Here is a 57,671-nt window from a genome sequence, read left to right on the forward strand (position 1 = left end):
GAGACTGTCATAAACGCTCACTGGTTTGATGGCGTATTTTACATTCCAAACTGTGACAAGATTACACCGGGTATGCTAATGGCCGCGATGCGTACCAATGTCCCGTCTGTATTCGTTACGGGAGGCCCGATGGAAGCAGGGACTTCTGCAGATGGAAAAGCCTTATCCCTGACATCTGTTTTTGAAGGGGTCGGCGCATTTAAAGCCGGAAACATGTCGGAACAAGAGCTACTCGATATTGAACAAAATGCGTGTCCGACGTGTGGATCGTGCTCAGGAATGTTTACAGCCAATTCGATGAACTCATTAATGGAGATTCTAGGTGTCACACCACCTGGAAATGCGACGATTGTGGCAACATCAAATGAACGTCACCGCTTGATTAAAGAAGCCGCAAAAAGCTTAATTCGTATGATCGAAGAAGATATCAAACCGCGTGATCTTGTTACAAAAGAAGCCATCGATGATGCTTTTGCTCTTGATATGGCGATGGGCGGTTCAACAAACACCGTTCTGCATACTTTAGCGATTGCTCACGAAGCTGAAATCCCTTACGACATGAAAGAAATCAATGAAGTCGCTAAACGAATTCCGTATCTTGCGAAGATCATGCCAGCAAGTGATTATTCGATGCATGATGTTCATTTAGCAGGTGGTTTATCTGCTATTATTCGAGAACTTTGCGAAATTCCTGGTGGCATCCATGGAGACCGCATGACAATCACAGGTAAGACGGTCTATGAAAACGTAAAAGATGCGAAGATTCTCAATCCAGCAGTCATTCGACCAAAGGATAATCCGTATAGCCCGGTTGGCGGACTTTCTGTTCTGTACGGAAATATTGCACCAGACGGAGGTGTCATTAAGGTAGGAGCAGTCGATCCTTCCATTCAAACCTTTGTAGGTGAAGCCATCGTCTTTGAATCTCAAGAAGAGGCACAACAAGCCATTGATGAAGGAACAGTGCAAGAAGGCCACGTCGTCGTCATTCGCTATGAAGGACCTAAAGGTGGACCTGGCATGCCGGAAATGCTAGCGCCTACTTCCGCTATTCAAGGAAGAGGACTAGGAACCAAAGTGGCACTTATCACGGATGGCCGTTTCTCAGGAGCATCTCGTGGTATATCCATCGGACATATTTCTCCAGAAGCTGCAGATGGAGGTCCGATTGCACTGATCAAGAACGGCGATCAGATTGAGATCAATCTACCCGAACGAACTATTCAGTTGCTTTGTACAGAGGAAGAACTTCAAAAGCGAGCGGAGGAGCTTCCGCCGTTTGAACCTAAAATCAAAAAAGGCTATCTCGCTCGATACTCGAAGCTGGTGACATCAGCAAGTACTGGTGGCGTTATGAAAATATAAAGCGTGGAAGAGGTAAAAGGATAAGAGTGGTCATTTTCAGAGAGCCGGTGGTGCTGCGAACCGGTAAGGCCCCTTATACCGACATCCCCTCGGAGCGAAGGATGAACGTCTTGTACTAGTAAGTCCTTCCGGGTGAAACGCCCGTTATCCTGATAGAGGCAGCAACAGCTGTGAAGTAGGGTGGTACCATGAAGTCAATTCATCCCTATGCAAGGAACCCGTGTGTTCGTTTGCATAGGGATTTTTTTATACCCAAATAAAGGAGTGAACCACATGACGATGCAAGCAGAAATGCAACAGACAGAGACTTGGCAAGGGGCAGATGTCTTGATTGATCTGTTAAAAGAACAGCAAGTCGAACTCATCTTTGGTTATCCAGGAGGCGCTGTTTTACCTATTTATGACGCGCTTTACCGCAATCCTATTCCACACATTCTGGCGAGACACGAGCAAGGTGCTATTCATGCGGCTGAAGGATATGCCCGAGTGACTGGAAAACCCGGAGTTGTCATTGCAACTTCGGGGCCGGGAGCCACGAACCTTGTCACAGGAATTGCAGATGCCATGATGGATTCCCTTCCTCTAGTTGTTTTTACGGGTCAAGTGGCCACTAGTGTCATTGGTACAGATGCATTTCAAGAGGCCGATATCATCGGTATTACACAGCCGATTACAAAACACAATTACCAGATCAAAGATATTCGCGATCTTCCGCGAATCGTGCGTGAAGCTTTTCATATTGCCTCAACAGGAAGACCTGGACCCGTTGTAATTGATTTCCCGAAAAACATGGCAACCGATTTTGCTGGAGAAGTGGACATGACCCCACACCCCGTTTATCTTCCTGGGTATCAGCCAACTGTTCAACCGAACTTTCTACAAATCCAAAAGGTAGCTGCAGCGATTCGACAAGCGAAAAAGCCCCTATTTCTAATAGGGGCAGGTGTTCTCGCTGCCAAAGCAGTACCGGAATTAAAGGAGTTGCTTGACGTCACAGGAATTCCAGTTGTCAATACATTGCTTGGACTCGGGACAGTGCAGGCTGAACTCCCTCAGTTTCTCGGAATGGCTGGAATGCACGGTACGTATACTGCAAATATTGCCATTCAAGAGTGTGACTTACTCATCAATGTGGGTGCTCGATTTGATGATCGCTTGACCGGAAACCTAAGTGGCTTTGCTCCAAATGCAAGTGTCATTCATATCGATATTGATCCTGCGGAAATTGGGAAAAATGTCGAAACTGCCATTCCGATCGTAGCGGATGCAAAAGAGGCATTGATCAGTTTGCTAAGTTATGAGTTATGGAGTCATAAGGATTCTGAATGGGTGACGTCTTTACATCAAATGAAAGAACAGTTTCCGCTTCATTACCGTAAAGATGGACTTAAAGCACAACAAGTTCTAGAAATCGTCCGACAAGAAACACACGGGGACGCCATCGTCTCAACAGATGTAGGCCAACATCAAATGTGGACAGCTCAGTATTACGGCTTCAAAAATCCACATAAGTGGATCACCTCAGGTGGTCTCGGGACGATGGGGTTTGGCTTCCCTGCAGCGATTGGCGCGCAACTTGCCTTTCCGAATGAAAAAGTCATCGCGGTAGTGGGAGATGCCGGATTTCAAATGACTTTACAAGAGCTTTCGCTGTTACAAGAATTTCGATTACCAGTCAAGATCCTGATACTCAATAATCAGAGCTTAGGAATGGTTAGACAGTGGCAACGCGCTTTTTACGAGGAACGCTATTCGCAGTCGCTCATGCCTGTCCAACCAGACTTTGTCAAACTTGCAGCTGCCTATGAAATCGAAGGTGTTCGTATCGACACGCTCGAACAAGCACAGCAACAGTTACCTGGCTTACTTGCTTCAGATCAGCCTGTGTTGATTGATTGCCGAATCGAGCAGCTAGAACCCGTTACACCTATGGTGGCACCTGGGAAATGCTTACATGAAATGATTGGAGTGAAGCCTTTGTGAGACGAATCATTACGGTAACGGTCATCAATCAAAGCGGGGTGTTGAACCGCGTAACGGGGCTGATGATGAAACGGCAATTTAATATCGAGAGCATCACAGTCGGACATACGGAACAACCCACGCACTCCAAAATGACATTTGTTGTTCATGTCGAAGACTCGCAAAAGCTCGAGCAATTATTAAAACAATTACAAAAGCAAATTGATGTATTAAAAGTACATGACCTGACGGACCAATCGATTGTTATTCGAGAACTTGCTCTCGTGAAGGTGATGGCACCTGCTTCGAAACGTTTGGAACTGAATGCGCTAATCGAGCCTTTCCGGGTGCAAACAATTGATGCAGGAAAACAAATAGTAACGTACCAAATCACGGGGCATCCGGATAAAATTGATGCCTTTGTGGAGCTTGTGAAACCTTACGGCATAAAAGAACTGACTCGGACGGGCGTTACAGCCTTTACACGAGAACATCAAAAATCAGAGAATGCGCCGCTGAAGCGCATCAACTAACTGGAGGAATGGAAAATGACAAAAATGTATTATAACGGTGATATCAACGAAGCGGTTTTACAAGGGAAAAAGATTGCAGTGATCGGCTACGGTTCTCAAGGTCATGCGCATGCGCAGAATTTGAAAGAAAGCGGCTTCGATGTGGTGGTAGGGGTTCGTGCTGGAAAGTCATTTGACCAGGCAGTAGAGGACGGGCTTCAAGCGGCATCTGTGAAAGAAGCGGCTGAACTAGCAGATGTAGTCATGATCCTGCTTCCAGATGAGCGTCAGAAAGCAGTATACGAAGCAGAAATCAAACCTTATTTGACTGCTGGAAAAGCACTTGTTTTCGCACACGGATTTAATATTCACTTTGATCAAATTGTTCCCCCAGCAGATGTGGACGTCTTCCTAGTTGCACCAAAAGGCCCTGGTCACCTTGTGCGCCGTACCTATGAATCAGGTGCTGGAGTTCCTGCACTATTTGCTGTCTATCAAGATGCAACGGGTCAAGCAAAGGATGTAGCCCTTGCTTATGCCAAGGCAATTGGAAGTGCGCGTGCAGGCGTTTTGGAAACGACATTCAAAGAAGAAACAGAGACGGACTTGTTTGGAGAACAAGCAGTCTTATGTGGTGGGTTAACAGCTCTTGTAAAAGCAGGATTTGAGACGCTTGTCGAAGCAGGCTATCAACCGGAACTGGCGTATTTCGAAACGATGCACGAACTGAAACTCATTGTGGATTTGATGTACGAAGGGGGCATGACAGGTATGCGCTACTCGATTTCGGATACAGCGGAATGGGGAGACTTCGTGTCAGGACCACGTGTGGTAGATGCAGCAACAAAAGAACGTATGAAAGACATTCTGACAGATATTCAACAAGGCAAGTTTGCTAAAGAATGGATTCAAGAAAATGAAAATGACCGACCAAACTACCGTCGTATCAAAGAAGACGAGACGACACATCAGATTGAAGAGGTCGGTGCGAAACTTCGTGAAATGATGCCATTTGTCCAAGCGACAAAATCTCCGAAGAAAGAAGTGGTGGCGAGTGGCACAAATTGATATTTTCGACACAACCCTACGCGATGGTGAACAATCGGCTGGAATCAATTTAAATACCGTTGAAAAAGTAGAAATTGCCAAACAACTCGAACGTTTTGGGGTATCCATCATCGAGGCAGGGTTTCCAGCGTCTTCACCTGGTGACTTTGAAGCTGTGAAGCAAATTGCAAATACAGTGAAGAATTCAACCGTGACAGGTCTCGCTCGTGCCATTGAGTCTGATATTTTAACGTCGTATGAAGCCTTAAAAGGTGGGGTCCAACCTCACCTCCATACCTTTATTGCTACCTCACCGATTCATATGGAATACAAACTAAAAAAAACACCTGATCAAGTGGTCGAGATTGCTGTCCAGTCCGTGAAACTTGCGCGCAAGTACTTTCCGCTTGTGCAGTGGTCAGCAGAAGATGCGACACGTTCCGATAAAGAGTTTCTGGCACGCATTATTACGGAAGTGATTCGTGCTGGGGCAACGACCATCAATATTCCCGATACTGTCGGTTATACCACGCCAGCTGAGTACGGAGCACTATTCCGTTTCTTGCAAGAGACGGTTCCTGGAATTGAAAACGTAAAGTTATCCGCACATTGTCATGACGATTTAGGTCTTGCCGTTGCCAATTCTTTGGCTGCAGTGGAAAACGGAGCTACCCAGATTGAAGGGACGATCAACGGGATAGGGGAACGTGCCGGTAATGCAGCTCTTGAAGAAATTGCTGTCGCTCTTCAGATTCGCGGTGATTATTACCGGACACAAACAGGCATTGTCTTGAAGGAGACAAAACGTACAAGTCAATTGGTGAGCCAATTGACAGGTGTGATGATTCAACCGAACAAAGCGGTCGTTGGAAAAAATGCGTTTGCGCATGAATCAGGTATCCATCAAGACGGCATGCTGAAAAATCCTGAAACCTATGAAATTATTACACCAGCCATGATTGGCGATGCTTCTACGGAACTAGTACTTGGCAAACACTCTGGACGTCATGCATTTATCAGTAAAGCTAAGGAAATGGGCTTTGAGCTTCCAGACGAAAAATATGTGCAGGCATTTTCAGCATTTAAAGAACTGGCTGACCGCAAGAAAGAAATTACAGAAGAAGATCTATTTGTCTTACTGACGGATCAACAAGTGGCTTCACAGGATGTTCCACTTTATGAACTAGTTAGTGTACAAGTTCAGTACGGGACAGGCAACATTCCGACGGCTACGATACGGGCTACGACACCAGCTGGAGATGTCGTGACGGTCTCCGACACAGGAGCAGGTTCTGTAGAAGCCATATTTAATACGCTTGAACGTGTGGTCAATGGAACAGTTCGTATCCTTGATTACCGAGTGAGCTCCGTATCGAAAGGCCGTGATGCACTTGGAGAAGCGGTTGTGAAACTGCGTTTTGACGAACGAGAGACGATTGGCCGTAACGCATCTCAAGATGTACTCGAAGCGAGTGCGAAGGCATATTTGAATGCTATCAACAGGCAATTACAGAAACAATCGACACGTGTAGCCGTTCACTAAATTGGAGGGATTCGAATGAAAAAAGCGATTACAGTATTGCCTGGAGACGGGATTGGCCCCGAAGTGACAGCAGCTGCTGTTCACGTATTACAAGCAATTGCGAAAAGATTCCAACACGAATTTGAATTTCACTATGCAGCGATTGGTGGGGCAGCAATTGACACCCATGGTCAACCACTTCCTGATGAAACGATCGCATCGTGTTCTACTGCAGATGCCGTCTTATTAGGCTCAGTTGGAGGACCGAAATGGGATGCAAATCCACCAGAACTTCGTCCGGAAAAAGGACTGCTTGCGTTACGCAAACAATTTAATCTATATGCCAATTTACGTCCTGTAAAGAGCTATAAAGCTCTTGAATCCGCTTCTCCGTTAAAAGCTGAACATGTGAGTGGGACAGACTTTGTGATAGTTCGTGAACTGACAGGTGGCTTGTATTTCTCAGAACCTCGCAAAAAGACATCGGATATGGCTGCCGATACGCTTGTTTATACACGGAAAGAAATTGAACGCATCGTAGATTCCGCATTTCAATTGGCGAGAACAAGAAAAGGAAAAGTCACTTCTGTGGATAAAGCGAATGTCCTCGCTTCCAGTAAACTGTGGCGTGAAATTGTAGAAGAAAAGAAGAAAGGGTATCCAGATGTCGAAGTAGAGCACATTTTAGTCGATGCAGCAGCGATGCAGTTGATCAGAGAACCATCTTCATTTGATGTGATTGTCACAGAAAATTTATTTGGAGATATTTTAAGTGATGAAGCTTCTATGATTACAGGATCTCTTGGTATGCTGCCGTCAGCCAGCCTCAGAGATGATGAATTTGGCGTTTACGAACCGATTCACGGGTCTGCACCTGATATTGCAGGTCAAGGAAAAGCCAATCCAGCAGGTGCTATATTGTCCGCAGCGATGATGCTAAGACACTCTTTTGGTATGGCAGTGGAAGCACAAGCGATTGAAACAGCTGTCGAAAATGTGCTAGAAGATGGCTATTTCACAGCGGACTTACATGGCGGACGTATTCTATCGACAGATGCGTGGACGGCAAAAGTCATTGAAGAACTCGACAGCGAATCTGTCTCAGAAAGTATTTGTTTTTCATATATATCCGGGTGACAAGGAGGTATACACATGGCGAAAACGATTATCGAAAAAATATGGGACCAACATGTGGTCGTAGAGGAGAAAGGGAAACCGGACCTTCTTTACATCGACCTCCACTTACTGCATGAAGTAACATCCCCCCAAGCATTTGAGGGGCTTCGATTGACAGGAAGAAACGTACGTCGACCCGATCTGTGCTTTGCGACAATGGATCATAACGTCCCTACGACTCCGCTCCGTAAAGTTTCAGATACCATTGCCAAAAAACAAATGAAGACGCTGGCTGAGAACTGCGAAGAATTCGGGATTGAACTTGCCGATATGCACCATCCGGACCAAGGGATTGTGCATATTATCGGCCCAGAGCTCGGTCTTACCCAACCAGGAAAAACCATCGTGTGTGGGGATTCTCATACATCAACTCACGGAGCTTTTGGAGCATTAGCATTTGGAATAGGTACAAGTGAAGTCGAGCATGTATTGTCCACGCAAACACTTTGGCAACAAAAACCGAAGACCATGGAAGTTCGTGTGACCGGAGAACTTGGATTTGGCATCACTGCCAAAGATATCATACTAGCGATTATTGCAAAGTTTGGAATTGATATGGGAACCGGCCATGTTATTGAATATACAGGTGATGCCATTCGGAAGTTATCGATGGAAGAGCGGATGACCATTTGTAATATGTCGATTGAAGCAGGCGCACGTGCCGGTCTTGTGTCACCCGATCATACCACGATTGAGTTTTTACGTGGTCGACGGTTTATTTCTTCTGAAGGGTTTGATGAATTGGCTTCGGAGTGGTTATCTCTCGCGACTGATGAAGGTGCCAAGTATGATGCAGTGTGCGAAATCAATGCATCAGAGATCGAGCCATTCGTTACCTGGGGAACAAATCCTGCAATGGGTTCAGGCATCAGTCGATCTGTCCCATCGGCAAACGATTACCAGTCGGAGAGTGACCGATTAGCGCTTCAACTGGCTCTCGATTATATGGGCCTTGAAGAAGGGCAACATCTAGAAGATGTCACCATTCAACATGTCTTTATCGGATCGTGTACGAATGCCCGCTTAAGTGATTTAGAGCAGGCAGCTAAAGTAATCAAAGGTAGAAAGGTTGCACAAGGCGTCAGAGCCATTGTCGTGCCAGGATCTCAGCTGACCAAACGACAAGCAGAAGAAAAAGGGATTGACCGATTATTTGTCGAGGCTGGTTTTGAATGGAGAGAATCAGGTTGTTCTATGTGCCTCGCCATGAATGATGATGTCGTTCCGGCAGGCGAACGATGTGCGTCAACTAGCAATCGAAACTTTGAAGGAAGACAAGGGACAGGGGCTCGTACGCATCTCATGAGCCCTGCGATGGCAGCCGCTGCTGCAATTGAAGGAAAATTAACAGACGTACGTAAATTTACAATGGCATTTGTCTGAAAGGAGTGACGTCGATGGAGCCAATTCAATTGATCACGAGTACCGTGACACCACTCAATAAAAAAAATGTGGATACCGATCAAATCATTTCAAAAGAATTTCTAAAGCGTATCGAACGTACAGGTTTCGGCAAGTATTTATTCTATCATTGGCGCTATAAAGAAGATGGCACGGAACGACCAGATTTTGTCTTAAATGAACCAGCTTACGAGGGGTCTCAAGTGCTTGTTGCACATGAAAACTTTGGGTGTGGGTCATCCCGTGAGCATGCCCCTTGGGCAATTGGGGATTATGGCTTTCGCGTGGTCATCGCACCGAGTTTTGCGGATATTTTTTATAACAACTGTTTGAAGAACGGAATTTTACCGATTCGACTTTCCGTTCAGGCTGTGGAAGAGATTTTGTCAAAACCAACGTACCAGGTCACCGTCGACCTGCCAAATCAGCAGGTCCTAGGTAATGATGGAGCAATTTATGCGTTTGACATCGACCCGTATCAGAAAAAGATGCTGCTAAATGGATGGGATGAAATCTCGCTAACCTTTTTATATGAAACTCAAATCACAGCATTTGAACAAAAACGAAAATAAGGTTGCCACTTGGCAGCCTTTTTTCTTTCCAAAAATTTATTCTTTCGAAAACATTGAATCGTTGGATAAATGCGGATGAAACGTGTACAATCTTCACAAGTCATCTTTTATTTTCTTTTTTTAAAAAGAAGGAATGTTAAAAAGGATGTCGAAATAAGTAGTATAGCAATTATAAAGGAGGAGTTTTCATGCTAAACTTTAACATCCGTGGAGAAAATATCGAGGTAACTCCTGCAATTCGAGAATATGTTGAGACAAAAATCGAAAAAATTGATCGCTACTTTAACGAAGAACTCAATTCAAATGCGAACGTAAACCTTAAAGTTTACAATGATAAGCAAACAAAAGTGGAAGTAACCATTCCGATGAAAAACTTGACTTTGCGTGCAGAAGAACGCCACGCTGATATGTACGCAGCTGTAGATTTAATTGTTGATAAATTAGAACGTCAAATCCGCAAGCATAAAACTAAAGTGAACCGTAAATTCCGTGAGCGTGAAGGCGTTGGAACTTATTTCGCAGTAACTGAAGCGTCTCTTGAACCAGAGACTACAGAAGAAGAGTATTCAATTGTACGTACAAAAACATTTGATTTAAAGCCGATGGATCAAGAAGAAGCTATCCTTCAAATGGATATGTTAGGGCATAACTTCTTTATCTTTACAGACTCTGAATCCAATGGCACGAACATCGTCTACAAACGAAGAGATGGAAAGTACGGGTTAATTGAAACCAACTGATATATCAAAGTCCTCCTTCCGGGTGAGGGCTTTTTCTTATGGTTTCTAAGTCCTGCGCTTGAAGTGACTTTTCAATCAGTGGTAAAATGAAAGATAAGTCTGAAATAGGAAGTGACCTTCATGTTAGGTGTATTAAATAAAGTGTTTGATCCCAATAAACGAGAAATAAAAAAATTAGAAAAGATAGCGGATGCTGTAGAGGCACTCGCTTCAAATATGGAAGCTCTCAGTGATGAGGAGCTCCAGCAACAAACGGAACGTTTTAAAAAACGCTACCAAGATGGCGAGACGATTAATCAATTACTTCCAGAAGCATTCGCGACAGTCCGCGAAGCGTCGCGTCGCGTGCTTGGTTTATATCCTTTCCGTGTTCAAATTATGGGTGCAGCTGCTCTAAATGACGGAAATATCTCTGAAATGAAAACAGGGGAAGGGAAGACGCTTACGTCGACACTTTCTGTCTACCTGAATGCATTGACAGGGAAAGGTGTACACGTCGTTACGGTCAATGAGTACTTGGCTAGCCGTGATGCGGAAGAGATGGGTAAACTTTATAATTTCCTCGGTTTAACGGTTGGGCTCAATACGAATTCACTCACAAAGCCCGAAAAACGAGAAGCATATTTAGCGGATATTACGTATTCGACAAACAATGAATTAGGCTTTGACTACTTACGGGATAACATGGTTCTTTACAATGAGGAAAAAGTACAACGTCCACTTCACTATGCGGTCATCGATGAAGTCGATTCGATTTTAATTGATGAGGCTCGTACACCACTCATCATCTCTGGACAAGCTTCAAAAGCAGCACTTCTCTATAAACAAGCAAATGCGGTCGTTCGCTTGCTTCGAAATGAAGAAGATTACAGTTATGACGAGTCTACGAAAGGTGTCGTCTTAACAGATACAGGTGTGGAAAAAATTGAAAAATCATTTGGTATCGACAATCTATTCGATTTAACACATGTCCGTCTAAACCATGCAGTCAATCAATCGTTAAAAGCTCACGTTTCGATGCACAACGACGTGGACTATGTCGTTCAAGAGGGAGAAGTGATCATCGTTGACTCCTTCACAGGGCGTTTAATGAAAGGACGTCGTTATTCAGATGGTCTTCATCAAGCCATAGAAGCAAAAGAAGGACTAGATATTCAAAACGAATCCATGACAATGGCAACCATCACATTCCAGAACTACTTCCGAATGTACGAAAAGTTATCTGGTATGACAGGGACTGCTAAGACGGAAGAAGAAGAATTCCGTAATATTTACAATATGAATGTCATTGTCATTCCAACAAATAAACCGATTGCTCGAGAGGATCGTCCGGACTTGATTTATGCGTCCATGAAAGGAAAATTCGAGGCAGCTGCTGCGGATATTGCAGAGAAACATAAAAAAGGCCAACCTGTTCTGATCGGTACAGTGGCTATTGAGACATCAGAGATTATTTCACAGTTACTTACGAAGCATAAAATACCGCATAACATTTTGAATGCCAAAAATCATGAATTTGAAGCACAAATCATTGCGGATGCCGGAAAAAAAGGTGCAGTTACGATTGCGACAAATATGGCCGGTCGTGGAACGGACATCAAACTCGGCGAGGGTGTCCTCGACATTGGTGGACTAGCAGTCATCGGGACCGAACGACATGAATCACGCCGAATCGATAATCAGTTACGTGGTCGTTCGGGTCGACAAGGTGACCCTGGTGTGACTCAATTCTACTTATCGCTTGAAGATGAACTAATGCGTCGTTTCGGTTCAGATAACATGAAAGCGATGATGACTCGATTAGGTCTTGATGATACGCAGCCTATTCAATCTAAAATGGTCTCGCGTGCTGTTGAATCTGCTCAGAAACGAGTGGAAGGAAACAACTTTGACTCACGTAAAAGATTGCTTCAATATGATGACGTTCTTCGTCAACAACGGGAAATTATCTACAAAGAACGAAATGAAGTCTTAGAGACAGAAAATATGCGTTCACTTGTAGAAACGATGTTGAATGATGTCATTGACCGCTCCGTAGATGCACACACGGCTTCAGAACAAAAGTCAGAATGGAGATTAAAAGGTCTATCGGATTATGTAAATGCCGTCTTGATCCCAGAAGAGTCAGAAGCGGAACTAGATTTCGAAAACAAAGAACGCGAACAAATTCGTGAAGAATTGAAAGAATTGATTCGTAGAGAATACGATGCGAAAGAAGAGCGTTATACAGCGGAACGTATGCGCGAGTTTGAAAAAGTAATCTTGCTTCGTTCGATTGACTCCAAATGGATTGACCATATCGATGCAATGGATCAACTACGACAAGGAATTCACTTACGTGCCTACGGACAAAGTGATCCTCTACGTGAATACCAAAATGAAGGATTTGCGATGTTCGAAGCAATGGTAGAATCCATTCAAGAAGATGTTGCCAAATATGCGATGAAAGCGGAAATTCGCAGCAACCTTGAGCGTGAGGAAGTTGCCAAAGGCCAAGCGGTGAATCCAAAAGAAGAAGGAACACCGGTGAAAAAACAACCGATTAAAAAAGAAGCAGAAGTAGGGCGCAATGAACCATGTCCTTGTGGAAGCGGTAAGAAATACAAAAACTGTCACGGGGCAGTGAGCTAATAGACGGAGGAATCACAATGATTGAATTATCAGCAGCACGAGCAGAACTAGAACGGTATGCACAAAAAATCCAAGACTTTAGGGGGTCTCTTTGACTTAGAAAACAAAGAGGCACGAATCCAAGAGTTGGATGAAGTGATGACTTTCCCAGACTTTTGGGATGACGCACAAGCCGCTCAAAAGACTATCAATGAGTTGAACGGGATTAAAGCGGTTGTCGAACAGTACAATGATTTAGAGAGTCAGCAGGAAAATCTCGAGATGACGGTTGAACTATTAAAAGAAGAGTCAGATGAGGATTTACATGCTGAACTGGAAACTGAACTGAAGAAGCATCGGGGTGATTTAGAAGCATTTGAACTGCAGATGCTCCTTAGTGAAGAGTTTGATAAAAACAATGCCATCCTCGAACTTCATCCAGGGGCTGGTGGAACAGAGTCGCAAGATTGGGGTTCGATGCTCCTTCGTATGTACCAGCGCTGGGCGGACAAAAAAGGATTTAAAGTTGAGACCCTGGATTACCTTCCTGGGGATGAGGCCGGAATCAAATCCGTTACACTTCTAATTAAAGGACATAACGCATACGGCTATCTAAAAGCGGAAAAAGGCGTTCACCGCCTTGTCCGTATATCACCTTTTGATTCATCTGGTCGCCGACACACATCCTTCGTCTCTGTCGATGTAATGCCGGAATTTAATGAAGAAATTGAAATCGATATTCGTACCGAGGATTTAAAAATTGATACGTACCGTGCAAGTGGTGCGGGTGGGCAGCATATCAATACGACGGATTCAGCCGTCCGCATTACCCACTTACCAACAAATACAGTTGTTACGTGTCAGACGGAACGTTCCCAAATCAAAAACCGAGAACATGCTATGAAAATGTTGAAGTCCAAGCTATATCAACTTCGCATTGAAGAGCAAGAAGCGGAACTCGCTGCGATTCGTGGGGAGCAAAAAGAAATCGGGTGGGGTTCTCAAATCCGCTCATATGTCTTCCATCCGTATTCGATGGTAAAGGATCATCGAACCAATGAAGAAAGTGGAAACGTTCATGCCGTTGTTGATGGAGAACTGGACAACTTTATTCATGCCTATCTTCGCTCAAAAATCCAATAACCTACTTGAAATTCACTGTGGTATACTCTACCATAGTGGATTTTTTTAGTTGAGAGAGTTAAGCAGAGCCAATTTAGATGATAAGGCGATGATGAAACCGTTATGAAAGTAAGAAAACCAAGAAAAGAAGAAACACCTCTTGCAAGGGAAATACGAGATTATCTTCTCGTCATTATAGGCGCAGCCGTTGTAGCAGTTGGCTTTAATGTATTTTTATTACCAAATCAAATTGCATCTGGTGGCGTAAGTGGTATCAGTACCATTTTGTATTCTGTCTTTGGGTGGGAACCTGGAATTGTCCAGTACGCATTTAATATTCCACTGTTTATCGCAGGAGTCATAATTTTGGGAAAGAATTTTGGTATGAAATCGTTTGTTGGAACGTTAACATTACCAGCGGTGGTTTTAGCGACCTCGAGTTGGGAACCGTGGACGATGAATCCATTACTTAGTGCCTTATTTGGCGGGATCGCAGTCGGAACCGGTCTTGGGTTTGTTTTTCGGGGAAATGCCTCAACCGGAGGAACGGATCTTGCAGCTCAGATTATTACAAAATATACAGGACTTTCTCTTGGTACAAGTGTTTTATTAATCGATGGTTTAATCGTTATATCGGCAGCGATTGTATTCGATATTGAACGAGCACTCTACGCCCTTATCGGACTATTCACAACGACAAAAACGATTGATATCATTCAACTTGGATTTAGCCAATCGAAAATGGTCCATATTATCACTTCGGAAGAAGCGGCGATGAAAAATGCGATTTATGAGCACGTGAATCGAGGCGTGACGAAAATGTCGGGTATCGGTGGATATACAGAAGAGCATAGGCCCATACTCATGGTAGTGGTCTATCAAACAGAGTTCACAAAGTTGAAAAATGTGGTGCGAACCGTTGATCCTCATGCGTTTGTCATTGTTTCAGATGCCTATGAGGTTTTCGGGGAAGGTTTTAAAAGATATTAACTTTGGTATACTAAAGTTATATGAGAAAAGGAGTGTTTTCATTGAAAAAATATCTTTTAGGTCTTTCGATCACGTCCGCATTTCTCCTCGCAGCATGTGGAGGCGACAATGCAGACACGAATACAGAAACACCTGCAGATTCAGGTGAAACAGCTTCAGTAGAAGCGGAAGCAGTCGTCAACCAAAAATGTATTAGCTGTCATGGCGGCAATCTCGAAGGTCAAGGTAACGCCCCTGCATTAAACGATGTAGGATCTCGCTTGAGTGAACAAGAGATATTAACTGTTATTCTAGAAGGAAAAGGCGGAATGCCAGGTGGGATTATCCAAGGTGCAGAAGCAGAAGCAGTTGCTGCTTGGTTAGCGGAAATGAAATAAGTTTAAAAAGAAAGGGACGTACAGATGTACGTTCTTTTTTTTGTGGAGAAAGACCTACAGAAAAATGCGGGTGTAGGACTTGAGATTGGCTAATAAATTGAAATAAACCTGTAACATTAAAAATTCCGGTGGATGTTATAATAGATTTGTTGCGCTTAATAATGAAGTACATAATATGGGTGGTTAAAACATGATTCAAATGAAGGATGTCTACAAGAAGTATCCAAACGGTATTGTCGCAGCAAATGGCATTTCGGTAGATATTAAACAAGGTGAATTCGTCTATGTGGTGGGACCGTCAGGTGCTGGGAAATCCACATTTATTAAAATGATGTATCGTGAAGAGAAGCCAACAAGTGGCGATATCGTCATCAATGGTATCAATTTAGCAAAAATTAAATCAAAGAAAGTTCCGCTTTTACGAAGACAAATCGGTGTGGTCTTTCAAGATTTCAAGTTATTGCCTCGCATGAATGTCTATGAAAATGTAGCCTTTGCATTAGAAGTGATTGAAGAAAGTCCAAAAGTAATCCGGAAGCGAGTAATGGAAGTGTTAGACTTGGTAGGTCTAAAACATAAAGCGCGAATGTTTCCAACGGAATTGTCTGGTGGCGAACAGCAGCGTATTTCGATAGCACGTTCTATCGTAAATAAACCAAAGCTTGTGATCGCTGATGAACCTACAGGAAACTTAGATCCAGATACATCGTGGGAAATTATGAATATTTTTGAAGAAATCAATTCTCGGGGAACGACCATTATTATGGCTACCCATAACAAAGAAATTGTAAACACTTTAAAACACCGTGTCATTGCAGTTGAAGGCGGACTTATTGCCCGAGATGAAGCAGAAGGAGACTACGGTTATGAAATTTAGAACGCTAGGAAGACATGTCAAAGAGAGTATTCGGAGCATCGCCAGAAATGGGTGGATGACATTTGCTTCTGTAAGTGCAGTTACCGTGACTTTGCTTCTTGTTGGTGTGTTTGTTGCCATAATGATGAACTTGAACAAAGTGGCCGATGACCTAGAGCGAGACGTAGAAATTAAAGTATTTGTGGAATTAACTGCAGAAGAACAACAAATTACATCATTACAAGAACAAATAGGTAGTACACTTGGGGTGCAAGAAGTTGTATACTCTTCGAAAGAAGATGAATTAAAAAAGCTTGCTCGTGATTTTGGAGAAGATTTACAACTCTTTGAACAAGATAACCCTCTACATAATGTGTTTTATGTAAAAGCCCTTACACCAACTGAAACTCCTGCTGTGGCAGCTCGTATCAATCGCTTAGATCAAGTGAATGAAGTGGTTTATGGTGAAGGTAAGATTGAACGACTCTTTTCTTTCTTAGATCTCAGTCGAAATGTAGGGCTTGTCTTGATTCTTGCTTTATTATTTACAGCAATGTTCTTAATCTCGAACACGATTCGTATTACCATTGTGGCACGCCGACATGATATCGAAATTATGAAACTTGTAGGGGCTACGAACTGGTTTATTCGAATTCCATTTATCTTTGAGGGAATGTGGTTAGGAATTATGGGTGCTATCGTTCCAATGACCATCGTCACGGCCCTTTACTTTAATATTTATCAAGCACTGCAACCGAAGTTGGCAGAGAGCGAATTGTTCTCAATGCTGCCACTAACACCCTTCCTTTACCAAGTGAACGGTTTGATTCTTGTCATGGGAATCATGATTGGCGTATGGGGAAGTTTTATGTCGGTAAGAAAATTCTTAAAGGTCTAGGCACTGACGCGAGAAAGGGGAAACTTTAGAATGTCCACATCGTCACGGAAAGTGAAACTGGCCGCATGGCTGACAGCTGCAACTATGATGTTTACTTCCATTAATGTATCCGCAGCAACGCTAGATGAACTTAAAAAGCAACAGCAGCAACTGGAACAAAAGAAAAACGATATTAATTCATCCATTCAACAAAAAACTGGGGAAATTAAACAAAATGCTTCACGTATTGAAATTTTAGAAGGTAAGATTCAAACGTTAAGTGATGAAATCGTCTTGACAGAAGCAAAGATTGACGAGACGCAAGCTGCCATTGCCGTAACAGAAAGAGAAATTGCTGACCTTCGGGAATCTATTGAAGAACTTCAGGGGAAAATTATTGAACGTGATGCGCTTCTACAAGATCGTATACGAGCTGTCCAGCTGAGCGGGGGCTCTGTCAACTATATTGATGTCCTTTTAGGTGCTAATTCATTCGTTGATTTTATTGATCGCTTCTCAGCAGTTAATACGCTTATGGAAGCCGATCGTCAAATCTTACGCGAACAAGCGGAAGACAAAAAGCAACTTGAGGAAGAAAAAGCACTTGTTGAAAGCAAACTTCAAGAGCAACAAATTCGAAATGATCAACTTCTTCGTTTAAAAGAATCGCTGAATGGTCAACGTGCTGAGATGAACAATTTACTTGACCAACTCGAAGCAGAGCAAAATAAGTTAAAGCAAGAGAAACAAGTGATGCAATCAGATTATGAAGAAATCGCAAATTTAAGTGAAGAAACAAAATCAAAAATTGTGGCGGAGCAAAAGCGAATCGCAGAAATCGCTCGAAAACAAGCGGAAGAACGAAAGCGTAAAGCAGCCGAGGAAGAGCGGAAACGCAAAGCCGCCGCAGCTGCAAATGCAAACAAATCAAGTGGTGGAGGTTCTGCACCTGCAGTCTCTAGTGGAAGCTGGACAAAACCAGTGAATGGTCGCTTCACTTCGGGATATGGCTACCGCACGCATCCGATTTTCGGTACCGGACGAATGCATTATGGCGTAGACTTTGCCAATTCTATAGGCACACCGGTTGTATCGGCAGCAGATGGCGTCGTGAGTTATGCAGCACCATTTAGTACTTACGGAAACGTGGTCATGGTCACACATAATATTAATGGACAAACCTTTACAAGTCTCTATGCTCATTTAAACTCAATTGGCGCATCCGTCGGCCAGTCAGTTTCTAAGGGACAGCAAATTGGTACACTTGGAAACACAGGGAACTCAACGGGTCCTCACTTACATTTTGAAATTCATGTGGGTGGCTGGAACGGTATGGAAGCCAATTCAGTCAATCCATTACGCTACATCCCTATGTAACAAATCAGGCAGTTCACTTTACGTGAGCTGCTTTTTTCTTTAGGATTAGAATGGGGAGGAGGGGCGAAATGATTCCTACTGAATGGTACATAATTGGCTCACTTACTATGCCTTCTACGTGGATTTCAATCCTTCTGTCGATGGCGCTAACTGCTGGGGCATTTGGATTACATGGTGGCAAACAACTCGCAAGTCGTGTAATAGATTATTTTATCACATTCATTCTTGTCTGGAAGTTTAGTGTTATCCTAACTGATTTTAAAACAATAATTGTTCAGCCTCTGTCTCTTCTCTATTTTAACGGAGGATTGATTGGGATTTTGTTGGGTACAGCAGTCGTTATCTACATGATCTTTCACGATCAGAAATTAAACCAACTCGTTCGTATTCAGACGATAAGTTTTATCTTTGGGTTCTATTCCATCAGTATGGTCATTCTAAATGAGAATACACTTTTCAGTGAATTAATAACATTACTTAGTGCGACTCTTCTTATCCTTATAAGTTGGGTGGCAAGTAAATTTAGCGTAATTGTTTATTTACTTATTGTTGCAGGCTTTATTTTTTTTACTTCCATTATACAACCCCTAGGGGTATATGGGATTATGTTGTGGTGGAGCATAAGTATGTTGATTCTTTCATATAGCTCTGGGAAGTGGATGAATAGGAAGGAGTTATCACATGGCTAAGAAGTGGATTGCATTAGGAGGTCTTGCTATATTGATTGGAATAGCGCTGTATTCCTTTGCGAGTCAGAATGCGGATACGGTCGAATCTCTTAACAATGATCAGCTCGGTACAGATTTAATTGATAATCCGGGATCGTCACTCAAAAAAGGACAAGTCGCTCCTGATTTTACATTGACTACATTAAATGGAGACTCGGTGTCCTTGAGTGATTACAAAGGAAAAAAAGTGATTTTGAATTTTTGGGCCACTTGGTGTCCACCCTGTAAAGCTGAGATGCCGCATATGCAAAATTTCTATGAAGCATATGGAGAGGACGTTGAGATCCTTGCAGTTAATCTGACAGATAAAGATAATGGCATAGATAAAATTCAACAGTTCATTACGGACTATGAACTCACATTTACGGTTCCACTCGATGAGTCAGGCGAAGTAGGAACGATTTACCAAGCGATTACGATTCCCACAAGCTATATTCTTACGACAGAAGGGACCATTCAGCATAAAATTGTTGGCCCCATGGATGAACGCATGATGGAACAACTCATTCAATCGACACCATAGAATACTTTTCCTCTTTTCATCGTATAGTGCGACGAAGGAGGCTCTTTTTTTGAAGCGAATCATCTTGCTACTTGTTGTACTTCTGCTATCTGGTTGTAATTTAGCAGATCAACAACCTGCAACGAAAGATACACCGAAATTATTAGAGGAAGTCCGTGCGATTGTAAAAAAAACTAGCATCTATGACGTATCAGATAAGGATTTAACTATCGGTGCTGTAAAGGGTATGGTTGAAGCGCAAAAAGATCCGTATAGTCATTTCTTTTCGAAAGAAGAGACCATTTTACAAAAACATCGGTTAGCAAAGGAGCGAATCGGTCTTGGTATGAAAATTACACAGCAAGGAAATCGCTTTATTATAACTGAATTAGTACCGGGAACATCAGCTGCAGATCAACTAGCAGTGGGAGATGAGATTTTAGCAGTCAATGGACAGTCCGTGACTCAAATCTCAACAGAAGAATTGATTCAACTACTTGCCGGCAAGGAAGGGACAGATGTCGCATTAAAAGTTTTTTCAAAGCAACAACAAGTCATTCAAGAAGTTCACGTACGCAGAATGAAAATTCCTCAAACCACCCTTACGCACTATTTCTTAAATGACCAAGACAATAAATACCTTTATGTGCGTATATCTGTTTTCGGAGAAAGTACAACGGATGAATGGCAAAAGCTATGGAAGGGAATTCAAATTTCCGACGTTCAGGGGGTTATTCTTGATGTACGTGATAATCCAGGAGGCTATCTTGGAAGCGTCGTACCAATTGCAGAAACATTCGTTCCTCAAGAAACGCCTCTTCTCTGGATGGAAAATGCGAAAGGAGAACTGCACGTCATTCAAGGACAGAATGAACAGCCGATTGCGGCACCAGTTGTTGTTCTTCAAAATAAAATGAGCGCTTCGGCAAGTGAAGTCCTGTTGGCATCTCTTTTAGAGACAGACCGCGCGATATCTATTGGTACGACCACATTTGGAAAAGGTACCGTACAAGAAACATTCGATTTTGACAATGGCAGTAGCTTAAAAGTCTCGACGAACAGATGGTTGACGCCTCGTAAAACGTGGATACATGGTAAAGGAATTGAACCGACCATCGAAATTCAGTATCCAGAGCCCGAAGAACTGCAGCTTCCTGAAAATGAAGAACAGTGGCTGAAAGTGAAAGAAGCTTTTTCCAAGCTTAGTTCAGATTCCGTTACAGATAAGAATTTAAATCAAACGATCCTTGCATTTCAACGTAAGCATCACTTACCTATGAATGGTTCACTTGATGCACCAACGTTACTTGAATTAAAAGTCCGCTATAGAGAATGGCTTAGTAAACCAGAACATGATGAAGCCATTCAACTAGCACTTGATTACTTTCAACATAATAACTAAAAACTATACTTTTCTCTCAAGTGCTTTGCTAAAATAGAAAGTAACCGCTGGGAGGGATGGTATGAATCAACAAATGATGGGTGAGATAGCCTGGGCAATTGGTCAATTCTTTTTACATCCGCTCTTTTATGCGGCAATTGTTGCTGCTATTCTCACCGGATATTTTCGTGTAAAGAAAGAACGAAGCCATTTTAAAACTCGCCTTACGTGGGGTTGGAGTGAAGTGCGAGGGATTTTAAAAGATTCTTGGGTATTCTCTTTAGGTCTGTCGGGAATATTCTTACTACTTGGGATTGTCATCTATCCTGAATTTCTTGTGTTATGGAGTATTGTCGCTCTTTTCGCACTCCTTATTTTCCATTTTCAATATCTATCAGGAGCGTATTTGATACCGGTCGCTGCTGGTCTCTGGTGGCTTTTCCATTCGTTGTCCTATACTGTTTCTATCAAGGTTTTCCAACTATCAGGTGAATTATTTGCGCTTCAACACCTATGGCCACTAGGGTTACTTGCGGGATTATTTTTGATTGCGGAAAGTTTCTTTGTTCGTCGTCAAGGCAATGACATTTTGTCTCCACAAATGGTGACTACAAAGCGAGGCGGTAGTGCTGTACAGTACCGAATCAAGCGTCTTTGGCTGATCCCTGTCGTACTGCTCATTCCTGGAGATTGGTTTGGCACTATTCCTACATACTGGCCAGTCGTCTCTTTCGGTGAACAGACGTTTGCCTTAATGGCTATTCCTTTTCTCACAGGGTACCAACAGACGTTCAGAAAATCGTATCCATTTGAAATCTTACCCCAACGCTCAAAAGAATTTTTTATACTAGGCATTGCTACAGCAATAACCGCTGTATTTGGCATTCTACTGCCATGGCTTGCTGTCGTCTCCTTAATCCTTGTTTTTATTGGGAAAATCATCCTCGATTTAAAGAGTAGGCAGTACCAAACTACCGGATCTTTTGCGGTTGTTCAAACAACAGAAGGTGTTCAGATTGCTGGCGTACTCGCAGGGTCACCTGCTGAAAAAATGGGCTTACAAATTGGTGAACGCATTGTAAAGGTGAATGGGCAGCGCATCCATGACGAACAAGGACTTTATGAGGCGATTCAAATCAATGCAGCCCATTGCCGACTGGAAGTTCTTGATCATAACAATGAACTTCGCTTGAAGCAACATGTGATTTTTAGACATGATCATCACCGCTTAGGACTACTCCTTGCGAGGCCTTCTTTATGAATGGAATCAGCGAGGGGACGCAACTGATTTTAGCTATTTTTGTGCCGGGCCTTCTTGTTGTTTTATTTACACGTATCACCTTTAATAAATGGGTCGCACTTGTTATCACGATAGCTCTTTTTACTGCTTCTGTCATTGCAGGATACACAAGAGAGTGGATTCACTATGTTCTGGATGCAGCATCGATGACGATTGGGTTTTGGTATGCCACTCGCATGGGTCCACCTAAAGAGAAGAAAGATGAAACGACTCTGTCTTAATGGCGGAGTCGTTTTTTTCTTTTAGGTGTTTTAGTCAGAGCATATGCGGAAATAGTAGAGAGAGAAGAGATGAGGGAATACACATGCCTGCATGGATGGATTTAGATACATTAAATGAAATTATGAAATCATATCGTGCGCTTGGTCCAGTGATTGGAATTTTGCTGCCGATGCTCGAAGCCTTTTTGCCGTTTTTACCACTCGTTGTCTTTATCGTTGCCAATGTGAATGCCTACGGGCTTATTTTTGGTTTTATCCTTTCGTGGGTGGGGTCGGTCCTAGGTGCCTATTTGGTGTTTCTTGTGGTACGTAAATATGGCCGCATTCGCCTATTAGGATTTCTCACGAAACATCAGCGAATCCGTAAATTGATTCATTGGGTAGAACGAAATGGATTTGGACCATTGTTTTTACTTCTTTGTTTTCCATTCACACCCTCTGCGATTGTCAACGTGGTCGCTGGTTTATCAGATATTCGAAAATCTACATACTTATCTGCTGTCACGCTTGGAAAGCTCATTATGATTTTTGTCATCAGTTTTATTGGGGCAGATATCCGCGCGTTAATTACACAGCCTATTCGTACGGCCATCGTTATCGCAGTGATTGCGATTCTTTGGATTGTAGGGAAATATTTTGAGAAACGATTGGATAAAAAAGTAGAACAGGATTTTCGAGAATTAGCAAAGCAACGGGCGGGGGAGAAATCGAATGAAAACTTGGAAAAGTGAGGTCTTTGAATGGGGGATTGCCTTAATGTTAGGTATTGCGATTATTTGGTTGATTCGAACCACGTTCTTAACCACTTACCATATCCAAGGGGATTCGATGTTACCCAATCTACATTCAAATGATAAAGTAGTCGTGTTGCGAAACACCACCATTGATTACGGGGATATTGTCATTCTTCACCGGTCACAGGACAGTGACATTGTCAAACGAGTGATTGGTCTTCCTGGAGACAAAATTGAATTCAAAGAAAATGCGATTTACATCAATGGAGAATACCAGGAAGAGACATATATTGTCTCTGAATCGTTTACCTTAAAAGATTCTGAAGTTGTTGTTCCTGAAGATTCCTATTTTGTTTTAGGGGATAATCGGGACAGAAGTTTAGACAGCCGGCAACTGGGAGAGTTCAGGTCTTCTCAAATCGTAGGGGAAGTTAAAATGATTTATTTTCCGCTAGGCCATCTTCAATGGATTTCTTATTAAGAACCTTTGTTTCTTTGCTACAATAGAAACAAAGGTTCTTTTTTAATGGATAGGGAGGTTTCAACATGGGTGTACGATTTATTACAGGTCGAACAGGGACTGGGAAAACCACGACCATATTTAACGAAATTTCTTCACGAACAGAGCGGGATCCTTTAGGTAGTCCACTGTTTTATCTTGTCCCCGACCAAATGTCGTTTACCGCAGAGTGGCATTTATCTAATTACGGCCAGGGAAGTGGGTTGATCCGTGGTCAAGTGACGACATTTAAACGATTGGCTTGGCGCGTTCTCCAGGAAAGTGGAGGAATCACGCGGGAAGAAGTGAATGGCATCGGCTACCGCATGCTGATTCGTAGTTTACTGCGAGAACAAAAAGACGATTTCATTTTGTTTCAACGTGCGGCCACCAAGCGCGGATTTACGGACCAGATGGAGTTACTTTTGAAGGAATTTAACAGGTACAATCTGACTCCTGAAATACTTGAAGCTAGTCTAGAACAATTAGAACAATTGGGTGCCCCTGTCCCGCTCAAACAAAAGACGAAAGATTTACAGAACATTGCTATCAAACTTCAAGAACGTCTAGGTACAGAGTTTATTGATGGAGATGGTCACCTACGACTTCTCGTTGACAAAATCGCGTCTTCCCAGTTGATTGCTCAAGGTGAATTTTATATCGACTCCTTTACTGCCTTCACACCACTGGAACGGTCGATTGTTGAACAACTAATGATACACGCGAACATGGTACACATTGCGCTGCCTATGAACGAGGAAGCTGAAGCTTATGAGGAACAGTCTCTTTTTCATGGACCTGCGAAAACATTTGTTCAATTAAAAGAAATAGCTCTTGCAAATGATGTTCAAGTCACTGATCATGTTCAACTTGGAAAACAGTTGCGTTTGCAGTCAGAAGGACTCCGGCATGCGGAGATTCAATTTGACCGAGCTCGTCCGTTAAAACAAGAGAAAACGGAAGGTCTCCAGGTCATTGAAGCGACAAACCCTCGAACCGAAGTAGCGTATACGGCAGCGAAAATCAGGGACCTTGTACAGTTGCATGGTTATCGCTATCAGGAAATTGCAGTCATGCACCGAGATTCCACAACCTATGAAAAACTGCTCGCGATGACATTTCGTCAGCACGACATTCCGTATTTTACAAATGAAAAGCGTCCGATGCTGGATCATCCATTGATTGAATTAACGAGGGCAATGTTTGCAGTTGCCCAAAGTGACTTTAGTTATGAAGCCGTTTTTCGGGCAATCAAGACAGGTCTTTTCTATCCATTAAATGGGTCTCGACACGTGTGGAGTGACCGTCTGTATCGTCTTGAGAATTTTGCATTAGAGCGAGGAATTCGAGGAGATAGATGGTCAGATGACAGTCGGTTCCGTGTAAAACGTATACGCGGTCTTGAATACTTTCAAAAAGCGCAAACCGATGAGGAGCGGGCAATAGAGAAAGAATTAAAAGAAACACGTGATTTTGTGATGTCACCTATGCGTGAAGCAGTGACAGGGCTTCAACAAGCGACGTCAACCGAGCAAATCGTCCGTACCCTTTATCAATTTATGAAATCTCTCCAAGTGCCTGAGAAGCTTGCTCAGTGGCAACTTGAAGCGGAAGTCAATTTGATACATGAGGAAGCTGTTGAGCACCGACAAGTATGGAAAGAGTGGATTCACGTACTCGATCAATTTGAACTGATGTTTCGAGCACAACCTATGGAGCTTGAAGATGCTGCGGCCATATTAGAAGAGGGAATCGACCAATTGTGTTTCTCAAAAATTCCACCAGCTATAGATCAAGTCATTATTGGTCAGGCAGATACAGCCCGTTATTTATCCATCAAAGCGGTATTTGTGTTAGGGGTGAATGACGGCCTATTCCCTAAACGTATCGATCATGAAGGGCTGTTGACGGATGAAGACAGAACGTTCTTGCAGCAATCAGGTCTAGAGTTAGCGCCGACTACAAAGGAACGGTTGCTTGAGGAGAATTATATTTTATACAAAGCCCTCACAACCGCGAGCCACCAAGTGGTACTTAGTTACTCGCTTGCTACGACAGAAGGCAAACCACTATTACCGTCTCTCTATTTAAAGAGATTACAAAATCTATTCACTGATTTACGGCCCGAGTTTGTTTCACAGGCTGACTTTGACGGGGATTATCCGACGCTTATCAACCATCCACGAGCAGCACTCAGTGGCTTTGCACTCAGAAGATACTCAGAAACAGTCTTAGATCAGCCTCTTACTCCGTTTTGGCAAGCAGTGGCTTCTTATTACGAAAAAGATGTGTATTGGTCATCTATCCAATTGCATGTCGAGCGTCCTCTTGCCAAAAAACCAGGTTCTGAAAAAATCACTAGGGAGACGGCAAGAGAATTATATAGTCCTGTCGTCAAAGGCAGTGTCTCTCGTATTGAAACTTATTATAGCTGCCCGTTTAAACAGTTTGCATCGTATGGACTTGATTTAAAAGAGAGAGATGTGTATCAACTGGAAGCGCCGGCTATGGGTGACCTGTTTCATGCTGCATTAAAGTGGATTGCGGACAAGACGACGGAACAAGGTGTACAGTGGAAAGAACTATCCGAAAAACATTGTAGAGAGCTAGCGGAACAAGCCGTCTCACAAATTATTCCGTTGTTCGTCAATCAACTTCTATTGAGTACAAATCGATATTTGTATATCTCTAGGAAACTTACTCGAATCGTCGCCTCCACGATGATTGCACTTAGTAAGCAAAGCGCCCGTTCCTCGTTCCACCCAATTGCGTTAGAAGTAGGATTTGGTCTTGGAGAACAATTGCCTCCTTTAACAATCCCCCTTCCAAATCAAGGACAACTTGAACTGCGAGGCCGAATTGACCGGGTAGATGCTGCGAAAATCAATGACGCCTATTATCTCCGGATCATTGACTATAAGTCCTCAAAACGAGGCTTGGATTTAAATGAAGTCTACCATGGCATTTCTCTGCAACTGATGACATATTTAGATGTTGCGACTCAGTTTGCCGATCACTGGCTAGAAGAAACCGCTCATCCAGGTGGCGTATTATATGTGCATTTGCATGAACCTACTCTTCAATCCGCTGATTTATTAACACCAGAAGAAATTGCTTCTATGCAGTTGAAATCCTACAAAATGGACGGCTTGTTATCGGAAGAAAGACCTGTTTTGGAAGCGATGGATGATCAACTTGAAGGGCACTCGGAAATTATTCCTGTACATGTGAAAAAAGATGGCAGTTTTGGGGTGACGTCGAAAGTGCTTGCGCCAGAAGATCTGGAAAAGACCGCAAAATTTGTTCGGAAGCGGCACCGTCAAGCTGGAGGCGGTATTTTAGCAGGGGATGCCCGTGTCCTGCCATATCAGATGAAAAACAAAATGCCATGTACGTATTGTTCCTACCGAAGTGTCTGTCAGTTTGATCCGCAAGATATTCGTCAACCGGTACGTAAGTTAAGACAAGAGAAACCTGAAGTGATAACACAGAAAATGATAGAAGAGGTGGACAACGTATGATACCAGTAAAACCAATATCTGAAACATGGACGGATGCACAGTGGCAAGCAATCTGGGAACGCGATAGTGAACTATTGGTATCTGCAGCAGCTGGATCCGGAAAAACAGCGGTATTGATTCGACGACTGATTGAAAAAATTACAGATAAAACGAATCCTATCAATGTCGATGAACTTCTCGTTGTGACGTTTACGAATGCTGCGGCTGCAGAGATGCGCCATCGACTCTCGGAGGCCGTTGAAGCTGCTATCATGGAAGATCCAGATTCAAGACACTTGAGACAACAACTCCATTTGTTGAATAAGGCACAAATATCCACTTTACATTCTTTTTGTTTGCAGATCATCCGACAGCACGGGTATTTGTTAGATATCGATCCAGGCTTTCGTTTAGCAAGTGAAAATGAAGCCGTGATGCTACAAGAAGATGCGCTAGAAGAAATTATCGAGGAAGCCTATGAACAAGACCAGGAAGCGATGTATTATCTAGCTGATTCTTTTTCTTCCGACCGGTCTGATCACACCTTGGAAACGCTCATCTTAAATTTGTATCATTATGCCCGTGTCCATCCCCATCCTGAGGCTTGGCTAGGTCAGCTTGTGGATAATTATCGCCTTTCAGATGAGACGACGGTAGATGACCTAGAGCTAACCCGTGAAGTGAAGCAAGCAATTCTGTACAAGGTTCAAACCGCTCAAGCTGAAAACGCATTGTATATGGACCTAGCGAAACATTCGGAAGGTCTCGAAAAGTTGCAGGAGACGGCGACGGTGGATGCTGAGCTGCTTCACCAACTTGAACACGTTGCTCTTTATGGAACGTGGGCTGAATTGTACGAATCCTTTGGGAGATTGAAATGGGCTACAGCGAAATCCGTCAGAGGCGATTATGATGAAGAAGCGAAAGAGCAGGCGACCACGATTCGGAATCACTATAAAAAAGAAATGGCCGAACTGAAAGACTATTACTTTGCCCGGACACCTGCGCGATTACTTGAAGAAATTCAGATGATGTATCCAACCATCGCAACGTTGATTCGACGCGTGAACGAATTCTCTCATCGATATGAAGAGAAAAAGGCAGCACGCAGTGTTCTGGATTTTTCTGACTTAGAACACCGTGCGTACCAGTTGCTCACTCAACAAATCGAGCAAGTGAGTTATCCTTCAGAAGTGGCAAAAGCATATCAACGAAAGTTTCATGAAGTACTTGTCGACGAATACCAAGACATCAATTTGTTGCAAGAGAGTATCATCCAGTTGGTCAAGAAGCCGGCTGGAGAAACGGGTAACTTATTTATGGTAGGGGATGTGAAACAGTCGATCTACCGTTTCCGATTAGCGGAACCGATGCTGTTCCTCTCGAAATACGCCATGTTCAAAAAAGATGAATCACTAGGGAAAGCGATTGATCTCAATGCAAATTTCCGCAGTAGACGGGAAGTTCTTGAAGGAATCAACTTTGTTTTTGCACAGACCATGGGAGAAGATGTCGGAGAGATTGCATATGATTCAGATGCGGCATTAAAAAAGGGTGCGCCGTATTCTTCTGATTCGCGTCCTATAGAAGTACATATCTTCTCGAAAGACACGGCGGAAGAAGGGACCGAAGAGGTATCAAAAGCTCGGGTAGAGGCTGTCTGGACAGCCAAAAAGATACGGGAACTTGTCGACGGCTCGCATCCTGTCACGAACCCTTGGAAGGGAGAATCCCGTCCTGCAGAGTTTTCCGACATGGTCATTTTATTGCGTTCGATGACCTGGACACCTGAATTTCTCGACGTATTTAAAGAATATAAAATACCAATCTACGTGGAAACGAAAACAGGGTTTTATGATTCTCTTGAAATCATGTGGATGCTCGACTTATTAAAAGTCATTGATAACCCGTATCAAGACATTCCGCTTGCAGCAGTCCTTCGTTCGCCGATGTTTGGTTTGTCAGACGAAGAACTTGCGAAAATTCGAATGTCAGGCAGAAAACTGCCTCTTTATGAAGTGGTTCAGAACCGAGAATCGCTTGAACAGGTGTCTGGGGAGACACAAGACAAACTAAAACGTTTTCTAGTTCTGCACCGTGCATGGAATGGGAGAAGCCAGTCTGGACCTTTATCTGAATTAATTGCTCAGCTGCTTCAAGACACCTTCTTGTTTGAGCAAGTAGCTGCAATGCCAGGAGGGGCACAACGTCAATCCAATCTCCGTCTCTTACTGGATCAAGCAGAACAATTCGAGCAATCTTCGTACCGGGGAGTTTTCCGGTTCTTACGCTTTGTTGAACGGATTAAAAAGCGAGGAGATGATGTGGGTGAAGCACGTGCAATCAGTGAACGGGAAAATGTCGTGCGAATCATGACGATTCACGCATCAAAAGGGCTGGAATTCCCGTTTGTCTTCTTACCAGGCATGGCTCGACCATTTAATTTGATGGACTTTAAAGGAAATTATTTATTTGATCAAGACTACGGTCTTGCCGTCAAAGCGATTGACCCCGAACTGCGCATTGCCTATCAATCACTTCCGTATATGGCGATGAAAGAAAAGAAGCAGTTGCAGACAAAAGCGGAAGAAATGCGAATTCTCTATGTGGCAATGACCCGTGCACGAGAAAAACTTTTTTTGACCCTTAGTATTCCGTCTCTTGACCTTGCCGTTCAAAAATGGATGACGACAGGTTACAGGCAGCCAGATGAACCTGTGCCCCCATTTTTACGAAGCAATGCTATGAGTTATTGGGACTGGCTTGGTCCTGCATTTATGCGTCTTCCAGAGTTTCAGCAAATCGCAGGAGTAAGGTCGCGCCATACAAAATTGAATCCAGAGGTCTGGTCTTTCAGCGTACATGCACCGGAGGAAGAAATGAAAGAATTACCAAGCATTTTTGATAAGGTAGGGCAGGGGAAAGAAGTTTCGTCACTGCCAAAAGTCATTGAAGAGCAGTTTAATCGTCACTACCTGTATGAGCTTGCGACGAAGAAAACTGCAAAACAAACGGTAACAGAGCTTAAACGATTGCAGCAACTGGAATCTTCGGATGAGGATTTCTTTTCAACGAAGACCCATCAACCAATGCTAGATGTGGAATGGGAGGAACCTGTATTCTTACAAGGAGAGGCTATTGCAACAGCTGTTCAAGTTGGTACGGCCTATCATAGTGTGTTTCAACATTTGCCGCTAGACCAAGAGGTTTCCTCAGCAGCGTTACTGGGTCGTTTGGTCGAACGCGAAATACTGACGAAAGAAGAAGCGGCAGCTATACGTCCAGATGCTATTGAACGATTTTATGCCAGCGCACTAATGGATGAATTGAGAAATGCCAAACAAATCTATCGGGAGCAACCATTTACTTATTCTACGGTAGATGAAGAGGGGAATCGTCAACTCATCCAAGGGGTGATCGATTTATTCTTTGAAGATCATGGGGGACAGTGGCACTTGATAGACTTTAAGACAGACCGTCTATTCGAACTTCGCCACGATGAAAACCTAATTAAAGAAGAACTGACGAATCGCTATCAATTGCAGTTGACTATATACGGGAAAGCGTTAGAAGATATATTAAAGCTTAAGTTACAATCAAAACGTATTTATAGCGTGCCTTATGATTGTGTAGTTACTATATAGGAGGAAACATACGTGCAACCATTGACAGAAAGAGAGCGATATAAGGAAATTGATGTACTGAGAGGAATCGCGTTACTCGGGATTCTGCTCGTGAATATGTTGGTATTCCACTCGCCCTATATTTATATTGATCCCTTCTCATGGTATCAGTTACCGAAAGATCAGCAGACCTCTCAAATAATTGATATTTGGTTTCAAGGAAGTTTCTATCCACTTTTCGCTATGCTGTTTGGATTTGGCTTAGCGCTTCAGGCGGATAGAATGAAGGATCAATTCATTCGATTTGGAATCAAAAGGATGGGTGTCTTACTCGTGCTTGGAATTCTACATGTTCTTCTTCTTTGGGCTGGAGATATTCTCATTACGTATGCTGCCTCAGGATTTATTTTGTTGTTTTTGTTACGTCTCTCTAAGATGTGGCTCATTACATTAGGGACATTGTTTTATTTCATCCCGAATGCAGCCATTCTTCTGCTCCTCTATGGCATAGAAAAGTTAGATCCGTCTAGTTCTGCTATCTATACATCGATACAAGGGTTAGAAGAATCCATTGAAGCTTACGGTTCCGGAAGCTTTATAGAAATCTTTTTTCAACGTCTGGCAGACTGGAATTATATGAATCAAAATGGCTTCTTCTTGTTGTGGATGCTCTTTAGTATCTTACCACTAATGATGTTTGGGGCATTTGCAGCTAAAGCATCCATAGTAAATTGGGTACGCACCAAACGGGTGACTGCGTTTGTTATTGGCGTCTTATTCTTCGCAATGGGGACTTGGATCAAATGGATTCCGTATCTATCTGAAGGAACAAATTTCACAGGCACTCTTCAAACTACGATAGGAGGTCCGATACAAGCTATCGGGTACGCTCTACTTTTACTCGTGCTGTTAGTAAACACTGTTCATCTATTCTTATGGAGACCTTTTGAACGTGCAGGAAGGATGTCTTTAACAATTTACCTATTGATGTCCCTACTCGCCACAACATTTTTCTACTCATATGGTCTTGGATTCTACGGAAAAGTAGATGTTTTGACAGGCACATGGATTGGAATTGGACTTTATGCATTGTGTGTCATCTTTGCTGAACTGTGGTTAACCTACTTCAAACAAGGTCCTATGGAAAAACTTTGGCGATATTTTACGTATCCGCGTACTAATAGATGAAAATCTAGTAGGAATATAATAGACTGAAAGAAAGGGAAAAGGAGCTGACTTATGAAATTACTATCCTATCGACAACAAGAACAACTGAAGTTTGGACCTAAAGTGAAAAAAGAGGAAGCCGTTTGGGATATTCTTGCAATAAATGAAGAACTCCAACTCTTTTCTGATTTCCCGAAAAGCATTGCTGAAGGTGCATCGCAGGGGATGGATTTTGTGGAACACATTCGCAAGCTTGTCAAAGAAGCAGAAACACATGACAAGAAAGATGAGTTTAAGCACCAATTCTCTGACATTGAATGGCTATCGCCAATACCACGTACACCGAAAAATATTATGGCGATTGGCAAAAACTACGCGGATCATGCAAAAGAAATGGGTGGAGAGGCGATTGACTTTGTCGTCTTTACTAAAGCTCCTACAGCTATTACAGGGGATGAAGCAACCATTTCGATTCATTCAGACGTAACATCTCAACTTGATTATGAAGGCGAGCTTGCCATTATAATTGGGAAAGGCGGAAAAAATATTCCCGAACGCATGGCATTTGATGCGATTTTTGGATATTCGATTGCCAATGATATTACTGCACGTGATCTTCAGAAAAACCATCAGCAATTCTTCTTAGGTAAAAGTCTCGCAGGCAGCTGCCCAATCGGACCTTACATCGTCACGAAAGAAGAGTTGGCAAATCCTAGTGAATTGACCATTGTGACAAAAGTAAATGATGAGATTCGACAAAACGGAAAAACGTCGGATATGGTGTATTCGATTGAACAGATTATTGCGAAACTGAGTGCAGTCGTCGAACTCGAACCAGGTGATGTCATTCTAACAGGCACACCTGCAGGTGTTGGAAAAGGATTTGAACCACCTAAATTCTTAAAATCAGGAGATACGGTAAAAGTATCGATTGAGGGTATAGGAACACTTGTTACACATATTGATTAATTCAGGAGGCAGAACATGGACTTTTTAGCATCTACTCACTTGCATATTACGGCTTGGGTATTGGCCATAGCATTGTTTTTTATAGCCTACTTAATGCCAGCTTCAGCAAAAAACACAAAAATTATTCATATGATTTTACGCGTTGATTACATTTTAGTCATTCTGACAGGACTTGCATTATTTATGGCAGGCATGGATCTTGGAATGGGCATGCTTTATGGATTTAAATTCTTAGCAGGAATATTGGTCATCGGAATGATGGAGATGGCGCTTGTAAAGAAAATGAAAGGCAAACCATCGACGCTGTTTGTTGGATTGATGTTGCTATTCCTCTTCATCACTTTATTCCTTGGATTTAAACTTCCAATGGGAATTAACTTCCTAGCGTAATTCGAGCTATCTGGCCATTTGGTCAGATGGCTTTTCTTTTTCACATAATCTTCTTAATGTGTCAGCTGACATTGTTCATTTGTCTGCTACAATGAGAAGTGATAGGGGGAATTGACTTGAAAAAAATCCACATTATACTTGCATTCGTTCTCCTTTCTTTTAGTGTGCCGGTACAAGCATCTGCAGCCATGCAAGGAGAAAGTATTTATGATTTACTCGTCGATCGATATTTCAATCAGACGAATCAAAATGACATTGATGCGAATACGCAAGATCCAGCGGCTTTTGCCGGAGGGGACTTCTTAGGAATCATCAATCGACTAGATCACATAAAAGATATGGGCTTTACGTATATTTCGATGGGGCCAGTTTTTGAAACTTCGGACTACAAAGGTTCCTCCATCACGAATTATTCAACAGTAGCGCCTCATTTTGGAACGGTAGAAGACTTTAAACACCTTTTAGAGACGTTGCAGTCTCAGAATATGAAGGCAATGATTGATCTTCCACTTGCTCAAGCAGAAGAGGCAGAATTCAGTGAAATGAAACAATTTTTAGAGACGTTCCCAGTTGATGGAGTCAAATTAACAGGGATTTCAGAGAATACATCCCCACGTCTAGCTTCATTTATTGAAGAAATCAATACAGATGAATTGGATGTCATTGCACTTGAAGAATCCGATCTTCCAGTAGATGTTACCTATTCAGAGGAACGAGTGAACGCGTTCCAGCAAGCGTTTAAAACAACGGATCAACCGACAGAAGGTCTCGAAGGTTTAGCATCCACTGACTTGCTTGCCATCGATACGCTTGCTTCCAACCGATTTACGTATGTGAGCACAGAGGAAAATATGTTTCCACCAACACGTGTGAAAATGGCTGTTGGAGCATTATTAACCCTTCCTGGTGTACCTCTTATGACGTATGGGACAGAAATTGCAATGAACGGCAATTCAGATGAAACGAGTCACCAAATCATGAATTTCCGAGTTGATGAAGATATTATGTTGTTTATCGAAGACCTTCAGACGATTCGCAATCAATCGCAAGCTTTGCAAGTTGGAGATATGGAAATGCTTGAGAATGATAATGGCTATATGGTCTTCAAGCGTAGTACGGAAGAAGAGTCGTTTATTGTGGTCATCAACAACACGAGTGCAACACAAACCTTTACGGCTTCAGAAGAATTGATTGGAAAAGATAAAGAATTGCGAGGATTATTTGAACAAGACATCGTAAGACAAGATGCAGATGGGAACTATAAATTGGTGCTTGATCGTGAAATTGTCGAGCTCTATCATGTAAAAGAAGATAGTGGATTAAATATGGCGTATATTGTTGCTATGATCATCGCGTATGCCTTATTCTTAGCATTCATTTATCTTGTTTGGCGAAAAGGCAAACAAAAACAACAACAAACATAATAAAACTCCGGAATTACCTTTATTAGGCGATTCCGGAGTCTTTTAGTTATCTTGGGTTTGATTTAAGAAGAATACAGAAATAGCGCCTGGACCTACATGTGCCCCAATCGCAGAACCAATCATTTGAATATCAAAATTTTGGATTCCGTATGCTTCCGTCAACAAGTGTTTCATTTCTTCTGCTGTTTCTAGGTCGTCAGCGTGGGTAATAGCCACGGTTTGCTTCGAAAGGTTGACTCCCCGTTCGCCGACAAGTTCAACAATGCGGCGTAAGACTTTCTTCCGGCTTCGCACTTTTTCAATCGGAATCAGTTTTCCTTCTTCCACGTGCAGAAGAGGTTTGATATTCAGTAGACCCCCAACAAATGCACTCGCTTTGGATACACGTCCGCCTCGTGCCATGTAATCAAGATCCTCAACTGTAAACAGGTGTTCCACAGTTGGCACCATCGCCCGAATTTTCTCTTCGATTTCTTTTAGTGGAAGACCTTGTTCACGAAGTTCAACAGCACGTTTTACAAGTAGTCCGTACCCCATAGAAGCCGCTTGAGAATCAATGATGACTAATTGAAAATCTGGGTACGTTTCTAGAATCTGATCGCGCATCATGACGGCTGTATTATGCGTACCGGAAAGCGCAGAAGAAAATGAGATGTAAATTCCTTGTTCGCCATTTTTGGCGAGAGTTTCAAATTCATTTAAAAATGTTTCAGGTGATACTTGAGACGTTTTCGGCTGAGCGCCTTGGCGAATTTTGTCGTAGACTTCTTTGGCGTGAATCCCTACGACGTCTTCATAGTCCTGACCATCAATATGTACACGAAGTGGAAACAAGTCCACAGTCGTCTTTTCGTAATACGAGAGCGGTAAATCAGTCGCACTATCCGCATATATTCTCATTTCAATCCCCCTAAATAGTTTGTTTGAGTTTTAAGCGTTCTTCTAGATATATTCCAATGCCGTCTTCATTGTTTGTTCCAATGATTTCATTGGCAATCGATTTTAAAGGCGATATTGCATTCCCCATTGCGACGCCTGTTCCTGCGTATTCAATCATTTCCAGGTCGTTGTCCTCATCACCAAACGCGATAATGTGGTCTTTCGAGATATTTAAATACTCGGCAACGGGCTGGATTCCAACTGCTTTATTTAAGCCGCTTTTTACGATTTCAATGACATGCCATGGGGCTCCCCAACGGCGATGATCAATGACTTCTGCGTGTACGTCACGTAAATGTTGGCGAATATCTTCTACATGGTGCTCTTCCGCATGAATCAGCATACTGGTCGGATCATGCTTTAAATATTTGCGAAGATCGCCCGTTGTAAAATTAGGCTCACCATTTGCAAAGGCATCCATAATTTTATCATCATGAATGTGGAGGTAGACATCATCCAACACTTCAGCAAGTAGATTTTTGATTTGATAGCTCTCTACAGCATCCACGACATCTCGCACAACGTCGAGGCTAATAGGTTCGTGCATCGTTTTCCAGTCCCGTGATAGAGGGTGATGTACAAAGGCTCCATTAAAATTTACAATTGGCGTTTGAAGCCCAAGTTCTTTATAGTACATTCCAGTTGCACGGTATGGACGCCCCGTTGCGATCATGATTTCATGCCCAGCTTGCTTTGCTCGTAAAAGGGTTTCTTTTGTTCGTTTTGAAATCACTTTTTCATCCGTTAATAGTGTTCCATCTAAATCCAGCACAATAAGATGTCTCTCCATCTGGCTCACCTCTCCCTTAGTATTTAGTTTACTCTTTCCAACTTACTGCGTCAAAGGAAGGACAGTGGCAATGCCGTCCTCAATTTGATACACTGAAGATATGAGAAAGGTGGGATTCCGCATGGATCAAGATATGAAAGATAGCTTGATGAGTGCCTTAGAAGAGGTCATCGATCCGGAACTTGGGATTGATGTTGTCAACCTTGGACTTGTCTATGATGTAGATTTGAACGAGGAAGGTCTTGCAACGGTCACCATGACATTGACTTCCATTGGTTGTCCGATGGGACCGATGATTGTCGATCAAGTGAAAACAGCACTCGGCCAATTACCAGAAGTAAAAGATACAGAAGTAAATATCACGTTCAATCCACCATGGTCTCGTGACAATATGTCACGCTATGCAAAGATTGCACTTGGAATTCGATAAACGAAAGTCCTGACATTTGTCAGGATTTTTTTCGTTTTTTAATGGTCTTTCTGCTTTACTTCCCGGCAGTCCTTTCCTATAATCAAATTAGTCAAAGATAGTCAAACTTGTGATGAGGAGGAAATACCATGCAAATGAATCAAATGCCGAATGAAGAAACGAAATCCCCTCTGGAACAGTACGGAAGAAATCTTGTTGCTTATGCAAAAGAAGGAAAGATGGATCCCGTTATTGGACGTGATCAAGAGATACGAAATGTCATCCGAATCTTATCACGCAAAACAAAAAACAATCCCGTTCTAATTGGAGAACCTGGAGTAGGAAAGACAGCCATCGTAGAGGGCCTTGCCCAACGTATTATAAAAAAAGATGTACCCGAGGGATTAAAGGAAAAAGAAATCTACGAACTCGATATGTCTGCACTCATTGCTGGTGCCAAATATAGAGGAGAATTTGAAGAACGTTTAAAAGCTGTCTTAAAACAAGTGAGGGACAGCGAAGGTTCGATTATCCTCTTTATTGATGAGCTTCACACCATTGTAGGTGCGGGTAAATCGGATGGAGCGATGGATGCAGGGAATATGTTGAAACCGATGCTTGCACGTGGGGAACTTCACTGTATAGGAGCGACAACTCTTGATGAGTACCGCACGTACATTGAAAAAGATCCTGCTCTGGAGCGACGTTTCCAACAAGTGTTAGTTAAAGAGCCGTCTGTCGAAGATGCTATTTCCATCTTACGTGGTTTAAAAGAACGGTTTGAATTGCACCACGGGGTACGTATCCATGACCGCGCCATTGTTGCTGCAGCAGAACTTTCCAATCGGTACATCACTGACCGCTTCATGCCGGACAAAGCCATCGACCTTGTTGACGAAGCATGTGCGATGATTCGGACAGAAATTGATTCCATGCCGCAGGAGTTGGATGAAGTGACACGTAAAATAATGCAACTCCAAATTGAAGAACAAGCCTTAATGAAGGAGAAGGATGCAGCCAGTCAAAAAAGACTGGAATTGTTACGTGAAGAATTAAATCAGTTAACTACTTCTTCAGAAGCCATGCGATTGCAGTGGGAAGAAGAAAAGAATACCTTACAAGCTCTTCAAGTGAAACGAGAAATGCTTGATAAACTGCGCAGAGAGTTAGAAGAAGCGGAATCAAATTATGACTTGACAAAAGCAGCGGAGCTCCGACATGGAAAGATTCCGGAGGCTGAAAAAGAGTTAACGGCCCTTGAGAGCGCGCAACAAGCGGATGGTCGTATGTTACGAGAAGAGGTGACAGAAGATGAAATTGCTTCCATCGTCGCACGCTGGACGGGAATTCCTGTGACGAAACTCGTCGAAGGAGAGCGAGAGAAGCTCTTACGTTTAGAAGAAATCTTATCTGAGCGTGTCGTAGGTCAAAATCAAGCCATTCAGTATGTGTCCGATGCGGTTCTTCGAGCACGTGCAGGCATTAAAGATGCTCATAAACCAATCGGCTCTTTCTTGTTTCTCGGACCGACAGGAGTAGGAAAAACGGAACTAGCCAAAGCATTGGCTGCACAGCTATTTGATTCAGAACAGCATTTCATACGCATAGATATGTCTGAGTATATGGAAAAACATAGTGTGTCAAGACTTGTGGGTGCGCCTCCCGGCTATATTGGTTATGAAGAAGGAGGGCAACTTACCGAGGCGGTTCGTCGAAACCCGTATTCAGTTGTTCTACTTGATGAGATTGAAAAAGCACATCCAGATGTGGCCAACATCCTCTTACAACTATTAGATGATGGTCGCATCACAGATAGTCAAGGCCGCCTTGTTAACTTTGCCAACACGATTGTTATTTTAACTTCAAATATTGGTTCTTCGTACTTATTAGAAGGAACTGGAGATATTACGGAAGAACAGACAGATGCGGTGATGCACGCACTAAGACAACATTTCAAACCGGAGCTACTCAACCGGATGGATGAGATCGTCCTATTCCATGCCCTAGGTAATGCTCACTTCGCGATGATTGCTGATAAGTATATGAAGGAACTTGCTGCAAAACTTGCCGGGCAAGAGATACAATTAGAGGTTTCACCAGACGTGGTGAACTGGGTAGTGGAAAAAGGGGTAGACCCTGCCTTTGGGGCACGTCCATTGAAACGATTCATTCAGCGAACGATTGAAACGAAAGTGGCGAAACGATTAATTGCAGGAGATATCACTCCTGGATTGAAACTTCACATACATCTTCAAGAGGGAGATATCGTGATTGAAACATAAGAAAAGCCGACAATCCCTTAGGATTGTCGGCTTTATTACGTCTTAGTGATGTGCGTTTTTTGGCACTTTCGGTAAGATCGCATCAATTACAAAAATAAAGATTGCAGCTACAACTCCCATAATAAGACCATTTGACAAAACAAATGGGACATTAATTACGGCGCTTACTACATAGTTCAACATAGACACAAGTATAAGTGTCCAGATTAACGTCATTACATAGTGCATAATTGGTCACCTCAGTCAATTTTCTCTCTGAATCATACCATAAAAGCTACCAAGAAGGCGAAAAAAACCAAAAATTCTTTCGTCAAACAACGAAGCTATTGAAAAATGTTCACGTTTTCGATATAGTTATGACCAGGTACTAATAATAGGCATAAAAGAAATGAGGATGACATATGGCAGTAGGTATATGGGGAATCGGTTCATACGTCCCAGAGAACCGCGTAACGAATGATGACCTTGCCGACCGGATGGAAACATCAGACGAATGGATCCGTACACGGACAGGCATTGAAGCGCGCCATTTCGCAAGTGAAAGTCAAAACACTTCAGACATGGCTTACGAGGCTGCGGTGAAAGCATTGGAAGATGCCGGCCTCGATGCCTCCGAACTTGATTTGATTCTAGTAGCTACCGTAACACCAGACCAACCGTTCCCGACAGTTGCGAATACGCTACAAGATCGACTTGGCGCAACAAAGGCAGCGTCAATGGACGTCTCAGCTGCTTGCGCGGGTTTTATGTATGCTTTTATTACAGGAGCACAATTTATACAAACAGATGCCTATAAACATGTCCTTATCATAGGTGTAGAAAAACTATCTAAAATTATTGATTGGGAAGACCGCTCGACTGCTGTTCTGTTTGGGGATGGGGCAGGGGCTGTAGTGCTCGGTAATGTAGAAGAGGGAAAAGGGATTTTATCATTTGAACTCGGATCTGACGGTAGTGGAGGAAAACATCTCTTCCAACACGGTGAGTATCTTCAAATGAATGGACGCGAAGTGTTCAAATTTGCCGTACGTCAGATGGGTGAATCTGCACTGAATGTATTAGAAAAAGCTAGGCTGACAAAAGAAGATGTGGATTTTCTGATTCCACACCAAGCAAATATCCGTATTATGGAATCAGCGCGGGAGCGTCTTCAATTACCTGAAGAAAAGATGTCAAAGACCATTCATCTTTACGGCAATACGTCAGCTGCTTCGATTCCATTATCCCTCGATTATGAAGTGAAAAGAGGAAAAGTGAATGATGGGGATGTCTTAGTGCTTGTTGGGTTCGGTGGTGGATTAACATGGGGAGCCATCGCACTTCGTTACGGAAAATAACTGAAAAGAGGGGTAACATATGAAAAGAAGAGTTGTCATAACAGGAATTGGTGCAGTGACACCACTCGGAAATACAGCGAAAGATACGTGGCAAGCTATTATAGAAGGAAAGTCAGGGGTAGGTCCGTTAACACGGCTTGATGCAGACCAGTTTCCAGCGAAAGTAGCAGCGGAAGTGAAAGACTTTTCTATTGAACAATTCATTGAAAAGAAAGAAGCGCGTAAAATGGACCGCTTCACTCACTATGCACTGGCAGCTTCAATTGAAGCGATGAGTGATGCTGGACTTGAGCTGGATGAAAAGACTGCCCTACGGACAGGTGTATGGATTGGCTCAGGAATCGGCGGAATGGAAACCTATGAAAATCAATTCCGTACATTTCTTGATAAGGGTGTGCGACGCGTAAGTCCATTCTTCGTTCCAATGATGATTCCTGATATGGCTTCTGGCCAAGTATCTATCCACTTCGGAGCGAAAGGAATCAATTCATGTACAGTGACCGCTTGTGCATCGGGCACAAACTCGATTGGAGACGCGTTTAAAGTGATTCAACGAGGCGATGCGGATGTTATGATCACTGGAGGAGCAGAAGCGCCGATTACGAATATGGCTGTCGCAGGTTTTTGTTCAAACACAGCTTTAACTACCAACACAGATCCATCAACAGCATCACGTCCGTTTGATCAAAACCGGGATGGCTTTGTCATCGGGGAAGGTGCAGGAATCGTGATATTGGAAGAGTTAGAGCATGCACTTGCACGCGGAGCAACGATTTATGCGGAAATAAGTGGGTATGGTTCAACAGGCGATGCACACCATATTACTGCGCCAGCACCTGAAGGAGAAGGAGCAGCACGTGCTATGTACCAGGCAATTGAAGATGCTGGCCTTGATACCGAAGAGATCGGATATATCAATGCCCATGGGACTAGTACACCTTACAACGACTTATATGAGACACAAGCCATAAAGTCTGTATTCGGAGACCATGCGAGAAAGCTAGCTGTTAGTTCAACGAAATCAATGACAGGACATTTACTTGGAGCTGCAGGTGGAATTGAAGCCATTTTCACAGCGCTTGCTTTAAAAGAAGGCATCTTACCACCAACCATCAATATTAAGACGCCTGATCCAGAATGTGACCTGGATTATATCCCAAATCAGGCACGTCACAAAGACATACAAGTTGCAATGAGTAACTCACTTGGGTTTGGGGGGCATAATGCTTCTCTAGTTTTTAAAAAATATTAACTATATTGCGAAATAATAAAAACTGCTGATAACCTGTCAGCAGTTTTTTTTGTTACAAAAGACTTTAGTGCGTTGTAGCGCTAAACCATTTATATGCGACTATTCACACAGAGAGACTGAATCTTTGTTCATTTTATAAAAAAATTTTCCCAATATTGCTTTTATCTCAATCCCTTGTCTCTCTAGGGTTTACAAAGTTTTCTAAATTAAGAGAATGCTTAAAATAGTGAAATGAGCCAAAAAACTTATTGTCACTGTAATAATTCTGTAATAGAATTTACATCTAGGTGAACAATTAACTGAAAAATAGAAAATTTGAAACACATTAGAAGTGACTTACAACTTTGTGAGACTTGAGAGGAGCAGAAGGTTGAAGAACGCATCAGAATTATTAACCATCTCAGATTTGCATACAGGCTTCAGCATCAAGGATACATACTACAATGCAGTAGATGGGGTATCCCTAACACTCCGTAAGAATGAAATTCTTGCCATTGTTGGAGAGTCTGGCTGCGGGAAAAGTACATTAGCCACCTCCATTATTGGATTACATAACTCGAACAAGACACGTGTAATCGGAGAAATTAAATTTAAAGATATCAATCTAGCGAATATTTCAGAAGAAAAAATGAATTCGATTCGCGGGAATGATATCGGCATGATTTTCCAAGATCCTCTTTCTGCATTAAATCCTTTAATGAGAATTGGTGATCAAATTGAGGAAAGTTTAATTTATCACACGGACTTAAATGGCGATCAGCGTAAAGCGCGTGTACTCGAGTTGCTGGCACAAGTAGGGATTCCCAATCCTACTCGCACAGCTCGTCAATTCCCACACCAATTATCTGGGGGAATGCGTCAACGTGTTATTATTGCGATTGCAATTTCTTGTAAGCCTTCTATCATCATTGCAGACGAACCAACCACTGCACTTGATGTAACAATTCAAGCGCAGATTCTTGATCTGCTAATTGAACTACAAAAAGAAACTGGCGCTGGAATTATCTTGATCACCCATGACCTTGGGGTAGTAGCAGAAGTAGCTCACCGAGTAGCCGTTATGTATGCTGGTGAAGTAGTAGAAGAAGCACCTGTAAATGAATTATTTAATAATCCGAAACATCCATATACACGTTCCTTGTTAAACTCAATTCCACAAGCAAATAGTGAGAATGAACGTTTACAGGTGATTCGTGGACTAGTACCATCTCTCATCAACTTACCTCGTGAAGGTTGTCGCTTTGCACCGCGTATCCCGTGGATTCCTGCAGAAGCACATGAAGCCACACCAAAGCTTCATGAAGTGGCACCAGGACATTTCGTACGCTGTACGTGTTGGCAACATTTTTACTTCCAAAGTGAAGAAGAAATGGAGGACATCATAGAATGAGTTTCATGCAGATTAAAGACCTCCAAGTACATTATCCGATTCGCGGAGGATTCTTCAATACGATTCAAGACCATGTACATGCCGTTGATGGTATCAGCATGGAATTTGAAGCAGGAAAAACGTATGGTCTTGTAGGAGAATCTGGTTGTGGGAAATCGACAACTGGAAAATCGATTATTGGACTAGAGAAAATTACTTCCGGAAAAATCATTTATGAAGGTAAAGATGTAACGAACGCACGCAGACAGCGTAACTCTGCATACAATCGGGACATACAAATGATTTTCCAAGATGCTCACTCGAGTATGAACCCTCGTAAACGTGTGTCGGAAATTTTAGCAGAACCGATTCGTAACTTCTTGAACTTAACTCCGGATGAAGAACGTCGTCGTATCAATGAGCTACTTGCGATTGTCGGAATGCCGGAAGATGTAAAGTTAAAATATCCACATGAATTTTCTGGTGGTCAAAAGCAACGTATTGGAATCGCTCGTGCAATTGCAACGAACCCAAAACTGATTATTGCAGATGAACCCGTATCAGCGCTTGATCTTTCTGTTCAAGCCCAGGTATTAAACTTCATGAAAGATATTCAAAAAGAACTTGGACTAACGTATCTCTTTATTTCCCACGATTTAGGTGTGGTGAAACATATGTGTGATGAAGTAAATATTATGTACAAAGGTAGATTCGTAGAATCTGGTTCGAAACATGACATATACGCAAATCCACAGCATATTTACACAAAACGTTTATTATCTGCAATCCCAAATATTGAACCAGCCACACGTGATGAGCGGAAAATCGAACGACAACGTGTTGAAACAAACTATCATGTAGAAAATAAAAAATATTTCGATGAAAATGGTCGAGTATTTGATTTACGCCCAATCTCTGACACGCACAAAGTAGCGATGACAGCATCAGAACAGGGGGGCAATGTGTAATGTGGAAGACGATTATTCGACGATTTCTCGTCATGATCCCTCAGTTAATCGTACTAAGTTTGCTGATTTTCGTTATGGCAAAGTTTATGCCTGGGGATCCATTCACAGGTTTGATCACTCCAGAAACTGACCCAGCACGTGTTGAAGAGCTGCGTCAAAAAGCTGGTTTCTATGATCCATGGTACATTCAATATTTCAACTGGATGTGGAATGCATTCCAAGGAGACTTTGGTCGTTCCTATACATTTAACCAACCGGTAGCAAACTTGATTGGTGACCGTGCATTAAACACATTTTGGTTATCACTCGTCAGTGTAATTTTACTTTATGCACTTGCTATACCATTAGGCGTACTTGCAGGTCGCTATAACGATACAATTCTTGATAAATCCATCGTTTTCTATAGCTTCATCGTTTATGCAATCCCAACATTCGTTTTAGGATTAATCTCACTCTTCTTCTTCGGATATGAGTTAGGCTGGTTCCCAACGAGTGGTACAGTAAGTATAAAAGCAGATCCAGGAACATTTGGATATGTAGCAAGTAAGATCTATCATATGTTGCTTCCAGCATTAGTATTCGCTGTTCTTGGAACAACAGGTGTTATTCAGTACTTACGTACAGAAATTATTGATGCAAAAACAATGGACTATGTCCGTACAGCTCGAGCAAAAGGTGTTCCACAACGAAAAGTGTACTCAAAACACATTTTCCGTAACTCCTTACTACCGATTGCTGCATTCCTAGGATTTACCATCACGAACTTATTAGGTGGATCGATCTTTATTGAGACGATTTTTGGCTATCCAGGGATGGGTAAATTATTCGTCGATGCCATCAATGGCCGTGACTACAGTGTTATTACAGCGTTAGTTATGCTTTTCGGATTCTTAACATTATTGGGAAGTCTATTGTCCGATATCATCATGAGTATTGTAGACCCTCGTATCAGGATTGATTGACAAACATAATGGAAAAGGAGAGTTCGAAAAATGGCAGAAAAACAAACAATTGATGTAGAGAAAAAAGTTCCTGCAGCCTCTCCGCCAACCGGTTTCCAGGTTATTGCGCGGGAGTTTGCAAAAGATAAACTAGCAATGGCATCTTTAATTTTCTTAATTATTTTGATTGCCACGATTTATATCTGGTCATTCCTTATTGACCAAACCGCTTTAATGCGTATCAGTTTACGTGATCAGATGGCTCCACCAGGTGGGGACTTCTGGTTAGGCGCAGATAAAGGTGGCCGTGACATTTTCGGTCAGCTCATTATCGGTGCACGTAACTCCATCACAATTGCGATTTCCGTAACCTTAATTACAGGTATTATAGGTGTTGCAATTGGGTTAATTACAGGTTATTTCGGTGGATGGATTGATAATATCTTTATGCGAATCATTGATTTCTTCATTACGATTCCGTCTCTAATGATCATTATCGTCTTCATTTCTATCATTCCTAAATATACAGTTGTATCTTTCGTTTTAATTATGAGTGTATTCCTTTGGGTAAGTACTGCACGACTTGTTCGTAGTAAGTCTTTATCGGAAGGTCGAAGAGATTATGTCAATGCCTCAAAGACGATGGGTACAAGTGACGCGGTCATTATCTTTAAAGAGATGATGCCGAACTTAAGCTCCATTATCATTGTAGAATTGACACTTAACTTCGCCGGAAACGTAGGGCTTGAAACAGGCTTATCATATCTTGGATTTGGACTTCCACCGTCCACTCCATCACTAGGAACACTTGTAGCTTACGCAAACGATCCGAACATTCTGGAAAGAGCTTGGTGGAACTGGTTGCCAGCATCAATTTTAATTTTAGTGTTGATGTTGTCAATTAACTATGTAGGTCAGGCGATTCGCCGAGCTGCAGATGCGCGTCAGCGCTTAGGTTGATATTAAACGATTCTCGTTTGATATAAAAAGAGAGTATAAAAAGGAGGAAAACAAATGAACAAGAAGCTTTTAGCTTTATTGGCGCTTTTGATGGCATTCATGTTGTTCTTAGCAGCATGTAACAATGACGATTCAACAGCACCAGTAGACACTGATCCTGATACTTCAGAAGGTTCTGAAGAGGATAACGAAGATGAAGCTGGCGAAGGAGATGGGGAGGGTGCAGAAGAAACTGCTTCTGAAGATCTATTCCCAACTGTATTAGAAAACGAAGGTGAAGCTATCGAAGGTGGAACTCTTCAAGTTGCATTAGTAAACGATTCACCATTCCAAGGTATCTTCTCTTACACACTTTATGAAGATGCTTACGATGCTGAGATCTTAGCTTATGCTTCAAACGTGTTATTCACAACTGATGGTGACTTCCTTATTACTAACGACGGTATCGCTTCTTTAGAAGTAGATGGCGAAAACAACAAAGCAACAATCACAATCAATCAAGATACATTATGGTCTGATGGCGAGCCGTTAAAAGCGGAAGACCTCATTCAACCATACTTAATCATTGGTCACCCTGATTACAATGGTGTACGTTATGATGTAGATTTCCAAAACATCGTAGGTGCTGTTGAGTACAATGCAGGCGAAGCTGATACAATTTCTGGTATCACTAAAATCGATGACAAAACTATTGAGATCCAATTTAACAAAATTTCTCCAGCAATATATTCTGGTGGGGATGGTCTTTGGTTCTATGCTGAGCCAAGCCACATCGTAGCTGACATTCCAGTTGGCGAACTTCTTGAAAACGACGCAGTACGCGTGAACCCAGTTACACTTGGTGCTTTCAAATTTGACCGCATCGTACCTGGTGAGTCTGTATCATTAGTACGTAACGAGAACTACTGGAGAGGTGCTCCTAAGTTAGATGGCGTTGTTATCACAACTATCCCATCAGCATCTGCTGCTAAGGCAATGGAAACAGGAGAGTACGATCTTGCCCTTTCATTCCCAACAAGCCAATATGAGTCTGTTCAAAATCTTGAAAACATTACACTTCTTGGACGTCAAGAGTTGTACTACTCGTATGTTGGATTCAAACTTGGTAAATACAACTATGACGCAAGCTTAGTTGAAACAGATGTTGAAGGTTCTAAAATGGGTGACCCAGAATTACGTAAAGCTATGGGTTACGCTTTAGACATCGAGCAAGTTTCTGAAGTATTCTACTTTGGTTTACGTGAGCGTGCGAATTCTCTAATTCCACCAGTATTCAAATCATTCCACGATGCTTCAGCAGAAGGATACAACTATGATCCAGAAACGGCTAACCAAATTCTTGATGATGCTGGTTATGAAGATGTAGACGGTGACGGCTTACGTGAAGATCCAAATGGTGAAAAATTAACAATCAACCTAGCAGCTATGGCTGGTGACGAAACACAAGAACAAGTTATCAACTACTACCTACAAAACTGGGAAGAAGTTGGTCTTGATGTTCAACTTGCAACTGGTCGTCTAATCGAGTTCAACACATTCTACGACAAAGTACAAGCTGATGATCCAGAAATCGATGTATTCATGGGTGCATGGGGTACAGGTACAAACCCATCTCCAGCAGGTCTATACTCGAAAACAGCTGTTTATAACTTCAGCCGTTACTCTTCGGATGAGTTAGAAGGCATTCTTGCTGCAATCGATTCTCCAGAAGCGTTAGATTCTGACTACCGTATGGAGCAATTCCAAGCATGGCAAGAGTACATGACGGAAGTTTCTGCAGTTATTCCAATGCAGTTCCGTTATGAGTTACTTCCAGTGAACGACCGTGTTCTTAACTGGGACTTCAGCTATGATACGGATTGGGGTTACGAGCAGATCGAACTTTCTGCTGACGCACCAATTAAGTAATCTACATGAAAATCCCGTACAGTGCTTGCACTGTACGGGATTTTTTTTGCATAGACTTAGAAAAAGAATCAAAGGATGACAACTATCGGATTTTTACTTTTTATTTGTTGCTATTTTCTACTTATCTACACATGTACGTATCTGATATTAATGTTGAATTTCATCAGTATTGGATGGACGAGTGAAAGAGTAATGAATACTCTTTTAACTTCCACCGAACTTAAAGTGTTAGGACTGACAATCCTATTCGTTATTTTGCTCTCTTTCTTCCTAACCCCATGGCGTCTTCCATTTGAGAAAGCGTCTGAGAGGCAATAGCATTTGCTTTTTCTGCGCCTTGATCAAGAAGGAGGTCTAACTCCTCCGAAACAATTAATTCTTCGTAGCGTTGCTGAATAGGTGCTAGATGACTAATCACTACATCAGCAACCCCTTGTTTAAATGCGCCGTATTGACTGCCTTCATATTTCTTAACTACCTCATCAATACTTACACCACGCAAAGAAGCCTCAATAGCTAGCAAATTCGATACGCCAGGTTTATTTTCCGGATCGTAAGCAACAAAACCTTCCGAATCAGTGACTGCGCTTTTAATTTTCTTTTCAATTTGTTTTGGTGTATCAAGAAGGCGAATGGTCGCTTTTTGGTTTTCATCTGATTTACTCATTTTTTTCGTTGGGTCTTGTAGGGACTTGATACGTGCGCCATGTTTTGGAAGTTGAATTTCTGGTAATTTCACCACGTTTTTATAACGCTTATTAAAGCGTTCAGCTAAGTCGCGTGTAAGTTCAATATGCTGCTTCTGATCATCGCCAACAGGTACGATATCCGTCTGATAGAGCAAAATATCAGCTGCCATGAGTGGTGGATACGTGAGAAGGGAAGCAGAGACCGCTTCTTTTCCGGTCGATTTGTCTTTGAACTGTGTCATACGCTCAAGTTCACCGATACTTGAAATACATTGCATGATCCAAGCGGCTTGTGCATGGGCTGGTACTTCCGATTGAATAAATAACGTTACTTTCTTCGGATCTAGGCCGACAGCGAGGTAAAGGGCTGCAAGGGAGCGAATGTTCTCTCGTAACTCCTGAGGATCTTGCTGGACGGTAATGGCGTGTTGATCAACAATGCAAAAAATACAGTCATATTCATGTTGGAGTTCAACAAACTGTCGGAAGGCTCCAATGTAGTTTCCGATGGTCACTGTTCCTGTTGGCTGTACACCTGAAAAAATTCGTTTCATCTTCTTTCTCTCCTTTTCATATGAAAAAGCATCACTCTCCCTAAAAGGGACGAATGATGCTTAAATCCGCGGTACCACCCAAATTATTGGATTACTATCCAATCACTTGCACTGTTAACGGGGGTGCCCGGAATAATCCTACACGGTAGTTCGGTTACTCTGCTCAGAAGTCCATTCACTAAGGGAAATAAACTACTCTCACCAACCGTAGTCTCTCTGACTATTCCACACTCAGGTACTCTTCTTCCTCTATGCATATTTCCTATTGAAAAAAGTATAGCTCACAATAAGTACTAGTGCAACAGAATAGGGACTTTCCCCCTATAATTCGTCTCTTTTCAGTACCCCTATGAATTGGTAGAATGGGTAAGAGAGAGGGAGATGTCAAATGAAGTCGAAATTACTGAAATCTTTAGGGGCAACAAGTGCAGCATTTCTGTTACTAACTGGGGGTACGCCTACCTATGCAGAAACACAAGAAATCCAACAATTTAGTGGAAAAGAATTTACAGTACCGCTTATTAATGAAGAATTAGCCGTAGCCTCGGACCTTTTCCGTTACTCATCTGGTCTAGAATTTGACTACCCAGATGCCGTACGGGGAATATATGTCACTGGTCATTCAGCAGGAGGAGAGCGATTTAGTCGCTTGATGGATTTAGTCAAAACCACAGACCTCAATGCGATGGTGATCGATATTAAGGATGATTTTGGGGATTTAACATACATACCTGCGGAAGATAGCCCTCTAGCAGCTTACGAAATTGGAACTAGATATATCAAAGATGTTCGTGCAGTGCTCGAACAAATGGAAAAAGAACAAGTCTATCCAATTGCACGAGTGGTTGTATTTAAGGATACAAAACTTGCCGAACGTAAACCCGAATGGTCTTTCCAAGAAAATGGTCAAATTTGGAAGAATGGACGAGACGAAGCATTTGTGAATCCTTTCTTGCAAGAAGTGTGGGATTATAATGTAGAAGTAGCCATTGAAGCGGCAAAGATGGGATTCAAAGAAATTCAATTTGACTATGTCCGTTTCCCTGAAGGATTTGAACGACGCTCTGAAACGCTTGTCTATTCAAAAGGTACTTATAAAGATTCAGACTTAGATGATGTTCAAAGCCGTGTGCACGCTGTTACAGATTTTGTAGCTTATGCCCGGGAAAAATTACAACCTTATGATGTGGAAGTATCAGTAGATATTTTTGGGTATTCAGCGACTCTAACTGAGGCACCAGGAATTGGACAGAACTTCTCAAAAATTTCCGAGAATGTGGATGTTATTTCCTCAATGATTTATCCAAGCCACTGGACATCCTATTTTGGTATTGCAAAACCTGACCTTGAGCCATACCGTTTAGTTCAGGAATATGCAAAAGTGGAGAATGCAAAATTAGCTGAGCTTGAAAATCCCCCTACGTCTAGACCATGGATTCAAGATTTTACAGCTTCTTACCTTGGGGCTGGTAATTATCTAGTGTATGGAAAAAAAGAAGTTGAAGATCAAATTCGTGCATTGAATGAAGCAGGAATCAATGAGTTCTTACTTTGGAATGCTGGGAACTCGTATACACCAAATGTTGATTATACACCTTAAATGTGTAGAGAGAGCAAAAACTTTCTCTACATTTTTTTTGAAAATGCAACCTTTTGTGTTACACAAACGTACTACTTACTATAGAACAGTTATTTTCATTACGTTCTATCTAATTGAGAATCTAAATCCACCATCAATTTATTGGGAATTGGTTTATTATTGACAAAAGTCGGGTATAGTAACAACAGAACTATACATAAAACTCGTGTTGTTCATCAATTGATCAATTTTTTTTAACAAATTGAAAAAAAAGGTTTAAAATCAAGGAATTTTGATGTATACTAAAACTAGACTCGGTAGATTATAGTTATTCTAATTTAAGTGATAAAACACAATCGTTAATTAATTGAAAGGGCGTGTTGTCGAATGATGGTAACCCTATATACTTCTCCTAGCTGTACATCTTGTAGAAAAGCAAAAGCATGGCTTGAGGAGCATGAGATTCCATATACAGAACGAAATATTTTTTCTGAACCACTTACGATTGCAGAAATCAAAGAGATTCTACGTATGACAGAAGACGGAACTGATGAGATCATTTCTACTCGTTCAAAGATCTTCCAAAAATTAAATGTTGATTTAGATAGCTTGCCATTACAGCGTCTATATGAACTAATTAAAGATCATCCTGGTTTATTACGTCGACCAATCATCATCGACGAAAAACGATTACAGGTTGGCTATAATGAGGATGAGATCCGACGATTCTTACCTCGTAAAGTGAGAGCATACCAGCTACTTGAAGCACAACGTATGGTAAACTAGATAAAAAGGAGTTGATTGCCTAGGCAGTCAACTCCTTCTTTTCAACCTTGAGATTGTATACTTTCAATTCTCGCCTATTCGTCATACAATAGAAATAGAAGCATTCACTGCAAGTGGTTGAACCAGAGAGGAGATGTGTAGAATGAATTACGAACGCATAAATGATTCCACATTAAAAATTTACATTTCATACATCGACATTGAAGAGCGTGGCTTCAACCCAGATGAGATTTGGTTTAGCAGAGAAAAAAGCGAACAACTTTTTTGGGAAATGATGGATGAGGTCGAAGAATTAAATCCATTTGATTTTGAAGGGCCACTATGGATTCAAGTTCATGCGGTGGATAAGGGAATTGAAGTCGTCGTTTCCAAACCGGAAATCTCCCAAGATGGGAAATCTGCAGATTATCCTGCGCCCCTCGCCAAAATTATGGCTGAATCAGAAAACTTGTTCGAACAAGAAGATTTCTTATCAGATGAGCAAAAAGCGGAAATGAATCATTCGGCAGTTTATAAACTAACCGAATTTGATCATTTAATCCCATTGAGTAAGCGCCTTTCAAATGAGTTGATTCAAACAAAATTATTTGAATACGAATCTGCTTACTACTTAGCCCTCGATTATTCGACTGAAGAGTTTGTGGAGGAATATATTGAAAACATCCATAGTATTATCGTCGAGTATGGCGAACCTACTGAGCGAACTGTTCATGTTCTTGAAGAATATGGTCAAGTCATTATGGCAAGCGATGTATTTCAAACCGTTCAACGGTATTTTTAACCCTCACTTGTGAGGGTTTTTCTTTTTTGTATGCTATAGTGAATGAGACGATGTGGTTCAGAAAGGACTACCTTATGTTTTCAGCTTTCACTGAAACGAAAGAATGGATACATTTACTCGACTTAACGGATTCACAAATCTTTAAACTTCCCACACGAAACTATTCGTGTCCAGATTGTGGGCTAGACCTATTATTAAAAAGAGGAACTGTTAAAGCACCTCATTTTGCCCATCTCATAACTTGTCCAGCGTCATCAGAATCCCCATCTGAATCAGCTGTTCATCTTGAAGGAAAGCATACCCTCTATCTACTCGCTCAGTCCCATTTTCAAGATGTTCGAATTGAATATTACTTTGAGGTAATCCAGCAGCGTGCAGATCTCTATTTACCCACTCAACAGGTAGTACTAGAATATCAGTGTTCCAAAATTCCTTACATGGATATTTTAACTCGGCAATTTGGGTATACCTCACAAAAGATAGACTGTCTTTGGATTCTCCATACAAAGCATATACCCATTTGCACGAAAGGGTTTTATTTAATCAAGCTCTCTCAGTTTCTTCAATCATGTATTCGAAACCATAAGAATGGAATGAAATCCCTTTTGTTTTGGGATTCCAAACGGAATGTCAGCTATTTTCTCTTCATCTACGATTCATTCGCACATAATGAATTTATTATTGAAATTGTCGTGCTGAATGAAATGAAAGCCTGGATGTGGCTCGCTTCCCCTAAGCCTACCAGTCTACCAGAAAGAGTGAAACAGCAGATACTTTATCATCACCAACTTAAACAAATCGATTTTTTATTTTCGTATGAAAATCGAGAGACCTATCCTTATCATCGATTGGCGAGGAAGTGGAAAGTAAGTGCCCCGACGTTTCCTTTGTACATTGGTTTAGCTACTACATTTACTCATACTTTGGGAAGGGAAGTGAAGTGGCAGTTTCGTGTCGTTAATTTTATGAAGACGGTGGGAGACCTCTCACGTATATCCAGTGTGGAACTAGCAGAAGCATTTCTTTATAGTTTGCCGAATAAAGTGCTTGAGACAAAAGAGAATAAAGAAGTAGTCAGTCACTATATTCAATTCCTAAGAGCGTATGATCTTCCTCAACGGCATCTAAAGCGTACATCAAAAGATCTTAACTATATTATAGAATGGCAACGATTTCAGACACTTGCAAAACCTTCTAAAAATTGAGAAAATAGCTAGGTATGCTAAAGGAGGAAAAGAAATGTCAGAAACAAATGTACTTACAAGAGATGACGTGCCAGTTGAAAAAAAATGGCGCTTAGAAGACATTTTTGAAACGAACGATGCATGGGAAAAAGAATTAGAAGCGGTCACTGAACTTTCTAAAAAGGCTTCTTCCTTTCAAGGAACGCTTGGTCAGGGAGCAGATGCTTTGTATGATGCATTAACTTATCGCGATGAACTATCGAAACGACTTCAAATCCTATACACGTATGCACACATGAGACATGATGAAGATACAGCGAATAATGCTTCTCAAGCGATGGAGAGTCGCATTAAAACGGTCTATGTTAAGGCCGGAACGGAGCTGTCTTATTTAGTACCTGAACTATTGGAACTATCTGACGAGACAATTGAAGGGTATCTGAATGAACATGAGGGCTTACGTCTTTATAAGCAGATGCTCGATGAGATTAGCAAACAACGTCCTCATGTTTTAACAAAAGAACAAGAAGCATTGATTTCTAAATTTGCAGAAGTATCAAGTGCATCAGCAAATACATTCGGCAAATTAAATAATGCGGATCTTATATTCCCTACAATTAAAGATGAAGAGGGGAAAGACGTTCAGTTAACACACGGTCGTTATATCCGGTTTTTAGAGAGTAAAGATCGTCGCGTTCGTGAAGATGCCTTTAAAGCGATGTACAAGACCTATGGTACATTCAAAAACACCTTTGCTTCTATTTTGTCTGGAAATATCAAAGGTGACAATGTGCAAGCGTCTATTCGTAATTATCCGAATGCACGTGCTGCTGCAATGTCCGGCAACCATATACCGGAAGCCGTATATGATAATTTAGTCGGTACCATTAATAAAAATGTCCACTTGTTGCATCGCTACGTGAGCTTACGTAAACGTGTACTTGGCCTAGATGAGCACCATATGTATGATTTGTTCGCACCGCTCGTCAAAGAGACCAACATGGAGTATACGTACGAAGAAGCAGCAAAAACAATGGTAGAAAGTTTTGCTCCGCTAGGAGAGGAATATGTTTCTACTGTAAAGCAAGGTCTTGAAAACCGTTGGGTAGATGTTGAAGAAACAAAAGGGAAGCGTTCAGGAGCTTATTCATCAGGAGCATATGGTACCAATCCATACATCTTAATGAACTGGCAAAATAATGTAAACAACTTGTTTACATTAGCTCATGAATTCGGGCATAGTATGCACAGTTACTATTCTCGTGAAAATCAACCATTTGTCTATGGTGATTATTCGATTTTCGTCGCAGAAGTAGCGTCAACTACGAATGAGGCCTTGCTCAATGATTATTTGATCAAGACGAATGATGACCCCAAGATAAAGATTTACCTACTTAACCACTGGTTAGAAGGTTTCCGTGGAACCGTCTTCCGTCAGACGATGTTTGCCGAGTTTGAGCATCTGATTCATGAAATGGATCAAAATGGTGAACCACTAACAGCTGAGCGGTTAACTGAAGAGTACTATCAATTAAATAAAAAGTACTTTGGAGACGACATGGTCATGGATGAGGAAATCGGATTAGAATGGGCGCGGATTCCACACTTTTACTACAATTATTATGTGTACCAATACGCTACTGGACTAAGTGCGGCAACTGCACTCAGCAAACAAATCCTTGAAGAAGGGCAGCCCGCTGTAGACCGCTACATTAACAACTTCTTAAAAGCAGGTTCATCGAATTATCCGATTGAAGTACTAAAAGCTGCAGGCGTTGATATGACAAGTGCTCAACCAATTGAAGAAGCTTGTCAGGTATTCGAAGAAAAGCTGAATGAATTAGAAGCTCTTCTTCTTACTGAAAGTAACTAGTCACTTCCAAAGTAAGGGTTTTCATTATGACGAAATTGTGAAATGATGAGCAAACACATTGAACCCACTACCTAGCTGTGATAAATTAAGGATGTGAAATAATTCACATAAAACATACACCCCTTTGTTTAACGTGAACATTTCTCCCATCCCCTTTGTAAGTGAAAAAGACCTTGTCAACGGTAGGTTGAACAAGGTCTTTTTCTTATTTTATTGATTTCCACTTCGTAACTCCACCAACAATCACTCGGTCCACTTCTCGCTGTAAGTACTTTTTCTTCATTTCATACTCTACTTGTTTTTCTTGCATATTGTAATACATGGCGATTTCGCGTGTAGATAGAGGACTATATTGATCTAACAAGTGATCAATCTCAGGTGGAGATTGTTTTTCTATGACTGTCCCCACAAGTTCAGAAAGTACATGCTCATAGATTTCGTACGAATAGACGCCTGAGATTTTGATGCCTTCATCTTCAATATTTTCATTGAAAAATACGATGCTTGGAAATTCATCAATTTCCATCTCACATGAGATAGATAAATCACTTTGAAACGAGCGTGCACATTCTCTTGAACGAATGTCTTCTAAAAATTCTTTGACATCAATCGATGATTCGTAAGCAATTCCTTTTAATGTCGCTAGTGAGTTTACGTTTTGTCGATAGACAAAATAGGCTTCCTGCAAATTAGAAAGGAAACGATTGGCCATTCGCTTCCCTTGAAATTCGGCCGCCTTTACTGCAATGCTTGGAAGTACAGGGTGTTCGATCTCAAGAATTGGTTCTGATGGATCAATCGCATGGTGACAGGCAGTCCCTTTATTTAGTTTATTTAAATCCGTACTAAGGATCACACGAAGTGTAAAATAATGCCCGTAATCAATCTGGAGCCGCTTTAAAGTCAATTGAAATCGCCATGAATCAGGGCATAGCGGGTCTAGAAAGGCATAGATTTCAATGGGTTTGACAGCGCCGCCGGTTTCCAAGGCCGTGAGTTCTGGTTGTGGCTTCGTCACATGAAATCCTCCTTGTCACTCGGTGTATTTACCATATGATGGGCTGTTAAAACAAGCCGCTTATAATATTGTTCTCTAAAATGACCTTCGAGCCCGACATCATCCATTGCTTGGTGCATGCAACTAAGCCATGCTTCAGCTCTTTCAGGTGTAATAGGAAATGGATTATGACGCATGCGCATCATGGGATGGCCATGCTCATGTGTATATAAATCAGGACCTCCTAAATACTGCGTCATAAACTGTTTTTGTTTACGAGCTGTTTCAGTCAAGTCATCAGGAAAAATAGGCTTTAAAAGTGGATGTAATCCTACGTATCTATAAAATACATCAATGAGTTCAGAGAGTTTCGCTTCTCCAATCTGGTCATATGGAAGGATCGGTTTAGTCATTGGTTCGAAACTCCTTTAAGTAGTAGTGTCTATATATTCTATCAACCTCGCAAGGTTTTCTCAAATGATAGACACTAATAGGAACTTTTGACGTTTACTTTGAGACTTCCAACATACGTACTAATTTCTTCTTCGCAGGACGAAATGGCAAGTTGTGAAGGACAAGTAATTCCTCAAATTGTGCTTTCCCTTTTTTATAGTTAGCGACTTCGAATTCCAGTTCATAATCTATGACGTCGAAATACGTCGACCGGTCCATCATCAATTGACCGGACCGAAATGGATGTTCACTTCGAGTCGTTACTATTTCTCCAATGCTCACCAGAGGGGTAGGTACATCTAGCCAGTCAGGTTTAAAATTACCAGTACGCTGAAATTCAAGGAAATCCGTTTTATGAAGTGGCCAGTTCGTTTCTTCTGTTATATCGTCCGTCTTTGGTTCTTTTAATGTGAATTCGTAACTGTCATTCTTGATGCGAATGCGACAACCAATCTTGCGTTTTTGATAAAAACCATCCCGAGTATCTAAATAAATGTTTTTTTGGGTATAAGAAGGAGAAGGATATGCATGTATAAGGTGTTCATATTCGGCTTCTGTTAGCATCGTTTTAAATTCAATTTCATTGTGTTTATTCATACGTTCACCTCTTTTTTCCATTATACCTCTTGCGAAGTAGAGTGTGCTAAAATAAGCCTAACAACCGTTGAAAGGATGT

Annotated in this window: 50 protein-coding genes, 1 pseudogene and 1 other annotated feature (1 of these 52 running past the window's edge); of the genes and pseudogenes, 44 read left to right on the forward strand and 7 right to left on the reverse strand. The window is 41.9% G+C overall.

Annotated features, from left to right (window positions below):
• From ilvD to ACFO0S_RS00890, 29 genes are all read left to right on the forward strand, one after another.
• Positions 1-1,365 carry the 3' portion of a dihydroxy-acid dehydratase gene (gene ilvD / locus ACFO0S_RS00750; RefSeq protein WP_378139125.1) on the forward strand. 303 nt of this gene lie to the left of the window's left edge, so only the last 1,365 of its 1,668 coding nucleotides appear in the window; its start codon lies beyond the left edge, outside the window; its stop codon occupies positions 1,363-1,365.
• A gap of 273 nt (positions 1,366-1,638) precedes the next feature.
• Positions 1,639-3,348 (forward strand): biosynthetic-type acetolactate synthase large subunit, encoded by a 1,710-nt coding sequence (gene ilvB, locus ACFO0S_RS00755; RefSeq protein ID WP_378139127.1) that lies wholly within the window; start codon positions 1,639-1,641, stop codon positions 3,346-3,348.
• Positions 3,345-3,860: an acetolactate synthase small subunit gene (ilvN, locus tag ACFO0S_RS00760; protein WP_378139130.1), complete on the forward strand. Its 516-nt coding sequence runs from the start codon at positions 3,345-3,347 to the stop codon at positions 3,858-3,860. The genes ilvB and ilvN overlap by 4 nt, the downstream gene beginning before the upstream one ends.
• Positions 3,861-3,875: 15 nt before the next feature.
• Positions 3,876-4,907 (forward strand): ketol-acid reductoisomerase, encoded by a 1,032-nt coding sequence (gene ilvC / locus ACFO0S_RS00765; protein ID WP_378139132.1) that lies wholly within the window; start codon positions 3,876-3,878, stop codon positions 4,905-4,907.
• Positions 4,894-6,429, forward strand: a complete 1,536-nt coding sequence (locus tag ACFO0S_RS00770; RefSeq protein WP_378139134.1) for a 2-isopropylmalate synthase — start codon at positions 4,894-4,896, stop codon at positions 6,427-6,429. The genes ilvC and ACFO0S_RS00770 overlap by 14 nt, the downstream gene beginning before the upstream one ends.
• A gap of 15 nt (positions 6,430-6,444) precedes the next feature.
• Complete coding sequence (gene leuB, locus ACFO0S_RS00775) at positions 6,445-7,545, forward strand: 3-isopropylmalate dehydrogenase (protein ID WP_378139136.1); 1,101 nt, start codon at positions 6,445-6,447, stop codon at positions 7,543-7,545.
• A 15-nt stretch (positions 7,546-7,560) separates the two neighbouring features.
• On the forward strand, positions 7,561-8,967 hold the full coding sequence (gene leuC / locus ACFO0S_RS00780; protein WP_378139138.1) for a 3-isopropylmalate dehydratase large subunit: 1,407 nt from the start codon (positions 7,561-7,563) through the stop codon (positions 8,965-8,967).
• A 14-nt stretch (positions 8,968-8,981) separates the two neighbouring features.
• The gene (gene leuD, locus ACFO0S_RS00785; protein WP_378139140.1) at positions 8,982-9,557 is read left to right on the forward strand and encodes a 3-isopropylmalate dehydratase small subunit; all 576 of its coding nucleotides are present in this window, start codon (positions 8,982-8,984) and stop codon (positions 9,555-9,557) included.
• Between the two features lie 188 nt (positions 9,558-9,745).
• Complete coding sequence (gene hpf, locus ACFO0S_RS00790; protein WP_378139142.1) at positions 9,746-10,297, forward strand: ribosome hibernation-promoting factor, HPF/YfiA family; 552 nt, start codon at positions 9,746-9,748, stop codon at positions 10,295-10,297.
• A 120-nt stretch (positions 10,298-10,417) separates the two neighbouring features.
• Complete coding sequence (gene secA, locus ACFO0S_RS00795; protein ID WP_378139144.1) at positions 10,418-12,928, forward strand: preprotein translocase subunit SecA; 2,511 nt, start codon at positions 10,418-10,420, stop codon at positions 12,926-12,928.
• Between the two features lie 20 nt (positions 12,929-12,948).
• A protein-coding gene (gene prfB / locus ACFO0S_RS00800) for a peptide chain release factor 2 (RefSeq protein ID WP_378139370.1) occupies positions 12,949-14,050 on the forward strand; the annotation gives its coding sequence in 2 pieces (ribosomal slippage) (positions 12,949-13,020 and positions 13,022-14,050; 1,101 coding nt in all).
• Positions 14,051-14,152: 102 nt separating this feature from the next.
• On the forward strand, positions 14,153-15,019 hold the full coding sequence (locus ACFO0S_RS00805; protein WP_378139146.1) for a YitT family protein: 867 nt from the start codon (positions 14,153-14,155) through the stop codon (positions 15,017-15,019).
• Positions 15,020-15,060: 41 nt separating this feature from the next.
• On the forward strand, positions 15,061-15,396 hold the full coding sequence (cccB, locus tag ACFO0S_RS00810; RefSeq protein WP_378139148.1) for a cytochrome c551: 336 nt from the start codon (positions 15,061-15,063) through the stop codon (positions 15,394-15,396).
• Positions 15,397-15,586: 190 nt separating this feature from the next.
• Positions 15,587-16,273 (forward strand): cell division ATP-binding protein FtsE, encoded by a 687-nt coding sequence (gene ftsE, locus ACFO0S_RS00815; RefSeq protein ID WP_378139151.1) that lies wholly within the window; start codon positions 15,587-15,589, stop codon positions 16,271-16,273.
• Positions 16,263-17,150: a permease-like cell division protein FtsX gene (gene ftsX / locus ACFO0S_RS00820; protein ID WP_378139153.1), complete on the forward strand. Its 888-nt coding sequence runs from the start codon at positions 16,263-16,265 to the stop codon at positions 17,148-17,150. The genes ftsE and ftsX overlap by 11 nt, the downstream gene beginning before the upstream one ends.
• Positions 17,151-17,180: 30 nt before the next feature.
• Positions 17,181-18,506 carry a murein hydrolase activator EnvC family protein gene (locus ACFO0S_RS00825; RefSeq protein ID WP_378139155.1) on the forward strand — a complete coding sequence of 442 codons (1,326 nt, stop codon included), beginning with the start codon at positions 17,181-17,183 and terminating at the stop codon, positions 18,504-18,506.
• 68 nt (positions 18,507-18,574) lie between these two features.
• Complete coding sequence (locus ACFO0S_RS00830; protein WP_378139157.1) at positions 18,575-19,195, forward strand: hypothetical protein; 621 nt, start codon at positions 18,575-18,577, stop codon at positions 19,193-19,195.
• Entirely contained in the window at positions 19,188-19,757 is a 570-nt protein-coding gene (locus ACFO0S_RS00835; protein WP_378139159.1) for a peroxiredoxin family protein, read from the forward strand. The genes ACFO0S_RS00830 and ACFO0S_RS00835 overlap by 8 nt, the downstream gene beginning before the upstream one ends.
• Before the next feature lie 49 nt (positions 19,758-19,806).
• A complete protein-coding gene (locus ACFO0S_RS00840; protein WP_378139161.1) occupies positions 19,807-21,138 on the forward strand; it encodes a S41 family peptidase in 1,332 nt (443 codons plus the stop codon).
• Positions 21,139-21,199: 61 nt separating this feature from the next.
• The gene (locus ACFO0S_RS00845) at positions 21,200-22,378 is read left to right on the forward strand and encodes a PDZ domain-containing protein (protein WP_378139164.1); all 1,179 of its coding nucleotides are present in this window, start codon (positions 21,200-21,202) and stop codon (positions 22,376-22,378) included.
• Entirely contained in the window at positions 22,375-22,638 is a 264-nt protein-coding gene (locus tag ACFO0S_RS00850; protein ID WP_378139166.1) for a CsbA family protein, read from the forward strand. The genes ACFO0S_RS00845 and ACFO0S_RS00850 overlap by 4 nt, the downstream gene beginning before the upstream one ends.
• An 83-nt stretch (positions 22,639-22,721) precedes the next feature.
• Positions 22,722-23,369 (forward strand): TVP38/TMEM64 family protein, encoded by a 648-nt coding sequence (locus tag ACFO0S_RS00855; protein WP_378139168.1) that lies wholly within the window; start codon positions 22,722-22,724, stop codon positions 23,367-23,369.
• A complete protein-coding gene (lepB, locus tag ACFO0S_RS00860; RefSeq protein ID WP_378139170.1) occupies positions 23,350-23,853 on the forward strand; it encodes a signal peptidase I in 504 nt (167 codons plus the stop codon). The genes ACFO0S_RS00855 and lepB overlap by 20 nt, the downstream gene beginning before the upstream one ends.
• A gap of 65 nt (positions 23,854-23,918) precedes the next feature.
• Positions 23,919-27,392: a helicase-exonuclease AddAB subunit AddB gene (gene addB / locus ACFO0S_RS00865; protein WP_378139172.1), complete on the forward strand. Its 3,474-nt coding sequence runs from the start codon at positions 23,919-23,921 to the stop codon at positions 27,390-27,392.
• A complete protein-coding gene (gene addA / locus ACFO0S_RS00870; protein ID WP_378139175.1) occupies positions 27,389-31,015 on the forward strand; it encodes a helicase-exonuclease AddAB subunit AddA in 3,627 nt (1,208 codons plus the stop codon). Before addB ends, addA begins: the two co-directional genes overlap by 4 nt.
• A gap of 12 nt (positions 31,016-31,027) precedes the next feature.
• Positions 31,028-32,182 carry a DUF418 domain-containing protein gene (locus ACFO0S_RS00875; protein ID WP_378139177.1) on the forward strand — a complete coding sequence of 385 codons (1,155 nt, stop codon included), beginning with the start codon at positions 31,028-31,030 and terminating at the stop codon, positions 32,180-32,182.
• Between the two features lie 51 nt (positions 32,183-32,233).
• Positions 32,234-33,130: a fumarylacetoacetate hydrolase family protein gene (locus tag ACFO0S_RS00880; protein WP_378139179.1), complete on the forward strand. Its 897-nt coding sequence runs from the start codon at positions 32,234-32,236 to the stop codon at positions 33,128-33,130.
• 15 nt (positions 33,131-33,145) lie between these two features.
• Positions 33,146-33,520, forward strand: a complete 375-nt coding sequence (locus ACFO0S_RS00885) for a YisL family protein (RefSeq protein ID WP_378139181.1) — start codon at positions 33,146-33,148, stop codon at positions 33,518-33,520.
• 116 nt (positions 33,521-33,636) lie between these two features.
• Positions 33,637-34,944 carry an alpha-amylase family glycosyl hydrolase gene (locus ACFO0S_RS00890; protein WP_378139183.1) on the forward strand — a complete coding sequence of 436 codons (1,308 nt, stop codon included), beginning with the start codon at positions 33,637-33,639 and terminating at the stop codon, positions 34,942-34,944.
• A gap of 42 nt (positions 34,945-34,986) precedes the next feature.
• Here ACFO0S_RS00890 and ACFO0S_RS00895 read toward each other — a convergent pair whose 3' ends face one another.
• Both ACFO0S_RS00895 and ACFO0S_RS00900 read right to left on the reverse strand, forming a co-directional pair.
• Positions 34,987-35,844 (reverse strand): DegV family protein, encoded by an 858-nt coding sequence (locus ACFO0S_RS00895; RefSeq protein WP_378139185.1) that lies wholly within the window; start codon positions 35,842-35,844, stop codon positions 34,987-34,989.
• A 10-nt stretch (positions 35,845-35,854) separates the two neighbouring features.
• Positions 35,855-36,673, reverse strand: coding sequence for a Cof-type HAD-IIB family hydrolase (locus ACFO0S_RS00900; RefSeq protein ID WP_378139187.1), 819 nt, complete (start codon positions 36,671-36,673; stop codon positions 35,855-35,857).
• Between the two features lie 121 nt (positions 36,674-36,794).
• Between ACFO0S_RS00900 and ACFO0S_RS00905 the strand changes: the two genes are divergently transcribed.
• Both ACFO0S_RS00905 and ACFO0S_RS00910 read left to right on the forward strand, forming a co-directional pair.
• Positions 36,795-37,103, forward strand: coding sequence for a metal-sulfur cluster assembly factor (locus ACFO0S_RS00905; protein WP_378139189.1), 309 nt, complete (start codon positions 36,795-36,797; stop codon positions 37,101-37,103).
• Positions 37,104-37,231: 128 nt separating this feature from the next.
• On the forward strand, positions 37,232-39,364 hold the full coding sequence (locus tag ACFO0S_RS00910) for an ATP-dependent Clp protease ATP-binding subunit (RefSeq protein WP_378139191.1): 2,133 nt from the start codon (positions 37,232-37,234) through the stop codon (positions 39,362-39,364).
• A 42-nt stretch (positions 39,365-39,406) separates the two neighbouring features.
• On the opposite strand, the gene ACFO0S_RS00915 is transcribed toward ACFO0S_RS00910, so the two are convergent.
• Positions 39,407-39,592: a YjzD family protein gene (locus tag ACFO0S_RS00915; RefSeq protein WP_378139193.1), complete on the reverse strand. Its 186-nt coding sequence runs from the start codon at positions 39,590-39,592 to the stop codon at positions 39,407-39,409.
• 173 nt (positions 39,593-39,765) lie between these two features.
• Between ACFO0S_RS00915 and ACFO0S_RS00920 the strand changes: the two genes are divergently transcribed.
• The 7 genes from ACFO0S_RS00920 (at position 39,766) to ACFO0S_RS00950 (ending at position 48,099) form a co-directional block, all read left to right on the forward strand.
• Positions 39,766-40,701 carry a beta-ketoacyl-ACP synthase III gene (locus ACFO0S_RS00920; RefSeq protein WP_378139195.1) on the forward strand — a complete coding sequence of 312 codons (936 nt, stop codon included), beginning with the start codon at positions 39,766-39,768 and terminating at the stop codon, positions 40,699-40,701.
• 19 nt (positions 40,702-40,720) lie between these two features.
• Complete coding sequence (gene fabF / locus ACFO0S_RS00925; protein WP_378139197.1) at positions 40,721-41,953, forward strand: beta-ketoacyl-ACP synthase II; 1,233 nt, start codon at positions 40,721-40,723, stop codon at positions 41,951-41,953.
• 370 nt (positions 41,954-42,323) lie between these two features.
• On the forward strand, positions 42,324-43,343 hold the full coding sequence (locus ACFO0S_RS00930; protein WP_378139199.1) for an ABC transporter ATP-binding protein: 1,020 nt from the start codon (positions 42,324-42,326) through the stop codon (positions 43,341-43,343).
• The gene (locus tag ACFO0S_RS00935; RefSeq protein ID WP_378139201.1) at positions 43,340-44,290 is read left to right on the forward strand and encodes an ABC transporter ATP-binding protein; all 951 of its coding nucleotides are present in this window, start codon (positions 43,340-43,342) and stop codon (positions 44,288-44,290) included. The genes ACFO0S_RS00930 and ACFO0S_RS00935 overlap by 4 nt, the downstream gene beginning before the upstream one ends.
• Complete coding sequence (gene opp4B / locus ACFO0S_RS00940) at positions 44,290-45,252, forward strand: oligopeptide ABC transporter permease (protein ID WP_378139203.1); 963 nt, start codon at positions 44,290-44,292, stop codon at positions 45,250-45,252. The genes ACFO0S_RS00935 and opp4B overlap by 1 nt, the downstream gene beginning before the upstream one ends.
• A gap of 30 nt (positions 45,253-45,282) precedes the next feature.
• Positions 45,283-46,191: an ABC transporter permease gene (locus tag ACFO0S_RS00945; protein WP_378139205.1), complete on the forward strand. Its 909-nt coding sequence runs from the start codon at positions 45,283-45,285 to the stop codon at positions 46,189-46,191.
• 54 nt (positions 46,192-46,245) lie between these two features.
• The gene (locus tag ACFO0S_RS00950) at positions 46,246-48,099 is read left to right on the forward strand and encodes an oligopeptide ABC transporter substrate-binding protein (RefSeq protein WP_378139207.1); all 1,854 of its coding nucleotides are present in this window, start codon (positions 46,246-46,248) and stop codon (positions 48,097-48,099) included.
• Between the two features lie 250 nt (positions 48,100-48,349).
• Here the strand turns inward: ACFO0S_RS00950 and trpS are convergent, their stop codons facing one another.
• Positions 48,350-49,342: a tryptophan--tRNA ligase gene (gene trpS / locus ACFO0S_RS00955; RefSeq protein WP_378139209.1), complete on the reverse strand. Its 993-nt coding sequence runs from the start codon at positions 49,340-49,342 to the stop codon at positions 48,350-48,352.
• Between the two features lie 42 nt (positions 49,343-49,384).
• Positions 49,385-49,603, reverse strand: a binding site (T-box leader).
• Positions 49,604-49,730: 127 nt separating this feature from the next.
• Between trpS and ACFO0S_RS00960 the strand changes: the two genes are divergently transcribed.
• From ACFO0S_RS00960 to pepF, 6 genes and pseudogenes are all read left to right on the forward strand, one after another.
• The gene (locus tag ACFO0S_RS00960) at positions 49,731-50,942 is read left to right on the forward strand and encodes a putative glycoside hydrolase (protein ID WP_378139212.1); all 1,212 of its coding nucleotides are present in this window, start codon (positions 49,731-49,733) and stop codon (positions 50,940-50,942) included.
• A gap of 369 nt (positions 50,943-51,311) precedes the next feature.
• Positions 51,312-51,707, forward strand: coding sequence for a transcriptional regulator SpxA (gene spxA / locus ACFO0S_RS00965; RefSeq protein ID WP_133079788.1), 396 nt, complete (start codon positions 51,312-51,314; stop codon positions 51,705-51,707).
• Positions 51,708-51,849: 142 nt separating this feature from the next.
• On the forward strand, positions 51,850-52,488 hold the full coding sequence (gene mecA / locus ACFO0S_RS00970) for an adaptor protein MecA (RefSeq protein ID WP_378139214.1): 639 nt from the start codon (positions 51,850-51,852) through the stop codon (positions 52,486-52,488).
• A 74-nt stretch (positions 52,489-52,562) separates the two neighbouring features.
• Positions 52,563-53,081 (forward strand): annotated as a pseudogene (locus tag ACFO0S_RS14800) (competence protein CoiA); the annotation flags it as partial.
• Positions 53,082-53,693, forward strand: a complete 612-nt coding sequence (locus ACFO0S_RS14805) for a hypothetical protein (RefSeq protein ID WP_465251266.1) — start codon at positions 53,082-53,084, stop codon at positions 53,691-53,693.
• A 34-nt stretch (positions 53,694-53,727) separates the two neighbouring features.
• On the forward strand, positions 53,728-55,545 hold the full coding sequence (pepF, locus tag ACFO0S_RS00980) for an oligoendopeptidase F (RefSeq protein WP_378139218.1): 1,818 nt from the start codon (positions 53,728-53,730) through the stop codon (positions 55,543-55,545).
• Positions 55,546-55,750: 205 nt separating this feature from the next.
• Here the strand turns inward: pepF and ACFO0S_RS00985 are convergent, their stop codons facing one another.
• The 3 genes from ACFO0S_RS00985 to ACFO0S_RS00995 all read right to left on the reverse strand — a co-directional run bounded on the left by ACFO0S_RS00985 (position 55,751) and on the right by ACFO0S_RS00995 (position 57,592).
• On the reverse strand, positions 55,751-56,563 hold the full coding sequence (locus ACFO0S_RS00985; RefSeq protein ID WP_378139220.1) for a DsbA family protein: 813 nt from the start codon (positions 56,561-56,563) through the stop codon (positions 55,751-55,753).
• Complete coding sequence (locus tag ACFO0S_RS00990) at positions 56,560-56,955, reverse strand: globin domain-containing protein (RefSeq protein WP_378139222.1); 396 nt, start codon at positions 56,953-56,955, stop codon at positions 56,560-56,562. Before ACFO0S_RS00990 ends, ACFO0S_RS00985 begins: the two co-directional genes overlap by 4 nt.
• 94 nt (positions 56,956-57,049) lie before the next feature.
• Complete coding sequence (locus tag ACFO0S_RS00995) at positions 57,050-57,592, reverse strand: CYTH domain-containing protein (protein ID WP_378139225.1); 543 nt, start codon at positions 57,590-57,592, stop codon at positions 57,050-57,052.
• Positions 57,593-57,671 lie beyond the last annotated feature (79 nt).

It is taken from the genome of Chryseomicrobium palamuruense, assembly GCF_042649045.1.
GTDB lineage: Bacteria > Bacillota > Bacilli > Bacillales_A > Planococcaceae > Chryseomicrobium > Chryseomicrobium palamuruense.

What these genes read in the sequence shown, in the direction of transcription:
- trpS (WP_378139209.1), bottom strand. Translation starts at nt 49,342, where the DNA reads ATGAAACGAATTTTTTCAGGTGTACAGCCAACAGGAACAGTGACCATC.
- secA (WP_378139144.1), top strand. Translation starts at nt 10,418, where the DNA reads ATGTTAGGTGTATTAAATAAAGTGTTTGATCCCAATAAACGAGAAATA.
- mecA (WP_378139214.1), top strand. Translation starts at nt 51,850, where the DNA reads ATGAATTACGAACGCATAAATGATTCCACATTAAAAATTTACATTTCA.
- addB (WP_378139172.1), top strand. Translation starts at nt 23,919, where the DNA reads ATGGGTGTACGATTTATTACAGGTCGAACAGGGACTGGGAAAACCACG.
- ACFO0S_RS00825 (WP_378139155.1), top strand. Translation starts at nt 17,181, where the DNA reads ATGTCCACATCGTCACGGAAAGTGAAACTGGCCGCATGGCTGACAGCT.
- ACFO0S_RS00885 (WP_378139181.1), top strand. Translation starts at nt 33,146, where the DNA reads ATGGACTTTTTAGCATCTACTCACTTGCATATTACGGCTTGGGTATTG.
- ACFO0S_RS00990 (WP_378139222.1), bottom strand. Translation starts at nt 56,955, where the DNA reads ATGACTAAACCGATCCTTCCATATGACCAGATTGGAGAAGCGAAACTC.
- ACFO0S_RS00935 (WP_378139201.1), top strand. Translation starts at nt 43,340, where the DNA reads ATGAGTTTCATGCAGATTAAAGACCTCCAAGTACATTATCCGATTCGC.
- ACFO0S_RS00915 (WP_378139193.1), bottom strand. Translation starts at nt 39,592, where the DNA reads ATGCACTATGTAATGACGTTAATCTGGACACTTATACTTGTGTCTATG.
- leuB (WP_378139136.1), top strand. Translation starts at nt 6,445, where the DNA reads ATGAAAAAAGCGATTACAGTATTGCCTGGAGACGGGATTGGCCCCGAA.
- ilvB (WP_378139127.1), top strand. Translation starts at nt 1,639, where the DNA reads ATGACGATGCAAGCAGAAATGCAACAGACAGAGACTTGGCAAGGGGCA.
- ACFO0S_RS00895 (WP_378139185.1), bottom strand. Translation starts at nt 35,844, where the DNA reads ATGAGAATATATGCGGATAGTGCGACTGATTTACCGCTCTCGTATTAC.
- addA (WP_378139175.1), top strand. Translation starts at nt 27,389, where the DNA reads ATGATACCAGTAAAACCAATATCTGAAACATGGACGGATGCACAGTGG.
- ACFO0S_RS00905 (WP_378139189.1), top strand. Translation starts at nt 36,795, where the DNA reads ATGGATCAAGATATGAAAGATAGCTTGATGAGTGCCTTAGAAGAGGTC.
- ACFO0S_RS00830 (WP_378139157.1), top strand. Translation starts at nt 18,575, where the DNA reads ATGATTCCTACTGAATGGTACATAATTGGCTCACTTACTATGCCTTCT.
- spxA (WP_133079788.1), top strand. Translation starts at nt 51,312, where the DNA reads ATGGTAACCCTATATACTTCTCCTAGCTGTACATCTTGTAGAAAAGCA.
- ACFO0S_RS00960 (WP_378139212.1), top strand. Translation starts at nt 49,731, where the DNA reads ATGAAGTCGAAATTACTGAAATCTTTAGGGGCAACAAGTGCAGCATTT.
- ACFO0S_RS00950 (WP_378139207.1), top strand. Translation starts at nt 46,246, where the DNA reads ATGAACAAGAAGCTTTTAGCTTTATTGGCGCTTTTGATGGCATTCATG.
- ACFO0S_RS00835 (WP_378139159.1), top strand. Translation starts at nt 19,188, where the DNA reads ATGGCTAAGAAGTGGATTGCATTAGGAGGTCTTGCTATATTGATTGGA.
- ACFO0S_RS00855 (WP_378139168.1), top strand. Translation starts at nt 22,722, where the DNA reads ATGCCTGCATGGATGGATTTAGATACATTAAATGAAATTATGAAATCA.
- leuC (WP_378139138.1), top strand. Translation starts at nt 7,561, where the DNA reads ATGGCGAAAACGATTATCGAAAAAATATGGGACCAACATGTGGTCGTA.
- ACFO0S_RS00920 (WP_378139195.1), top strand. Translation starts at nt 39,766, where the DNA reads ATGGCAGTAGGTATATGGGGAATCGGTTCATACGTCCCAGAGAACCGC.
- fabF (WP_378139197.1), top strand. Translation starts at nt 40,721, where the DNA reads ATGAAAAGAAGAGTTGTCATAACAGGAATTGGTGCAGTGACACCACTC.
- opp4B (WP_378139203.1), top strand. Translation starts at nt 44,290, where the DNA reads ATGTGGAAGACGATTATTCGACGATTTCTCGTCATGATCCCTCAGTTA.
- lepB (WP_378139170.1), top strand. Translation starts at nt 23,350, where the DNA reads ATGAAAACTTGGAAAAGTGAGGTCTTTGAATGGGGGATTGCCTTAATG.
- ACFO0S_RS00900 (WP_378139187.1), bottom strand. Translation starts at nt 36,673, where the DNA reads ATGGAGAGACATCTTATTGTGCTGGATTTAGATGGAACACTATTAACG.
- ACFO0S_RS00850 (WP_378139166.1), top strand. Translation starts at nt 22,375, where the DNA reads ATGAATGGAATCAGCGAGGGGACGCAACTGATTTTAGCTATTTTTGTG.
- pepF (WP_378139218.1), top strand. Translation starts at nt 53,728, where the DNA reads ATGTCAGAAACAAATGTACTTACAAGAGATGACGTGCCAGTTGAAAAA.
- hpf (WP_378139142.1), top strand. Translation starts at nt 9,746, where the DNA reads ATGCTAAACTTTAACATCCGTGGAGAAAATATCGAGGTAACTCCTGCA.
- ACFO0S_RS00910 (WP_378139191.1), top strand. Translation starts at nt 37,232, where the DNA reads ATGCAAATGAATCAAATGCCGAATGAAGAAACGAAATCCCCTCTGGAA.
- ftsE (WP_378139151.1), top strand. Translation starts at nt 15,587, where the DNA reads ATGATTCAAATGAAGGATGTCTACAAGAAGTATCCAAACGGTATTGTC.
- ACFO0S_RS00945 (WP_378139205.1), top strand. Translation starts at nt 45,283, where the DNA reads ATGGCAGAAAAACAAACAATTGATGTAGAGAAAAAAGTTCCTGCAGCC.
- ftsX (WP_378139153.1), top strand. Translation starts at nt 16,263, where the DNA reads ATGAAATTTAGAACGCTAGGAAGACATGTCAAAGAGAGTATTCGGAGC.
- ACFO0S_RS00995 (WP_378139225.1), bottom strand. Translation starts at nt 57,592, where the DNA reads ATGAATAAACACAATGAAATTGAATTTAAAACGATGCTAACAGAAGCC.
- ACFO0S_RS00845 (WP_378139164.1), top strand. Translation starts at nt 21,200, where the DNA reads ATGAATCAACAAATGATGGGTGAGATAGCCTGGGCAATTGGTCAATTC.
- ilvC (WP_378139132.1), top strand. Translation starts at nt 3,876, where the DNA reads ATGACAAAAATGTATTATAACGGTGATATCAACGAAGCGGTTTTACAA.
- ACFO0S_RS00880 (WP_378139179.1), top strand. Translation starts at nt 32,234, where the DNA reads ATGAAATTACTATCCTATCGACAACAAGAACAACTGAAGTTTGGACCT.
- ACFO0S_RS14805 (WP_465251266.1), top strand. Translation starts at nt 53,082, where the DNA reads ATGAAATCCCTTTTGTTTTGGGATTCCAAACGGAATGTCAGCTATTTT.
- ACFO0S_RS00805 (WP_378139146.1), top strand. Translation starts at nt 14,153, where the DNA reads ATGAAAGTAAGAAAACCAAGAAAAGAAGAAACACCTCTTGCAAGGGAA.
- leuD (WP_378139140.1), top strand. Translation starts at nt 8,982, where the DNA reads ATGGAGCCAATTCAATTGATCACGAGTACCGTGACACCACTCAATAAA.